The 56,093-nt window shown below is 66.6% G+C and carries 56 protein-coding genes (1 of these 56 running past the window's edge); 31 read left to right on the top strand and 25 right to left on the bottom strand.

What is annotated here, in order from left to right; genetic code table 11:
• Positions 1-592, top strand: partial view of a helix-turn-helix domain-containing protein gene (locus AB0I14_RS23430; RefSeq protein WP_358026572.1) — the 3' portion only. Its footprint begins 365 nt before the window's first position; 592 of the gene's 957 nt are visible here — the last part of the coding sequence; the start codon falls outside the window, past its left edge; it ends in the stop codon at positions 590-592.
• A 31-nt stretch (positions 593-623) separates the two neighbouring features.
• Entirely contained in the window at positions 624-1,145 is a 522-nt protein-coding gene (locus AB0I14_RS23425) for a gamma carbonic anhydrase family protein (RefSeq protein WP_358026570.1), read from the top strand.
• On the opposite strand, the gene AB0I14_RS23420 is transcribed toward AB0I14_RS23425, so the two are convergent.
• Positions 1,117-2,154, bottom strand: coding sequence for an aldo/keto reductase (locus AB0I14_RS23420; protein WP_358026567.1), 1,038 nt, complete (start codon positions 2,152-2,154; stop codon positions 1,117-1,119). The genes AB0I14_RS23425 and AB0I14_RS23420 overlap by 29 nt on opposite strands.
• Positions 2,155-2,231: 77 nt before the next feature.
• On the opposite strand from AB0I14_RS23420, the gene AB0I14_RS23415 reads away from it, so the two are divergent.
• The gene (locus AB0I14_RS23415; protein WP_358026564.1) at positions 2,232-2,819 is read left to right on the top strand and encodes a TetR/AcrR family transcriptional regulator; all 588 of its coding nucleotides are present in this window, start codon (positions 2,232-2,234) and stop codon (positions 2,817-2,819) included.
• Here the strand turns inward: AB0I14_RS23415 and tet(V) are convergent.
• Positions 2,816-4,096 (bottom strand): tetracycline efflux MFS transporter Tet(V), encoded by a 1,281-nt coding sequence (gene tet(V), locus AB0I14_RS23410; protein ID WP_358027282.1) that lies wholly within the window; start codon positions 4,094-4,096, stop codon positions 2,816-2,818. The two genes, AB0I14_RS23415 and tet(V), sit on opposite strands and share 4 nt — an antisense overlap.
• Positions 4,097-4,171: 75 nt before the next feature.
• A complete protein-coding gene (locus AB0I14_RS23405) occupies positions 4,172-4,975 on the bottom strand; it encodes an enoyl-CoA hydratase (protein WP_358026562.1) in 804 nt (267 codons plus the stop codon).
• Between the two features lie 134 nt (positions 4,976-5,109).
• Here AB0I14_RS23405 and AB0I14_RS23400 point away from each other — a divergent pair, with 134 nt between their 5' ends.
• From AB0I14_RS23400 to AB0I14_RS23390, 3 genes are all read left to right on the top strand, one after another.
• Positions 5,110-6,201: a CaiB/BaiF CoA-transferase family protein gene (locus tag AB0I14_RS23400; RefSeq protein ID WP_358026559.1), complete on the top strand. Its 1,092-nt coding sequence runs from the start codon at positions 5,110-5,112 to the stop codon at positions 6,199-6,201.
• Positions 6,202-6,265: 64 nt separating this feature from the next.
• A complete protein-coding gene (locus AB0I14_RS23395; RefSeq protein ID WP_358026556.1) occupies positions 6,266-7,021 on the top strand; it encodes a 3-hydroxyacyl-CoA dehydrogenase in 756 nt (251 codons plus the stop codon).
• A 12-nt stretch (positions 7,022-7,033) separates the two neighbouring features.
• Positions 7,034-8,047, top strand: coding sequence for a nitronate monooxygenase family protein (locus AB0I14_RS23390; RefSeq protein ID WP_358026553.1), 1,014 nt, complete (start codon positions 7,034-7,036; stop codon positions 8,045-8,047).
• Between the two features lie 79 nt (positions 8,048-8,126).
• Here AB0I14_RS23390 and AB0I14_RS23385 read toward each other — a convergent pair whose 3' ends face one another.
• Positions 8,127-8,258, bottom strand: a complete 132-nt coding sequence (locus tag AB0I14_RS23385) for a hypothetical protein (protein WP_155915856.1) — start codon at positions 8,256-8,258, stop codon at positions 8,127-8,129.
• A gap of 83 nt (positions 8,259-8,341) precedes the next feature.
• The gene (locus tag AB0I14_RS23380) at positions 8,342-8,878 is read right to left on the bottom strand and encodes a DoxX family protein (RefSeq protein WP_358026551.1); all 537 of its coding nucleotides are present in this window, start codon (positions 8,876-8,878) and stop codon (positions 8,342-8,344) included.
• Between the two features lie 156 nt (positions 8,879-9,034).
• On the opposite strand from AB0I14_RS23380, the gene AB0I14_RS23375 reads away from it, so the two are divergent.
• Genes AB0I14_RS23375 through AB0I14_RS23365 form a run of 3 tightly spaced genes read left to right on the top strand, consistent with a single transcriptional unit; the run spans position 9,035 to position 12,719 of the window.
• Entirely contained in the window at positions 9,035-11,368 is a 2,334-nt protein-coding gene (locus AB0I14_RS23375; RefSeq protein WP_358026549.1) for an MMPL family transporter, read from the top strand.
• Between the two features lies 1 nt (position 11,369).
• The gene (locus AB0I14_RS23370) at positions 11,370-12,059 is read left to right on the top strand and encodes a TetR/AcrR family transcriptional regulator (RefSeq protein ID WP_358026546.1); all 690 of its coding nucleotides are present in this window, start codon (positions 11,370-11,372) and stop codon (positions 12,057-12,059) included.
• Positions 12,060-12,083: 24 nt separating this feature from the next.
• Positions 12,084-12,719, top strand: coding sequence for a class I SAM-dependent methyltransferase (locus tag AB0I14_RS23365; protein ID WP_358026543.1), 636 nt, complete (start codon positions 12,084-12,086; stop codon positions 12,717-12,719).
• Here AB0I14_RS23365 and AB0I14_RS23360 read toward each other — a convergent pair.
• Positions 12,716-13,444 (bottom strand): NAD-dependent deacylase, encoded by a 729-nt coding sequence (locus AB0I14_RS23360; protein WP_358026540.1) that lies wholly within the window; start codon positions 13,442-13,444, stop codon positions 12,716-12,718. The genes AB0I14_RS23365 and AB0I14_RS23360 overlap by 4 nt on opposite strands.
• A 36-nt stretch (positions 13,445-13,480) precedes the next feature.
• Here AB0I14_RS23360 and AB0I14_RS23355 point away from each other — a divergent pair, with 36 nt between their 5' ends.
• Positions 13,481-13,846: a GntR family transcriptional regulator gene (locus AB0I14_RS23355; protein WP_358026537.1), complete on the top strand. Its 366-nt coding sequence runs from the start codon at positions 13,481-13,483 to the stop codon at positions 13,844-13,846.
• A gap of 5 nt (positions 13,847-13,851) precedes the next feature.
• Here the strand turns inward: AB0I14_RS23355 and AB0I14_RS23350 are convergent, their stop codons facing one another.
• Positions 13,852-15,081 carry a PucR family transcriptional regulator gene (locus AB0I14_RS23350; RefSeq protein WP_358026533.1) on the bottom strand — a complete coding sequence of 410 codons (1,230 nt, stop codon included), beginning with the start codon at positions 15,079-15,081 and terminating at the stop codon, positions 13,852-13,854.
• Between the two features lie 100 nt (positions 15,082-15,181).
• On the opposite strand from AB0I14_RS23350, the gene AB0I14_RS23345 reads away from it, so the two are divergent.
• Positions 15,182-16,690: an NAD(P)/FAD-dependent oxidoreductase gene (locus tag AB0I14_RS23345; RefSeq protein WP_358026531.1), complete on the top strand. Its 1,509-nt coding sequence runs from the start codon at positions 15,182-15,184 to the stop codon at positions 16,688-16,690.
• 47 nt (positions 16,691-16,737) lie between these two features.
• On the top strand, positions 16,738-19,890 hold the full coding sequence (locus AB0I14_RS23340; protein ID WP_358026528.1) for a cytochrome P450: 3,153 nt from the start codon (positions 16,738-16,740) through the stop codon (positions 19,888-19,890).
• 15 nt (positions 19,891-19,905) lie between these two features.
• On the opposite strand, the gene AB0I14_RS23335 is transcribed toward AB0I14_RS23340, so the two are convergent.
• The gene (locus AB0I14_RS23335; protein ID WP_358026525.1) at positions 19,906-20,739 is read right to left on the bottom strand and encodes a class I SAM-dependent methyltransferase; all 834 of its coding nucleotides are present in this window, start codon (positions 20,737-20,739) and stop codon (positions 19,906-19,908) included.
• Between the two features lie 103 nt (positions 20,740-20,842).
• Between AB0I14_RS23335 and otnI the strand changes: the two genes are divergently transcribed.
• On the top strand, positions 20,843-21,628 hold the full coding sequence (gene otnI, locus AB0I14_RS23330) for a 2-oxo-tetronate isomerase (protein WP_358026522.1): 786 nt from the start codon (positions 20,843-20,845) through the stop codon (positions 21,626-21,628).
• 4 nt (positions 21,629-21,632) lie between these two features.
• Here the strand turns inward: otnI and AB0I14_RS23325 are convergent, their stop codons facing one another.
• From AB0I14_RS23325 to AB0I14_RS23315, 3 genes are read right to left on the bottom strand one after another with little or no spacing between them, the layout of a single operon-like run.
• Entirely contained in the window at positions 21,633-22,148 is a 516-nt protein-coding gene (locus AB0I14_RS23325) for a DUF1697 domain-containing protein (RefSeq protein WP_358026519.1), read from the bottom strand.
• A gap of 17 nt (positions 22,149-22,165) precedes the next feature.
• On the bottom strand, positions 22,166-23,152 hold the full coding sequence (locus tag AB0I14_RS23320) for an alpha/beta fold hydrolase (RefSeq protein WP_358026517.1): 987 nt from the start codon (positions 23,150-23,152) through the stop codon (positions 22,166-22,168).
• A 26-nt stretch (positions 23,153-23,178) separates the two neighbouring features.
• On the bottom strand, positions 23,179-24,009 hold the full coding sequence (locus AB0I14_RS23315; protein WP_358026515.1) for a class I SAM-dependent methyltransferase: 831 nt from the start codon (positions 24,007-24,009) through the stop codon (positions 23,179-23,181).
• A 31-nt stretch (positions 24,010-24,040) separates the two neighbouring features.
• On the opposite strand from AB0I14_RS23315, the gene AB0I14_RS23310 reads away from it, so the two are divergent.
• A complete protein-coding gene (locus AB0I14_RS23310; RefSeq protein WP_358026512.1) occupies positions 24,041-24,484 on the top strand; it encodes a PPOX class F420-dependent oxidoreductase in 444 nt (147 codons plus the stop codon).
• A 66-nt stretch (positions 24,485-24,550) separates the two neighbouring features.
• A complete protein-coding gene (locus tag AB0I14_RS23305) occupies positions 24,551-24,721 on the top strand; it encodes a DUF5302 domain-containing protein (RefSeq protein WP_358026510.1) in 171 nt (56 codons plus the stop codon).
• Positions 24,722-24,824: 103 nt separating this feature from the next.
• On the opposite strand, the gene AB0I14_RS23300 is transcribed toward AB0I14_RS23305, so the two are convergent.
• On the bottom strand, positions 24,825-25,622 hold the full coding sequence (locus AB0I14_RS23300; RefSeq protein WP_358026507.1) for a TetR family transcriptional regulator: 798 nt from the start codon (positions 25,620-25,622) through the stop codon (positions 24,825-24,827).
• A gap of 79 nt (positions 25,623-25,701) precedes the next feature.
• Between AB0I14_RS23300 and AB0I14_RS23295 the strand changes: the two genes are divergently transcribed.
• Together AB0I14_RS23295 and AB0I14_RS23290 are read left to right on the top strand one after the other, a co-directional pair.
• The gene (locus tag AB0I14_RS23295) at positions 25,702-27,120 is read left to right on the top strand and encodes an APC family permease (RefSeq protein ID WP_358026504.1); all 1,419 of its coding nucleotides are present in this window, start codon (positions 25,702-25,704) and stop codon (positions 27,118-27,120) included.
• Positions 27,120-28,574: a serine hydrolase domain-containing protein gene (locus tag AB0I14_RS23290; protein ID WP_358026502.1), complete on the top strand. Its 1,455-nt coding sequence runs from the start codon at positions 27,120-27,122 to the stop codon at positions 28,572-28,574. Before AB0I14_RS23295 ends, AB0I14_RS23290 begins: the two co-directional genes overlap by 1 nt.
• A gap of 63 nt (positions 28,575-28,637) precedes the next feature.
• Here AB0I14_RS23290 and AB0I14_RS23285 read toward each other — a convergent pair whose 3' ends face one another.
• The 8 genes from AB0I14_RS23285 to AB0I14_RS23250 all read right to left on the bottom strand — a co-directional run bounded on the left by AB0I14_RS23285 (position 28,638) and on the right by AB0I14_RS23250 (position 36,596).
• A complete protein-coding gene (locus AB0I14_RS23285; RefSeq protein ID WP_358026499.1) occupies positions 28,638-29,963 on the bottom strand; it encodes an acyltransferase in 1,326 nt (441 codons plus the stop codon).
• 79 nt (positions 29,964-30,042) lie between these two features.
• Positions 30,043-31,674 (bottom strand): cation acetate symporter, encoded by a 1,632-nt coding sequence (locus tag AB0I14_RS23280; protein ID WP_358026497.1) that lies wholly within the window; start codon positions 31,672-31,674, stop codon positions 30,043-30,045.
• Positions 31,674-32,018 (bottom strand): DUF485 domain-containing protein, encoded by a 345-nt coding sequence (locus AB0I14_RS23275; RefSeq protein WP_358026494.1) that lies wholly within the window; start codon positions 32,016-32,018, stop codon positions 31,674-31,676. The genes AB0I14_RS23280 and AB0I14_RS23275 overlap by 1 nt, the downstream gene beginning before the upstream one ends.
• Positions 32,019-32,162: 144 nt before the next feature.
• Positions 32,163-33,893: a cation acetate symporter gene (locus AB0I14_RS23270; RefSeq protein WP_358026492.1), complete on the bottom strand. Its 1,731-nt coding sequence runs from the start codon at positions 33,891-33,893 to the stop codon at positions 32,163-32,165.
• A complete protein-coding gene (locus tag AB0I14_RS23265) occupies positions 33,890-34,258 on the bottom strand; it encodes a hypothetical protein (protein WP_358026490.1) in 369 nt (122 codons plus the stop codon). The genes AB0I14_RS23270 and AB0I14_RS23265 overlap by 4 nt, the downstream gene beginning before the upstream one ends.
• Positions 34,251-35,048 (bottom strand): LytTR family DNA-binding domain-containing protein, encoded by a 798-nt coding sequence (locus AB0I14_RS23260; RefSeq protein WP_358026488.1) that lies wholly within the window; start codon positions 35,046-35,048, stop codon positions 34,251-34,253. The genes AB0I14_RS23265 and AB0I14_RS23260 overlap by 8 nt, the downstream gene beginning before the upstream one ends.
• Positions 35,045-36,244, bottom strand: a complete 1,200-nt coding sequence (locus AB0I14_RS23255; protein WP_358026486.1) for a histidine kinase — start codon at positions 36,242-36,244, stop codon at positions 35,045-35,047. Before AB0I14_RS23255 ends, AB0I14_RS23260 begins: the two co-directional genes overlap by 4 nt.
• A 49-nt stretch (positions 36,245-36,293) precedes the next feature.
• Positions 36,294-36,596: a DUF732 domain-containing protein gene (locus tag AB0I14_RS23250; protein WP_358026484.1), complete on the bottom strand. Its 303-nt coding sequence runs from the start codon at positions 36,594-36,596 to the stop codon at positions 36,294-36,296.
• Positions 36,597-36,720: 124 nt separating this feature from the next.
• Between AB0I14_RS23250 and AB0I14_RS23245 the strand changes: the two genes are divergently transcribed.
• The 3 genes from AB0I14_RS23245 to AB0I14_RS23235 all read left to right on the top strand — a co-directional run bounded on the left by AB0I14_RS23245 (position 36,721) and on the right by AB0I14_RS23235 (position 37,973).
• Entirely contained in the window at positions 36,721-37,077 is a 357-nt protein-coding gene (locus AB0I14_RS23245; protein ID WP_358026481.1) for a limonene-1,2-epoxide hydrolase family protein, read from the top strand.
• Positions 37,078-37,135: 58 nt separating this feature from the next.
• Positions 37,136-37,723, top strand: coding sequence for an HhH-GPD-type base excision DNA repair protein (locus tag AB0I14_RS23240; RefSeq protein ID WP_358026479.1), 588 nt, complete (start codon positions 37,136-37,138; stop codon positions 37,721-37,723).
• Positions 37,724-37,823: 100 nt separating this feature from the next.
• Positions 37,824-37,973, top strand: a complete 150-nt coding sequence (locus AB0I14_RS23235) for a DUF1059 domain-containing protein (RefSeq protein WP_003882209.1) — start codon at positions 37,824-37,826, stop codon at positions 37,971-37,973.
• Positions 37,974-38,063: 90 nt separating this feature from the next.
• Here AB0I14_RS23235 and AB0I14_RS23230 read toward each other — a convergent pair whose 3' ends face one another.
• The gene (locus tag AB0I14_RS23230) at positions 38,064-39,059 is read right to left on the bottom strand and encodes a hypothetical protein (protein WP_358026474.1); all 996 of its coding nucleotides are present in this window, start codon (positions 39,057-39,059) and stop codon (positions 38,064-38,066) included.
• Between the two features lie 41 nt (positions 39,060-39,100).
• Entirely contained in the window at positions 39,101-39,751 is a 651-nt protein-coding gene (locus tag AB0I14_RS23225; RefSeq protein WP_358026472.1) for a hypothetical protein, read from the bottom strand.
• A 186-nt stretch (positions 39,752-39,937) separates the two neighbouring features.
• Between AB0I14_RS23225 and AB0I14_RS23220 the strand changes: the two genes are divergently transcribed.
• Positions 39,938-41,164, top strand: coding sequence for a mannosyltransferase (locus AB0I14_RS23220; protein WP_358026469.1), 1,227 nt, complete (start codon positions 39,938-39,940; stop codon positions 41,162-41,164).
• Here the strand turns inward: AB0I14_RS23220 and AB0I14_RS23215 are convergent.
• Positions 41,133-41,426 (bottom strand): 4a-hydroxytetrahydrobiopterin dehydratase, encoded by a 294-nt coding sequence (locus AB0I14_RS23215; protein WP_358026466.1) that lies wholly within the window; start codon positions 41,424-41,426, stop codon positions 41,133-41,135. The genes AB0I14_RS23220 and AB0I14_RS23215 overlap by 32 nt on opposite strands.
• A 27-nt stretch (positions 41,427-41,453) precedes the next feature.
• Between AB0I14_RS23215 and AB0I14_RS23210 the strand changes: the two genes are divergently transcribed.
• The 6 genes from AB0I14_RS23210 to narI all read left to right on the top strand — a co-directional run bounded on the left by AB0I14_RS23210 (position 41,454) and on the right by narI (position 49,939).
• Positions 41,454-41,852: a (deoxy)nucleoside triphosphate pyrophosphohydrolase gene (locus AB0I14_RS23210; RefSeq protein WP_358026463.1), complete on the top strand. Its 399-nt coding sequence runs from the start codon at positions 41,454-41,456 to the stop codon at positions 41,850-41,852.
• Positions 41,853-41,967: 115 nt separating this feature from the next.
• Entirely contained in the window at positions 41,968-43,146 is a 1,179-nt protein-coding gene (locus AB0I14_RS23205) for a nitrate/nitrite transporter (RefSeq protein ID WP_358027280.1), read from the top strand.
• A complete protein-coding gene (locus AB0I14_RS23200; protein WP_358026460.1) occupies positions 43,146-46,832 on the top strand; it encodes a nitrate reductase subunit alpha in 3,687 nt (1,228 codons plus the stop codon). Before AB0I14_RS23205 ends, AB0I14_RS23200 begins: the two co-directional genes overlap by 1 nt.
• Entirely contained in the window at positions 46,829-48,472 is a 1,644-nt protein-coding gene (gene narH, locus AB0I14_RS23195; RefSeq protein ID WP_358026458.1) for a nitrate reductase subunit beta, read from the top strand. Before AB0I14_RS23200 ends, narH begins: the two co-directional genes overlap by 4 nt.
• 158 nt (positions 48,473-48,630) lie before the next feature.
• The gene (gene narJ, locus AB0I14_RS23190) at positions 48,631-49,200 is read left to right on the top strand and encodes a nitrate reductase molybdenum cofactor assembly chaperone (RefSeq protein WP_358027278.1); all 570 of its coding nucleotides are present in this window, start codon (positions 48,631-48,633) and stop codon (positions 49,198-49,200) included.
• Positions 49,201-49,213: 13 nt separating this feature from the next.
• A complete protein-coding gene (narI, locus tag AB0I14_RS23185) occupies positions 49,214-49,939 on the top strand; it encodes a respiratory nitrate reductase subunit gamma (RefSeq protein ID WP_358026455.1) in 726 nt (241 codons plus the stop codon).
• Between the two features lie 8 nt (positions 49,940-49,947).
• Here the strand turns inward: narI and AB0I14_RS23180 are convergent, their stop codons facing one another.
• Together AB0I14_RS23180 and AB0I14_RS23175 are read right to left on the bottom strand one after the other, a co-directional pair.
• Positions 49,948-50,418 (bottom strand): MarR family winged helix-turn-helix transcriptional regulator, encoded by a 471-nt coding sequence (locus AB0I14_RS23180; RefSeq protein WP_358026452.1) that lies wholly within the window; start codon positions 50,416-50,418, stop codon positions 49,948-49,950.
• A gap of 35 nt (positions 50,419-50,453) precedes the next feature.
• A complete protein-coding gene (locus tag AB0I14_RS23175; RefSeq protein WP_358026450.1) occupies positions 50,454-51,497 on the bottom strand; it encodes a TIGR03617 family F420-dependent LLM class oxidoreductase in 1,044 nt (347 codons plus the stop codon).
• Positions 51,498-51,610: 113 nt separating this feature from the next.
• Between AB0I14_RS23175 and AB0I14_RS23170 the strand changes: the two genes are divergently transcribed.
• The 4 genes from AB0I14_RS23170 to AB0I14_RS23155 all read left to right on the top strand — a co-directional run bounded on the left by AB0I14_RS23170 (position 51,611) and on the right by AB0I14_RS23155 (position 55,960).
• Positions 51,611-52,765 (top strand): sulfotransferase, encoded by a 1,155-nt coding sequence (locus AB0I14_RS23170; protein ID WP_358026448.1) that lies wholly within the window; start codon positions 51,611-51,613, stop codon positions 52,763-52,765.
• The gene (locus tag AB0I14_RS23165) at positions 52,755-54,062 is read left to right on the top strand and encodes a hypothetical protein (RefSeq protein ID WP_358026446.1); all 1,308 of its coding nucleotides are present in this window, start codon (positions 52,755-52,757) and stop codon (positions 54,060-54,062) included. The genes AB0I14_RS23170 and AB0I14_RS23165 overlap by 11 nt, the downstream gene beginning before the upstream one ends.
• 69 nt (positions 54,063-54,131) lie before the next feature.
• Positions 54,132-55,517, top strand: coding sequence for a wax ester/triacylglycerol synthase family O-acyltransferase (locus AB0I14_RS23160; RefSeq protein WP_358026443.1), 1,386 nt, complete (start codon positions 54,132-54,134; stop codon positions 55,515-55,517).
• 5 nt (positions 55,518-55,522) lie between these two features.
• The gene (locus AB0I14_RS23155) at positions 55,523-55,960 is read left to right on the top strand and encodes a pyridoxamine 5'-phosphate oxidase family protein (protein ID WP_358026440.1); all 438 of its coding nucleotides are present in this window, start codon (positions 55,523-55,525) and stop codon (positions 55,958-55,960) included.
• The last annotated feature ends 133 nt before the right edge of the window (positions 55,961-56,093 follow it).

Below are 56,093 nucleotides of genomic sequence, written 5' to 3'. Positions count from 1 at the left end.
CAGGCCGGCCACCACCCACTGGCGCTACGCCGAGGACATGCGGCGGCTGCATCCCGGGGTGCGGCTCGATCAGGACGTGCTGTTCGTCGACGACGATGACGTGCTCACCTCAGCCGGCCTGGCCGCCGGAATCGACCTGTGTCTGCACATCATTCGCAGCGACCACGGCGCTCACGTGGCCAACGGAGTGGCGCGCTACTGCGTGGTGCCACCGTGGCGGGAGGGCGGGCAGGCGCAGTTCATCGACCATCGGTTCACCATCACCGACCACGCTTCGACCGCTGCCACCCGCGACTGGGCGCTGCGGCACCTCGATGAGGAACTCACCGTGATGCGGCTGGCCGCACACGCCCACATGAGCGCCCGCACGTTCAACCGTCGCTTCACCGAGGAGACCGGACAGGCTCCGGGCGCCTGGATCCGCAGCCGCAGGCTGGACCTGGCGCGCGAACTTCTGGAATCCGGAGACCTGTCGGTCGACGAGGTGGCCAGGCGTTCGGGTCTGGGCACCGCGGGCAATCTGCGCCACCACCTACGCCGCGGGCTCGGGATGTCCCCGTCGAGCTACCGCAAGGTGTACCAGGGCGCATGAGCCGGCCGGTCGGCTGTCTACCATGACCGGCATGCCTGAGCCGCTGATCGTCTCCGTCGCTGGTCATACCCCGCAGATCGACCCGGACGCCTGGGTCGCCCCCAATGCCAGTGTGATCGGCCAGGTTTCGCTGGCCGCCGGCGCCAGCGTCTGGTACGGCGCCACGCTGCGCGCGGAGGTCGAGCCCATCGAGATCGGAGAAGGTAGCAACATCCAGGACGGCGTGACCGTCCACGTCGACCCCGGGTTCCCGTGCCGGGTGGCCACCGGCGTGACGGTGGGCCACAACGTGGTGCTGCACGGCTGCACGGTCGAGCAGGACAGCCTGGTCGGGATGGGTGCCGTGGTGCTCAACGGGGCGGTGATCGGCGCCGGCTCATTGGTCGCTGCCGGTGCGGTGGTTCCCCAGGGCATGGTGGTGCCGCCGCGCTCGCTGGTGGCCGGTGTGCCCGCCAAGGTGCGCCGTGAGCTCAGCGATGACGAGGTCGGCCACAACCAGCTCAACGCCGCGGCCTACACGCACCTCACCGGGTTGCACCGAGAGGCGGATTGAGTTTCGCGAACCCGTCCTGACGGCGATACGGGAAGTAGGGATACGGCGCCTGGCCGGTGCTTGCGGCGTCCAGGCGCGCGATCTGATCGGCATTCAATTGCCATCCAACCGCGCCGAGGTTGTCGCGTAACTGCCGCTCGTCGCGGGCCCCGATGATGACCGACGACACCGTCGGTCTGCGCAGCAGCCAGTTGAGTGCTACCTGTGGGACGGTTCTGCCGGTTTCCGCGGCGATCGCGTCGAGTTCGTCGACCACGCGATAGAGAAGCTCGTCGTCGACCGGCGGACCGGCGTCCGCGGTGGCGTGCAGTCGGCTACGTTCCGGCAGTGGCCGGCCGCGGCGGAGTTTCCCGGTGAGTCGTCCCCAGCCCAGCGGGCTCCACACGAGTGCACCGACCCCTTCGGCCGTGGCCAACGGCATGAGCTCCCACTCGTAGTCCCGCCCGATCAGCGAGTAATACACCTGGTGCGCGACATACCTTGGACGATCGTGCTTTTCGGCGAGGCTCAGGGACTTCATGAGCTGCCATCCGGAGAAGTTCGACACCCCGGTGTAGCGCACCTTGCCCTGGTCGACGAGCGTGTCGAGAGCTTGCAACACCTCCTCGATCGGGGTGAACGCGTCGTAGGCGTGTAGCTGGAACAGGTCGATGCGGTCGGTCTGCAGCCGTGTCAGCGCGGTATCGACGGCCCGCAACAGTCGTGCCCGTGACGTACCCCAGTCGTCGGGCGCGGTCGGCAGCCCGGCCTTGGTGGAGATCAACACGCGGTCGCGGCGCCCGCGCAGTGCCGCACCGAGTACTTCTTCCGAGGCGCCGTCGGAGTACACGTCCGCGGTGTCGAACAGGTTGATCCCGGCCTCCAGGCTCATGTCGACCATCGCCCGCGCCTGCTTGACGCCGGTGTCGCCCCAAGCGCCGAAGAACTCTCCTGATCCGCCGAAAGTAGCTGCACCGAAGCTCAACTCGGAGACCATGAGGTCTGAGTCGCCAACCCTGCGATATTCCATTCCAACTCCTTAACGAGACTGTCTTCCCGATAAGGAACACATGGTTAACGGGAAAATATTCCTATTAATATGGGGGAATGGCAGTCGAACGACCGGGCGGGCGTACCGCGGCCGTGCGCGACGCGGTGTTGCGCGCGACCGCCGACCTTCTCATCGAGGCCGGGCTGGAGGGCCTGGAACTGACGGCGGTGGCCGAGAGGGCGGGCGTCGGCAAGTCGACGGTGTACCGGCGGTGGGGTTCGGTGCCGGCGTTGGTGGCCGACCTCCTCGTCGACATGGCCGAACAGTCGTTGCCGCGCGCCGATACCGGGTCGTTGCGCGGTGATCTGCGGGCCAACGCCAAGCTCGTGCGTCGCACCCTGAACGATCCTCGCCAGGGCCGGTTGTTCAAGTCCGTCATCGCCGCCGCCACATGCGACCCACACCCTGCAGCGGCGCTGGAGGCGTTTTACGGCCGGCGAATCGCGGAGTGGGCCGGATGCGTGGCCGATGCGGTGGAGCGCGGCGAGGCGCCGGCCGGGACCGACGCCGCGGCGGTCATCCGGCAGGTCTCAGCCCCGCTCTACTACCAATTCCTCACCAGCACGAGGACTCTCACGGTCGCCGACGCGGATCGAGCGGTAGAAGCCGCGATCGCGGCGACCACGGCCGGGGTGTTCTCCTAGCGCAGCGGGTGCGCCAGCTCGTCGCGCGGCATCCGGGCTGCGGCCACGGCCACCGCGGCCAGCACGGCAGGCAGCAGCCCGGCCACGAGGAAGATCGACTCCATCGAGACGACCTTCGACAGCGGGCCGACGATCGCGAACGACAGCGGCATGAAGGCCAACGACACGAAGAAGTCCAGGCTTGAGACCCGGCCCAGCATCTCCGTCGGGACCCGGCGCTGCAGCAGCGTTCCCCAGATCACCATCCCGGCACCGTCGGTGACGCCGATACAGAACGTGGCGGCCGCCATCAACGGGAACGAAGAGGTGACGCCGACGATGACCAGCGGGATCGAACCCAGCCCCCACATCAACATCATCGTGGTCAGGTAGCGTCGCGGCATCCGGCGCGAGGACACCGTCAACGCTCCCAGTGCGCTGCCGAATCCGAAGAATGCCAGGATGAATCCGTAGGCCCGGGCGCCGTCGGTGAACCGGTCCTGGGCGATGAACGGCAGCAGTACCTCGATCGGTCCGAGGACGACGAGCACGAACATGCTGGCGAACAACAGTGTCCACAGCAGCCACGGTGTGCGCGCCATGAACGTGAAACCGTCACGCAGGTCACGTAATACGTGCGGTCGCTCGCTGTCATCCTGTGCCGCAACCAGATCCGAGCTCCCGCGGGTGGCGACCAGGAGGGCCAGACCGAGCCCGAACAGCACCGCCACCACGACCGCGCCCAGTGAGGGGAAGGTCGCGGCGATCACCATGCCTGCGACGGCGGGCCCGACCGAACGCTGGAATACCGGGCGCACCACGCCTTCCACGCCGTTGGCCGCCAACAGTTGTTCGGGCGGCAGGATGCGCGGCAGCAGCGCGCTGTAGGCCGGGAAGAAGAAGGCCGCGGCGATGCCGAGAATGCCTGATGCGACGGCCAGATGCCAGATTTTGAGCGCGTCGAGCAGGCCCAGCACCGCGACCGTCGTGACCGTCACCAGATTGACGGTCTCGACCGCGATGATGATCGTGCGCTGGTTGATCCGGTCAGCGGCGATGCCGCCGATGAGGACGAACGCCACCAGCCCGAGACCGAGGCAGGTCGCCACCAGCGACAGCGAGGCCGGATCGTTGTCGATCGCGATGACCTGCAACGCCATCACGACCGACCACATGCCCTCGGCGAAGATCGACAACGTGACCGCGGCGATCAGCAACCGGTATTCGCGGATGCGGAACGGGGCGAGCACACGCCAACCGCCGGTCTGACCGACCGGCGTCTGGATGTCGTGCTGCATGCTCACAACATTCGATGGTGCCTACCCGGAGCGGGTTGAGTCCAACGATTTTCGGGTGGCGAGCCCGGCGAGCGGTTACTGGTCCGAGAACTCCGGGCGCCGGTTCTGCTGAAAGGCCTTGGTGCCCTCGCGGAAGTCGTTGGACACCAGCAGCTGCAGCTGGCCTTTGCGCTCGCGGGCGAAGGCACCCTCGAGCTCGGTGAGCGTGGCCGCGTTGACGGCCTGCTTGGTCTCACGCAGGGCGACGGCCGGACCGGAGCGGAGCTTGCCGATGATCTTGTCCACCGCCGCGTCGAACTCGTCGGCCGGGTACACGGCGCTGATCAGACCCCAGTCGTAGGCGTCGGCGGCGGTGAGTCGGTCGGCCAGCAGTGCCAGCCGCATGGCCCGGATCCGGCCGATGTTCGCGGCGACCAGAGCCGACGCGCCGCCGTCGGGCATCAACCCGATCTTGGTGAAGGCCAACAGGAAGAAGGCCGACTCCGAGGCGAGCACGACGTCGCACGCCAGTGCCAGGGACACCCCGACGCCCGCGGCGGGCCCCTGCACTGCGGCCACGACCGGCTTGGGCAGTCCGACGATGGAGGCGACGGCGCGGTTGGCGGCGTCGAGCACGCCTTCGGCGTCGTGGGTCTCGGCGTTCTGGTCTTCCTCGCTGATGCCTGCGCCCGAGCTGAAGCCGCGGCCCGCGCCGCCCAGTCGGACCGCCCGGACCTCGGGATCCGTGGCGGCCAGTTCCATCGTGTCGGCGATCGTGACGAGCATGCCCTGGGTCAGGGAATTGAGGCTGTCGGGCCGGTTCAGCGTCACCGACAGCACACCGTCCTCGAGGGACACGGATAGATCTTTGACGTCGGGGTACGCGCGGGTCACGGTCATCTATGCACCTTAGGTCTGGCGGGCCAGTGGCCCGCTCCGGGCGGGGCCGGCTATGGCCATGCCGGTCGAGAAGGTTATACAAGTAAGCTATGTCACCGGTCAACCAAGGCCTAACACGCGAAGGGCGGAAGAGCATGGCAGGACCACTGCAAGGTTTGCGCGTTGTGGAGCTGGCCGGTATCGGGCCCGGCCCGCATGCGGCGATGATCCTCGGCGACCTGGGCGCCGACGTCGTGCGGATCGAGCGGCCGGGCCGCAGCGGGGGAGTGCCCGCCGGCGACCGGGATTCGATGCTGCGCAACCGCCGGTCGGTGGCGGCCGACCTCAAGAGCGACGAGGGCCGTGAGCTCGTGCTCAACCTGATCTCCAAGGCCGACGTGCTGATCGAGGGCTACCGGCCGGGTGTCACCGAACGTCTGGGTCTGGGCCCGCAGGACTGCGCCAAGATCAATGACCGGCTGATCTACGCCCGCATGACGGGGTGGGGTCAGGAGGGTCCGCGGGCCCTGCAGGCCGGCCACGACATCAACTACATCTCACTCAACGGCCTGCTGCACGCGGTCGGGCGCAAGGGTGAGCGCCCGGTGCCGCCGCTGAACCTGGCCGGTGATTTCGGTGGCGGGTCGATGTTCCTGCTCGTCGGCATCCTCTCGGCCCTGTTCGAGCGTCAGACCTCGGGCAAGGGGCAGGTGATCGACGCGGCCATGGTCGACGGTTCGTCCGTGCTGATGCAGATGATGTGGGGCTTCCGCGCCAACGGCCTGTGGTCCGACGAGCGCGGCACCAACATGCTCGACACCGGCGCACCGTACTACGACACCTATGAGACCGCCGACGGCAAGTACATGGCCATCGGCGCGATCGAGCCGCAGTTCTACGCCGAGCTACTCAAGGGCCTCGGCCTGGACGGCGCCGATCTGCCGGGCCAGAACGACGTGGCGCGCTGGCCCGAGTTGCGTGAGGCCTTCACCAAGGCCTTCGCCGCGCACGACCGGGATCACTGGGCCAAGGTGTTCGCCGGTACCGATGCCTGTGCGACGCCGGTGCTGTCTTTCGCCGAGGTGCTCACCGAACCGCACATCGCCGAGCGCGACACGTTCTTCGACGACGAGGGCAACCTGCAGCCGATGCCGGCACCGCGGTTCTCACGCAGCACCACGACGGTGCCGACGCCGCCGAGCCCGCGCGGAGCCGACACCGAAGCTGTTCTGCGGGACTGGGTTTAGTTCACCGTTCAGTTCAACCACATCAGTGGGTCGGCACAACGCCGGCCGGAAAGGAATGCGGTAAGTGGAGATCAAAGACGCGGTAGCCGTCGTCACCGGCGGTGCCTCCGGCCTGGGCCTGGCCACCACCAAGCGCCTGCTGGACGCGGGTGCTCAGGTGGTGGTGATCGACCTCAAGGGTGAGGAGGTTGTGGCCGAACTCGGTGATCGGGCCAAGTTCGTCGCCACCGATGTCACCGACGAAGCGGGTGTGACCGAGGCGCTCGACGTCGCGGAATCGCTTGGCCCGGTGCGCATCAACGTCAACTGCGCCGGCATCGGCAATGCCATCAAGACCCTGAGCAAGAACGGCGCGTTCCCGCTCGACGGGTTCCGCAAGGTGGTCGAGGTCAACCTGATCGGCACGTTCAACGTGATCCGGCTGAGCGCCGAGCGCATCGCCAAGACCGAGCCGCTGGCAGGCGAGGAGCGCGGCGTCATCATCAACACCGCCTCGGTGGCGGCGTTCGACGGCCAGATCGGCCAGGCTGCCTACTCGGCGTCCAAAGGCGGCGTGGTCGGCATGACGCTGCCGATCGCGCGCGACCTCTCCCGTGAGCTGATCCGCGTGTGCACCATCGCGCCGGGTCTGTTCAAGACCCCGCTGCTGGGCTCGCTGCCCGAAGAGGCACAGAAATCGCTGGGGCAGCAGGTGCCGCACCCGGCCCGGCTGGGCGATCCCGACGAGTACGGCGCTCTGGCCGTGCACATCATCGAGAATCCGATGCTCAACGGCGAGGTCATCCGCCTCGACGGCGCGATCCGTATGGCCCCCAGGTAAGTAAGGACTGATATGGCATTGAAGACGAAGTTCACCGAGACGTTCGGGATCGAGCACCCAATCGTGCAGGGTGGCATGCAGTGGGTCGGCCGCGCCGAACTGGTTGCGGGCGTGGCCAATGCGGGTGCCCTGGGCTTTCTCACTGCGCTGACCCAGCCGACTCCGGCTGATCTGGCCAACGAGATCGCCAAGACCCGCGAGCTCACCGACAAGCCGTTCGGGGTGAACCTGACGATCCTGCCGACGATCAACCCGCCGCCGTACGACGAGTACCGCCAGGTGATCGTCGACTCCGGCATCAAGATCGTCGAGACCGCCGGGTCCAACCCGGCGCCGCACCTGCCGATGTTCCACGACAACGGCATCAAGGTGCTGCACAAGTGCACCTCGGTGCGCCATGCGGTCAAGGCCCAGAGCCTGGGTGTGGACGGCATCAGCATCGACGGGTTCGAGTGCGCCGGACACCCGGGCGAGGACGACATCCCGGGCCTGGTGCTGATCCCGGCGGCGTCGGAGAAGATCGACATCCCGATGATCGCCTCGGGTGGTTTCGCCGATGCCCGTGGTCTGGTGGCCGCGCTGGCGCTGGGCGCCGACGGTGTCAACATGGGCTCGCGCTTCATGTGCACCGCAGAGTCGGCGATCCATCAGAACGTCAAGGAAGCGATCGTGGCGGGCACCGAGCTCGACACCGAGCTGATCTTCCGCAGCCTGGGCAATACCGCGCGGGTCGCGAGCAACACCGTCTCGCGTGAGGTGGTGCAGATCCTCAAGGACGGCGGCCAGTTCGAGGACGTCAAGGATCTGGTGGCCGGCAAACGCGGCGTGAAGGTCTATGAGATCGGAGATCTCGACGCAGGCATCTGGTCGGTCGGTACTTCGATGGGCCTGATCAACGACATCCCCACCTGCGGCGAACTCGTCTCGCGGATGGTGTCGGAGGCTCAGCTGCTGATCAGCGGGCGCCTGGCCAACATGATCGGCGCGGATGAGGCCGAGCCGGAGAAAGAAGCAGTCCTCGCCTGAAGCGAGGACTGCGGCCCGTGACGGGCAAAGTTACGGCAAACTCAAGATGGGAAACGCGCGCCGCGAGGCGCGCGTTTTCTCATACGGCGGTGGGCAGTTCTTGGTAGTCGTCAAACTGCTCGGAGGTCTCACCCTCGACCAGGACATCGCCGTGGTAGAGAGCCTCGAAGTCAACCTTGATGACATCGGCACTGGTGTCGTCGATCCACATGACACTGAGCGTATGGGTCACTATTAAGGAATCTTTGAGTCACGGTTCGGAAAATGGTGGCAATCCTACTTTTGGGTAGGTTTCTAGCCAGTAGGTCTTGTGATGTGGATGGGGTTGCTGGGGTTCAGCGCGATCCACGTCACCACCGCGGCTGCGACGCCGATCACCAACAGGCCCACCGCGGCCTTGGCCGACACCCGGGAGCGGCCGAACACCCGGTGATCGACCGAGATCGCGCCGGCGCCGGTGAACAACAGCGCCGCAGCGGCGAATGCGGCCAGGAACGGAACGTTGAACGGCTGCGACCAGAAGGCGTCGGCCGACACGTTCACGGCCCAGGCGTCGACCATCGCGCCGATCACCGCGCAGGCCGCCAACGGGGTGAGGATTCCGAGCAGCAGGCCGATGCCGCCGAGGGTTTCGGCCGCGGTCACCATGAACGCCCCGAATGCGGGGAGCCGCCACCCGCTGGACTCCATGAATTCCACGGCGGTGCCGAAGTCGAATGCCTTGATCAGACCGGCTTGCAGCATGGTTGCGCCGGTGGCGATGCGCAGGACGAGCAGCCCGGTATCGGTCATGCCGGTGGTCGCAGGTTCGGCGTCGGTGGTGAGTGTCATGCCCTATTAGACGCACAGACGCCCCCGAATTCATCGCGACATGTCGGAGGTGAACCCTTCGGTGCCGGTCGCCGTGTGTAGAGCGAGACCCACGTTGACGTCGGAAACTTACCGTTGTTAACTTAACGGCGATACCCATTGGAAGAAGGACACGAAGTGCTGCACCGAATCGCCCATCTGGCCATCGCCGCACCGCGACGTGTCCTCGTGGTGGCCGCGCTGGCGATGGTGGCCGCCGGCATCTTCGGAATTCCCGTGGCCAACAGCCTGTCGGCCGGCGGATTCCAGGACCCGACGTCGGAATCGGCCCAGGCCACACGGCTGCTCTCGGACAAATTCGCCCGCGGCGATATGCAGTTGGTCATCAGCGTCACCGACGACGACGCGGCTGCCGGGGCCAACAGTCCCGCGGCCAGGGCCGTCGGCGCCGACATCGCCGCCCAGCTCAAAGCTTCGCCGTACGTGACCGAGGTCAGCTCGACCTGGACCGTGCCCGCACCCGCGGCAGCCACGCTGATCAGTAAGGACGGCAAGACGGGACTCATCCTGGCCGGTATCACCGGCGGGGAGAGCGGCGCGCAGAAACATGCCAAGGAGCTCACCGATCGACTCGTGCACGACCGTGACGGTGTGACTGTGCGCGCCGGCGGCGAGGCGATGATCTACGTCCAGATCAACGGGCAGAGCGAAAAAGACCTCTTCATGATGGAATCCATCGCGATCCCGCTGAGCTTCGTCGTGCTGGTGTGGGTGTTCGGCGGATTGCTCGCCGCAGCGTTGCCGCTCGCGGTCGGCGGCTTCGCGATCCTCGGATCCCTGGCAGTGCTGCGTGGGTTCACCATGGTCACCGACGTCTCGATCTTCGCGCTCAACCTCACCGTCGCCATGGGTCTGGCGCTGGCCATCGACTACACCCTGCTGATCGTCAGCCGCTACCGCGACGAACTCGCCGACGGTGTCGATCCGGACCGCGCGCTGGTGCGCACCATGGTGACGGCCGGGCGCACGGTGCTGTTCTCGGCGATGACGGTGGCGCTGTCGATGGTCGCGATGGTGCTGTTCCCGATGTACTTCCTCAAGTCTTTCGCCTACGCGGGCATCGCGGTGGTGGCGCTGGCGGCATTCGCGGCCATCGTGGTGGCCCCGGCCGCCATCGCGCTGCTGGGTGACCGCCTGGACGCCTACGACGTGCGCCGGTTCATCCGCAGGCTGCTGGGTCGGCCCGAGCCCGTGCGCAAACCCGTCGAGCAGACCTTCTGGTACCGCATGACCAAGCGCGTCATGCGTCGCTCGGTTCCGATCGGACTCGCGGTCATCGCATTGCTGCTCATGCTGGGCGCCCCCTTCCTCGGCATCAAGTGGGGCTTCCCCGACGACCGGGTGCTGCCGTCGTCGGCGTCGTCCCGTCAGCTCGGCGACGAACTGCGCAACGACTTCGCCGTCGACTCCTCGACCGCGGTCACCGTGGTGATGCCCGACGTGACCCGCCTGGCGCCCGCCGAACTCGACCGCTATGCGGGCGACCTGTCACGCGCCGCCGACGGGGTCTCGGTGTCGGCGCCCGGGGGCACGTTCGTCGACGGCCGACGGGTCGGCCCGCCGACCTCGGGAACCGGAATGGCCGACGGCAGTGCGTATCTCACCGTCGGTAGCCATGTGCCGCTGTTCAGCGACGCCTCGGAGGCCCAGCTCGACGCGCTGCACGCCGTGCCCGCGCCGGCCGAGGTGCAGTTCACCGGCATCGCGCAGGTCAACCGGGACAGCTCACAGGCGATCACCTCCCGATTGCCGCTGGTGCTCGGCATCATCGCCGCGATCACTTTCGTGCTGCTGTTCCTGCTCACCGGCAGCGTGGTGCTTCCGCTGAAAGCGTTGGTGCTCAACGTGTTGTCCCTGTCGGCGGCGTTCGGTGCGCTGGTGTGGATTTTCCAGGACGGCCACCTGGGTGCACTCGGCACCACATCGACGGGCACCTTGGTGGCCAACCTGCCGGTGTTGTTGTTCTGCATCGCATTCGGGTTGTCGATGGACTACGAGGTGTTCCTGGTGTCGCGGATCCGCGAGTACTGGCTGACATCCGGACTGACCCACCCCGACGGCACCGAAATGTCCCCGCGGGAACGGAACGACGAGAGCGTCGCGCTCGGACTGGCCCGCACCGGCCGGGTGGTGACGGCCGCGGCGCTGCTGATGTCGATCTCGTTCGCGGCGCTGATCGCCGCGCAGGTGGCCTTCATGCGGATGTTCGGCCTGGGCCTGACCATTGCGGTTCTCGTCGACGCCACCTTGGTGCGCATGCTGTTGGTGCCGGCATTCATGCACCTGATGAGGCAGTGGAACTGGTGGGCGCCCGCCCCGTTGGCCCGGTTACACAAGCGAATCGGGATCAGTGAGTCGGGTCCGGAGGTGGACCCTAATGAGCCCGGTGAGGTTCCCGGGGACGGGGAAAAGCGCGAACCGGCCGGGGCCGGTGTGACGGACGCCGGCTAGCGTGGCGATCCAACCCTGTAAACGGCGCCGCGCCCCGCGCGGTTCCGGTGAGCTTCTGCGTGATCAGATCCTTGACGCCACAACCGAATTACTGCTGGAAACCGGCCATGCCAAGGCCGTGTCGATCCGGTCGGTGGCCCAGCGCGTCGGGGTCACCCCGCCGTCGATCTACCTGCACTTCGCCGACAAGGACACGCTGCTGGACGCGGTGTGCTCGCGGTACTTCGAGAAACTCGACGAGGAGATGCAGCGGGCCGCCACCGATCACACCTCGACCATCGAAGTGCTGCGCGCGCAGGGACACGCCTATGTGAATTTCGCCAGGCGCACCCCCGAGTTGTACCGATTGGCCACGATGGGTGAGGGTCGGCCCGGCAGCGACGTCGACACCGCGCTGAACAGCTCGGCGTTCCAGCACATGCGGGCGGCCATGGACACGCTGATCACCGAGGGGATCTACCCGCCCGGGGACGCCACGACGCTGGCGCTCGAACTGTGGACCGCGGCCCACGGGGTGGCTGCCCTGCTGATCTCCAAACCGTATCTGCCATGGGGAGATGCCGAGGAGTTCACCGATCGGGTGCTGCGTGCGGTGTGCACCGGTCAGATCGTCTCGGGGATCATCGGTACCGACCTCGAACCCATGGAGACCATCGCGCGGTTGAAGGGGTTGACCAGTGAACACTGCTGATGACATCGAAGAAGGGCACTTGCCGTGACTGACAAGACCGTGGACAATCCGTTCTTCGCGCGGGTGTGGAAGACGCTGTCGAGTTCGGAGCCGAAGGCTCTGCGTCGACTGCGTGGCGACAACCTCGCCGGACTCAGCGGGCGGGTCCTGGAGATCGGCGCGGGCACCGGGACCAACTTCCCCTTCTATCCGTCGACGGTCACCGAGGTGGTCGCCATCGAGCCAGAACGTCACCTTGCCGAAGTGGCCCGCGGCGCGGCAGTCCAGGCCCCGGTGCCGGTGACCGTCACCAGCGACACCGCCGAGAAGTTCAGCAGCACAGAGCCATTCGACGCGGTGGTCTGTTCATTGGTGTTGTGCTCGATCGACCGGCCGGATGAGGTTCTACGCCAGCTGTTTTCGATTGTCCGGCCGGGCGGGGAGCTGCGGTACCTGGAGCATGTCGCCGGTAGCGGCTGGCGGGCCGGGATGCAGCGCGTGGCCGATGCCACCGTCTGGCCGCGGTTGTTCGGCAACTGCCACACCCATCGGCACACTGAGCAGGCCATCGCGGGCAGCGGATTCCAGGTTGAGGTGGCACATCGTGAGCTGGCGATGCCGGCCTGGGTGCCGCTGCCGGTGACCGAGTTCGCGATCGGGCGCGCGGTCAGGCCTGCCTAGCCGGCGTCGCGACTACCGAGGAGGGTAGGCAACCGCTGCAGCAGCTTCGGCAGAGTGCCGGCCGCGGTCTCACGCAGGGAAACCGTCGCACTGTCGGACAGCGGTGTGCGTTCCGGATTGACCTCGATCACCACGGTGCCCGAGGCCACGGCGGCCTCGGCCAGGCCTGCCGCGGGATAGACGACCGAGCTGGTGCCCACCACGATCACCACATCGGCGTTGCCGACCGCCAGTACCGACCGTTGCCAGGCGTCGTCGGGCAGCGGCTCGCCGAACCACACCACGCTCGGCCGGATCAGGCCGCCGCACGGACAGACCGGGGGGTCGATCGTCTCGACCGGCTCCGGCATCTCGGGCAAGTCGCCCTCGAACCTCGAACCACATGCATCGCAACGGAACTCGAACAAATTGCCGTGCAGGTGGTAGACGTTGGTGCTTCCGGCGCGCTCGTGCAGGTTGTCGACGTTCTGGGTGATGACGTGTACGTCGGCGAAGTCCTGCCAGGCTGCCACGGCCCGATGCCCGTCGTTGGGCTGCACGTGGGCCATCATGTAGTGGCGCCACAGATACCAGGCCCAGACTTTCTCGGGATGCCGCTGCCAGCCTTCGACGCTGGAGATCTCGTAGGGGTCGACCTTCGCCCACAGGCCCGTCTCGACGTCACGGAATGTCGGTACACCGCTCTCCGCCGAGATCCCGGCACCACTGAGGACAGTCACTCGCACCTCACCAACGTAGTCGGTTTGGGTGATACTGAGCACGTGGTCGAGTTGGGGGATTGGGTTCTGATTGATTCGAGCGGGGAAAAACCGTTGTTCGATCAACTCAGGATCCAGATTATCGAGAGCATTCGCCAGGGGCGCCTGACGCCGGGTACCCGGTTGCCTACCGTGCGTGAACTGGCGGGGAAGGTCGGGCTCGCGGTGAACACCGTGGCCAGGGCCTATCGCGAGCTGGAGTCGGCGGGGGTGTTGGAGACCCGGGGGCGGTACGGCACGTTCGTCGCACGGGCCGATCCGGCTGATGCCGCGATGGCCGCCGCCGCGCATTCGTTCGCCGAGGCCGCCCGTGCGCTGGGGATCGGCAAGACCGACGCCCTGCGCTATCTGGACAACGCATTCGATTGATCGACTCAGCCGGTCCGGTTGCCGTGCCAGCGGAGCGCATCCAGGGCGACGGACACCGCGACGCTGTTTTCGGCAAGCGGGCGGGGCAGGAGTTCGTCGGCGCGGGCCAGCCGGCGCAGCAGCGTATTGCGATGCAGGTACAGCCGCGCCGCCGCGCGCGAGGCGTTGCACTGTTCGTTGACGAATACCCTTACCGATTCCTGTAATTCAGGGTCAGCGGTCTCGAGGCTGCCAAGGTTGCGGGTGACGAACCCGGCAGCGCGATCGGGGTCGGCGGTGATCAGTGCCGCCAGTTCGACATCGGCGAACCGGGCGATCTGCTGTGTGGAGTGCAGCCGCGCCATCATCTGCTGGGTGGTGATCGCATCGAAGTGACTGCGCCGGAACCCATCCAGACCGTCGGCTGTCGGGCCGATGGCAATCCGGACACCGTCCAGGTCTCCGGCGGTGCGGATCAGCGCCTGCAAACCGTGCTGGATGTCGGCGCTACCCGCCGCCCACACCCAGCGGGTGGCGGTGCTGGCCAGCACGCTCAACGGCCGCGGATCACCGCAGTCCTGGCCGAATGCCTCGGCGGCCCGGTCCAACCCGGACAGGTCGCCCGCGGAGTCTTCGCTCCAGATCACCGCCGCGGTGTGGGTTCCGGTCAATGCGTGGCCCAGGCGCGCCTCTGCGCGCTGCGTGGGGATCGGGGCGCCCTCGAGCAGTAGTGCGACGGTCTCGCGCCGCTCGGCGTGGGTGCCGCGGGTCAGGTCGTCGCGTTCCAGGTCGATCTGGGCGGCGATCCCGGCCAGTGTGGCGTCGACGAACGCGCTGATGGACTGTGAGCACACGTCCAACATCTCGTGCAGTTCGGCAGGGTCGGACGTGAGCTCGAAGGCGATCTCCATGAGGCGACGCCACGCCACGCCCTCGCCGACCCGGTACGCATCGAGAGGGAACTCGCTCACGCCGCGGCGCACCAGTTCTCGCGCGATGCTCAGCGGCTCCGGTCCGGTGTTCGGCGGTACCGGAGCGCCCGGATCCCGCACATTCGCAGTGCCCCAGAAGAACAGGTTGGCGTGGTTGCTGCGCACGACCGCGGCGGCGAGTTCGGGGTCGGACGCGACCGTCGGACTGGCGGCCAGCACTGCGGCGTCGAATTCGTCGAGCCATTCCGGCCGGGGGTTGAGGACAGTCTGCGCGCATTGCCGGATCAGGTCCTGCACCCGCTGTGAAGGTGGCTGCCACACCATCACCCCAGGGTAGAGCGCTGGTGCAAAGTGCACCATCAGATGGGCGATGTTTGGCACTTCCGACCTTGGGGGATGGTTGTCTGACCGCGACCATTGAGACATGACCCACACCGATCACGTCGACGTACTCATCATCGGCGCCGGCATCTCCGGCATCGGTGCCGCCTACTACCTGCAGCGCGAGCACCCGGACCGCAGCTACGCGATCCTGGAGGCCCGCGGTGCCGCAGGTGGCACCTGGGACCTGTTCCGCTATCCCGGAATCCGGTCGGACTCAGACCTGCATACCTTCGGCTACGAGTTCAAGCCGTGGCGCGACGAGCATGCCATCGCCACGGCCGACAAGATCCTGGCCTACCTGCACGAGACCGTCTCGGAAAACGGCATCGACAGCCACATCCGGTTCCACCACAAGGTGCTGGGCGCGGCCTGGGATTCGGCTCAGGCGCGCTGGACCGTGGACGTCGAGCGGGCGGACGCTGACGGAGGGACCGCCGAGCTCGTCCAGATCTCGGCGAACTGGTTGTTCTGCGGTGGTGGCTATTACCGCTACGACCAGGGCTACACCCCGCACTTCGAAGGTCAGGACCGGTTCACCGGGCGCATCGTGCACCCCCAGCACTGGCCCGAGGATCTCGACTACACCGGCAAGAACGTCGTCGTGATCGGTAGCGGTGCCACCGCCGTGACGCTGGTGCCGTCGATGGCACCGACCGCCGGGCACGTGACCATGCTGCAACGCTCACCCACCTATGTGCTTCCCGTCCCGGCCAAGGACAAGTTTGCCAACACCGCCAGGCGGTTGCTGGGCGATCGCCTGGGCTATGCAGCGGCCCGGCGCAAGAACATCATCAAGCAGCGCTCCGTCTACACGCTGTGCCAGAAGTTCCCGACCGCCGCCCGCTGGCTGATCCAGAAGATCAACGCCAGCAAGTTGCCCGAGGGATACCCCGTCGACGAGCACTTCGCGCCCCGCTACAACCCGTGGGATCAGCGGCTGTGCGCGGTGCCCGACGGTGACCTGTTCAAGGCCATCAGCAACGGCAGCGCCTCGGTGGTCACCGATCGCATCGCGACGTTCACCGAGAACGGAATCCTGCTGGAGTCCGGACGCGAGCTCGACGCCGACATCATCATCACCGCAACGGGTCTCAACATTCAGCTGTTCGGCGGGATGTCGCTGACCATAGATGGTCAGGCGGCGAATCTTTCGGAAACCGTCGCCTACAAGGGCATCATGCTCTCGGGCGTGCCGAACTTCGCCTTCGCCTTCGGCTACACCAACTCGTCGTGGACGCTCAAGGTCGGGCTGCTCTGCGAGCACTTCTGCCGACTGTTGAAGCACATGGACGACAACGGTTTTGACGCCGTGCAGCCTGAGTTCGCCGGTGGTCAGACCCGTCCGCTTCTGGACTTCGGGGCAGGGTACGTGCAGCGTTCGATCGACGAGATCCCCCGCCAGGGTGTCGACGGACCGTGGCAGATGACGATGAACTACACGGTGGACGCCGAGACCCTGCGTAACGGGCCCGTCGAGGATTCCGCTCTGTGGTTCGGATCCCGGCGCACAGCCGACGATCCCGACCGGGCGCGTCAGCTCGTAATCTGAGGCTGATTCCCAGGGGCAGCTCATGTTGCGTGGCTAAGCTCGCGCTCATGGAGACGTTCTCGCCGGCGGTACCTCCGGACATCGACGGGGTGCCGTCGGCGGTGGGCTTGAAACTGCCGCCAGGGCCGGTTACCGGCCGCCCGTACGCGCTCCCCGCGGACGTGCTCGCCGAGCAGTACGGGCCGCTGTTCTACGCCGACTTCGGCGGCAGTCGGCGGCTTTACGCGTGCTCGTTGGCGTTGGTCGACGAACTGTGCGACGAGACTCGGTTCGCCAAAGGCCTCACCGACCGTCTGGACCGCTTTCGTGTGCTGGCCGGGAACGGCTTGTTCACCGCTTATCCAAGCGAAGACGGGTGGCAGCAGGCTCATGACGTTCTGATCCCCGGATTCAGCTTCAGTGGCCTGCGTAGCTACCACCCCGCGATGCTCGACATCAACCGCCAGCTCATAGCGCTCTGGGATGAAGCGGCCGGACAGCGGCCGGTCGACGTTGCCGGGGACCTGGCGAAGCTCGCCATGGACACCGTGGGTCTGGCCGGCTTCGGGGCGCGGTTCGACTCCTATCACCAGGACGGGCTCGCCGACGTCCCCGCCAGTTTCGCCGCCGCGCTGGGGCAGATCCTCATCCCGGGCGGTGGCGACGCCGCGGTGTTCACGGCCGAGCGGGACAAGCTGTATGCGTTCATCGAGGACCTGATCGGGGAGCACCGCGCCGGCACGGTCGAGATCGACGATCTGCTCGCATTGATGCTGCGGCCGGGAGCCGACGGAACCCCGCCCCTCGACCACGACCTCGTCCGCAACCAGATCCTGACATTCATGGTCGCCGGGCAGGACACCACGTCGACGCTGATGCCGACCGCGCTGTACAGCATCGTCAAGAACCCGGCGGTGCTGCACCGGGCCCGGATCGAGGTGGACACGGTATTCGGGTCCGCCGACGACCACGTGCCCGCATTCGACGAGATCGGCAAGCTCACCTACATCCGGCAGATCGTCGACGAAACGCTGCGGCTGTCCCCGCCGGTCCGGGAGTTCGACCGGATGGCGTTGGCGGACACCGTTATCGGAGGCAGATATCCGGTGCGCAAGGGTGAGGTCGTCACCGTGACGACGTCGGCGCTGCACCGGCAGCCCGAATGGGGTGACAACGCCGAGATCTTCGACCCCGACCGGTTCGGGGCCGAGCAGGCCGCGGCCCGGCCGGTCAACCTGTTCAAACCGTTCGGTACCGGAGCCCGGTCCTGCATCGGCCGTCAGTTCGCCCTGCATGAGGCGACGATGGCGCTGGCCACACTGGTACACCGATACCGCTTCCTGGACGTGGAGCACTATGAGCTCCGCACCCACAGCGACCTGCTGCGTAAACCGGTCGGATTCCACCTCGACCTGGTGCGTCGGACACCGCCGGACCGTCAGCACACCCCGGAGGCGACCCCGGCGGTCGCGGCGCCGGCCCGGCCGCGCGCAATGGCGGCGCCGGGGTCGAAAGTGACTGTGCTGCACGGCTCGAACCTGGGCAACTGCCGGGCACTGGCGCAGCAACTGGCCGACGAGGCCACCGATCTCGGCTATCAGACCACTGTTGCCGCTCTCGATGAGGCAGCCGGAGCCCTGCCCGACGCGGGGGCGCTGGTGGTGATCGCCGCGTCCTACAACGGGCAACCCACCGACGACGCGCGGCGTTTCGTCGAGTGGTTGGACGACCCCGGCACGCAAGCGCAACCGGCCATTCCGTACGCCATACTCGGGGTCGGCGACCGGAACTGGGCCGAGACGTACCAGACCATTCCGAAACACATTGATCAGCGTCTGGCGGAACTGGTTGGGCCACCGGTGATTCCGCGCGGTGAAGCCGACACATCGGGAGACTTCGCCGGGACCGTCGAAGACTTCTCCGCAGCCCTTTGGGACGCTCTCGCCCCCACGGATGGGGTACAGGTGCCCGCCGGCAGCACCGATGGCGAGTCCCTGTACGAATTGCGCGCCATCGACGGGCCGGTGACATCGGCGATCGATGCGCGTTTCGAGGTGCAACCGGCCACTGTGCTGGACAATGTGGCACTGGTCGATCCCGGCGAGCAGATGGGAAATGCCAAGCGGCTCATCCGGATCGCGCTACCGGACGATCTCGATTACCACACGGGTGATCACCTCACGGTGCTGCCCGACAACAGCCCCGAGGTCATCGACGAGGTCGCCGAACTGCTGGACCTGCGGCTCGACCGCCGGATCTCGGTCAATCCGCGGCGCAGCACGCGCCGCGCCATCGCCATCGACCGTGAGGTCAGCGTGCGGGAACTACTCACCCATTTCATCGAACTCCGCAAGCCCGCCACCCGCAGCCAGCTGCTGAAGTTGGCGGCGGCCAACCCATGTCCGCCTGAACGGGCGACGCTGACCGAACTCGCCGAACACCCCGAGGCTCGCGCGCTGAGCGTCACCGAATGCCTGGCCGAGTTCGCGGCAACCGAACTGTCGCGGGCCGAACTACTGGAGTTGTTCGAGCCGATGTCGCCCCGGCACTACTCGATCGCCTCCTCGGCCCGCCGGGTGCCGCGTGAAGTCGAACTGGTGGTCAGCGTGCTTGAGGGGCCGGCCCGCTCCGGCTACGGTGTGTTCCGCGGGGTGTCGTCGAGCTATCTCGCAGATGCTGTACCGGGACAACAGATCCGGATGCGGGTCGACACCGCGCGCCGGGCATTTCGGGCCGGCGCCGAGCCGGCGAAGAACGTCATTCTGGTCGGCGCCGGAACCGGGGTCGCCCCGTTCCGGGGATTCATCGGGGACCGGCTCGCGGCGCAGGCCGCCGGCGAACCCAGTACATCGGCGCTGTGCTTCTTCGGCGTGCGGCACCCGGACGTCGATTACCTGTTCCGCGACGAGTTCCAGGCGGCTGAACACGCGGGCGTGGTGCGGATGCGCCCGGCGTTCTCGCGGCGGCCCGAAGACGAGATCCGGTACGTGCAGGATCGCATCACCGCCGACGCCGACGAGGTCTGGGCGATGCTGGGCGACCCGGACATGGATGCCCACGTGTATGTGTGTGGCGACGGAGCGCGGATGGCTCCCGCGGTTCGCGGGGCCTTCCGCGACATCTACCGCCGCAACACCGGCGCGGACGAAGATACCGCCGCTCGATGGCTCGCTGATCTGGTGAGTTCGGATCGCTACGTCGAGGACGTCTGGGCCCAGTAGCCCCCAGCCGGCGGTCTAGCCGAACTCCAACAGCCCCATCACCGGGCGGACGGGGTCGAAGATCGGCAGGTGTTGTGTCTGCAGTATGGCGTTGAGAATCACGCCTCGGCCGGACGGCATCGGCAGATCGCGCACCCTCCGCACCCCTGGGACGGTGTTGGCCAGGTCGGCGAGCTCGGTAGGCGTCAGGCTGAACGGCATCGGGGGCACCCGGTAGCGCATCGAGGTCGGCAACCCCTTGCGGGTGAGGAAGGCGAAGAACGCCGGCGGCAGGTCGAACATCATCTGTCCACCTGGAAAGCGTTCCGCGCAGGCACGGATCAGTGACATGGACTCCTCGGGCTGCAGGTACATCAGCAGGCCCTCGGCGGTGATGAACACGCCGTGGCTGGTGTCGACGTGGTCCATCCAGCTGAAGTCCAGTGCCGACTGGGCGCACTGGGTGACCCGGTCCGGCTTCGGCAGCAGCTGGTTGCGGAGCTCGATCATGGGCTCCAGATCGACGGACAACCAGCGGAACTCATGCCCCAGTCCGGCGGCATCCAGGCGGTAGAAGCTGGTCTGCAGTCCCTCGGCCAGCGCCACCACGGTGGCCTTCGGATGCTCGCGCAGATAGTCGCCTGTGGTCCGGTCGAACAACAGGGAGCGCAGGGCCATGTCCTGGCGGCGGGTGTATCCGAACTTGGCGAAATCGAAATCGATCGAGTCGACCAGTTGCACCGCCATCGGATCGTCGATCAGTCCGTCCGGGCGGCGCGCCTCGTGCGCGCGCACCTGCAGGGTCAACAGTGCCGTCTCGGAGACACCGGTGAGCGCGCTGCCGCTGACCTTGTCTGAGCCACCCGTCATGGCGCGAATGTACCTGCGGTCCGCCGGCCGGTGCCAACCCCGTCGACCGCACGCGCGAAGATGGCCTCAACCGGTGATTCGGCTCAGCTGGAAGGAGTCTGCCGTGCCACGCTTTGCGGCCAATCTCTCCATGATGTACACCGAACACGCCTTTCTCGACCGGTTCGCCGCCGCGGCAGCCGATGGGTTCACCGCGGTGGAATTCCTCTTCCCGTATGAGTACCCGGCCGAGCAACTGCGCGGTCGGCTCGATGCCGGCGGTCTGGGTCAGGCGTTGTTCAACGCGCCTCCCGGCGATTTCGAGGCCGGGGAACGCGGCATCGCCTCCTTGCCCGGCCGCGAGGCCGAGTTCCGGGACGGGTTCGCCCGTGCACTGGGCTACGCCGAGGTGCTGAGTTGCCCACGGGTGCACGTGATGGCCGGCCTCGTCCCGGCCGGTGCCGACCGCGAGGAGCGGCTGGCGGTGTACCGCGACAACCTCACCTGGGCCGCCGATCAGGCCGCGGGCCACGGCGTCGACGTGCTGATCGAACCGATCAACCAGCGCGACATGCCCGGATACCTGCTGAGCCGGCAGGACGAGGCGCACCACATCGTGGGCGGGATCGGGGCACCGAACCTCAAAGTGCAACTCGACCTGTACCACTGCCAGATCACCGAGGGCGACGTGACGGTCCGGCTGCGCTCGGACATTCCGACCGGTCGCATCGGGCACCTGCAGATTGCCGGAGTCCCCGATCGGCACGAACCGGACAGTGGCGAGCTGGCGATCGACTACCTGCTCGCCGTCATCGATGAGACCGGGTACGAGGGCTGGGTGGGCTGTGAGTACCGCCCCGCCGCCGGCACCAGTGCAGGTTTGGGGTGGATGCGAAGAGCGCGAGGGTGACGCTTCAGCGCAGCACTTTGTCCAAGGTGCGCAGATTTCTGGTGGTCGTGCAGGATTTGTAGCGCTTCTTGCCCATGGTCTTGCCGATCGCACTGCTGAGTGTCGCGGCTCGGGGCACCTGCCAATAGAGCACCCCGTCACCGCGCTGCACCTTTTCGTCGTCTCCCGGGGTCAGCGCCGCGAGCTCGTCGAGCAAGTCGGCGTCACTCACGAACGTGACGTAGGAGTGGTGGTCCGGGACCTCCCGCTCGAACGGATAACCGGCGGAGATCTTCTGCAGCGTGGGAATGTCGTACACCAAAACCCATGCCTCGTAGCCGAATGCGTCGCGCAGTGCGCGCTCGGCCGTGGTGCGGACCTTCGCGGCATCGGAAGTGCTGTCGAGCAAGACATTTCCGCTTGCCAGAATGGTCCGAACCTCGGTGAATCCAGCTGCCTCGATGGCTTTCGCCACGTCGGCCATCTTGAGGTTGACGCCTCCGACGTTGACGCCGCGCAGGAACGCGATGTAGCGGGTCACGGCTCCAGCCTAATCAGTCACTTCACCGGCAGCTGGTCCAGTTCGGCCTTCGCGGTGGCGGTGATGAGGTGCAGCACCTGTCGGAAGCTGGGGGAGCGCGTCGACATGATCGACGTGTGGTTCTCACCCGGGAGCAACTCGACGCTGGCCCGGCCGCCGCGCTTCTTGAGCGCTGCGACATAGCGCTGCGAATTGGCCGGTGCCACAACAGTGTCGAGGGTTCCGTGCACCGCGATCACCGGCACGCTCGGGTCGAGGTTCTGGATCGGATCGACCGAGGCGTAACGCTGCGGCACCTCTTTCGGGCGGCCGCCGAGCACCGCGACGATGCGTTTGTCGCCGTGGTTGGCGGCGTAGACCATGTCGAGCGGACCGGCCAGCGAGATGACCCTGGTGGGCCTGAAGCGAGGCCGGGATCCGACCTCGTCACCGCGCAGGTCCTGCCGCGTGCTGGCCCATACTGCCAGCTGAGCTCCCGCACTGTGGCCGACGACGAGCGCATCGTCGATGGCCAGCTGCGGATACTGCAGGGCCACCTCGGCGACGTAGTCCATGGCTCGTGCCACATCGTCGAACGTGGTCGGCCACCCACCGCCCGATCCCAACCTGCGGTACTCGATGTTGTAGACGGCCATGCCGCGGCTGGTGAGCTCGCGGGCCAATCCTGCGAACACCCCCGCGCCCATCGTGCTCTGCCACCCGCCGCCGTGGATGAGCACCACCAACGGGACCGAATTGAAAGCATGCGCGCCGGCGGGCAGGTACAGGTCGGCCCAGTTCTGGTCGGGATACCGGCCGGTGGGGTGTGCGTCGGACAGGTAGTGGAAGCGGGTGACAGTCACGTCGTGCAGAGTGAGTGCCTCGGGGACCACCGCGACTTGAGCGGACCGCTTTTCGGTCTTGGCCTCCGTCGCGCAGGACGGCGTGACACCGACGACGAGCAAAGCGGCGAGCGCGATCAGCGCGCGCCGATACCGCCGGCGATGCAGTCCTGGAATCAGCACAGTCGTCTCTTTCTCGATCCTGCGGGTCAGAAGTCCAGCGCCGTGATGGCCGGCCTGATGCGGTGGATCGCGCCGATGCGGTCCAGCCACGGCTCGGCGGCCAGCTTGAACAGGCCGCGGCCGGCCTGCATGGGCACGTCACGGGCAGACCTCACCCCGGCGATGGCTCCCGGTCCCGTCCCGGCCATGGCCAGGCCCTCGTCGGCGGTCAGCGCGAACGGCATCGGCGGCGCGATGTAGCGGTCGGACAGGCGCAGACCCTTGATGGTGCGCCGGCTTACCCAGTGCGGAATCGAGTCGAACACCATCCGCCCGCCGGGAAACCGCGCCGCGCAGTCGGCGATCAGGCTGCGCACGTCGTCGGGTTCCAGGTACATCAGCAGGCCCTCGGCGGTGATGAGCACACCGTCGGCGGCGTCGACGTGGTCCATCCAACTGCGGTCGAGGGCCGACTGGGCCAGGGCGACGATGCGGTCGTCATGGGGCAATAGTCTGTCGCGGATTGCGACGACGGGCGGTAGATCGACTGAATACCAGGTCAATTCGTCGGCTACCCCGGCCTGATCGAGTCGCCAGAAACTGGTCTGCAGGCCCTCGGCCAGTGCCACCACCGCGGCCTTCGGGTGCGTCGAGAGATAGTCGTGGGTCTCGATGTCGAATGCGCGGGCCCGCAGGGCATGGGCCTGATTGGGTCTGCCGAACTTGCGGTAGTCGTAGTCGATCGAGTCGCGCAGGGCCACTGCCCACGGGTCTCGGATCACGCCGTCGGAACGTCTGGCCTCGAGGCCGCGGTTGCTCAGGGTCCACAATGACGTCGCCGAGACGCCGTCGAGGGTGTTGCCGTCAATCACACTCATCGAACCGATGGTAAAGACGTACGCTCGTCACATGGGGCGCCAGGTTTTCGACGACAAGCTTTTGGCCTTGATCGGCGGCAACTCGATGGGAGTTCTCGCGACGATCAAACAGGACGGTCGTCCACAGCTGTCCAATGTCTCCTACTACTTCGACCCGCGGGCAGTGCAGATCCAGGTGTCCATCACCGAGCCCAGGGCCAAGACGCGCAACCTGCGACGTGATCCCCGGGCATCCATTCACGTCAGCTCCGACGACGGCTGGTCATATGCGGTCGCCGAGGGCGATTCGATTCTCACCCCACCTGCCGCTGCACCCGACGACGATACGGTCGAGGGCCTAATTGCCTTGTACCGCAATATCGCCGGGGAGCATCCGGACTGGGACGATTACCGGCGCGCCATGGTCGACGATCGCCGGGTGTTGTTGACCCTGCCGATCACGCACGTATACGGGATGCCGCCGGGTCGTAGGTGATGCGCCGCCGGAGGCGGCAATCAAACCTGGTGACGATGACGTTGTTGGCAGGCTACGCTGCGGCGTATGGCTGACGACACACCGGAAGACGACAACAAGCGCAAATTCCGGGAGGCCCTGGAGCGCAAGAAGGCGCAGGCGTCCGGGGGCGCTGCCCACAAGGACGGCGGCCGGGACAAACCGCGGGCCCACGGCCCGGTGGAGAACCGGCGGGAATTCCGCCGCAAGAGCGGATAGCCAGCGGCTGGTCACTGACACGAGACTGCGCACAGATCGCGATTCTGCGGAAATTCGCGATCTGTGCGCAGTCTCGATGCGTTCGGCGGTGTGTCGACGGGCTTCAATCGCTTTGCCGAGCAACCAGCTGACCCCGTTTTTCGATGGCGTCGAGCAGCACTTCCACACTGAACTCGAAGACCTCGGCGGTGTCCGGGTAGATGGTCGGGGCGACACTGGCCGACGATGGAAAGCGACGAGGGTCGAGCGCGGCGTAGTGCCGGCGTTGCTCGTCGCGTAACTCGATGTCGGTCAGCCAGGGCGACAGGGCGGCGACCAAGCCGTTTCCGACCGTGTGGTTGTAGATGGTCTGGTGATACAGGCCGAGTTCACCCTCGCTGACGCCGGCCCGAATGAGCTCACGGACAGTCCATTCGGTGAGGTGGAACAGTTGTGGCTCGTCGTCGGGCTGACCGGCCATGGCCGCGGCCAGGCCTTCGTGCCGACGGTAGATCTGCCACCACTGGATCATCAGTTTGCGGAGATTGTCACGCCACTGTCCCTGTGGGTCCGGCTCGTCGACTTCCAGCCGGAACAGGTCATCGATCAGGGCTGAGATCAGCTCGGCCTTGTCCCGGAAATGCCGGTACATCGCCGTGGCGTCGACTCCGAGTTCGTTGCCGAGCCGCCGCAAGGTGAGTGCGCTCAAACCGTCGCGGTCGCAGATCTCCTGGGCCGCTCGCAGGATCACGGCGCGGTCCAGCCGAACTGCACTGCTGCGGGTGGGCGATCCCTGGGCTCGTCGGCTGCGGTCCACGGTCCACAGCATCGCACGCGCGGCAGCCGGATCCGTGCAACTGGTGTCCACGATGAAGACAACGCAGTTGTCATCACTGTTGACATCGCTGGAAAGTATCGCCAAGATCACACCGTCCGGCACATCGGCCGGACCGCTGACTCCGTCGGTGAGCCCACCCAGGTGTCCATCAGAAAGGCGCCGAATGAGCGAAACGCAGCCCGGCAGTCCCAGGGCCTACAAGCAAGAACTGAAGCGCGACCTCAGCCTGTGGGAGAACACGTCACTCGTCGTCTCCGCAACCACTCCGGCCACCGGCGCGTTCATCATTGCTCCCGTGCTCTTCGGGCTGAACGGCACCGGCGCCGCGATGACGTTCTGCATCGCCGCCGTCCTCGGCCTCTCCCTGGCGTACTGCTGGGCGGAGTTGGGTGCGGCATATCCGATCGCCGGTGGTGATTACACGTTCATCGCCCGCATCCTGGGACGCGCTCCGGGTTTCGTCTCCATGTTCATCACCGGGCCCGTGCAGGCCGTGCTCATCCCGGCGGTGGTAGCACTCGGAATGGCGGAATACCTGAGGGTCATCGTCAACGTGGACGCGAATGTTCTCGGTGCCGTGATCATCATGGGCGGTGCCGTGGTCGCGCTGTTCGGCGTTCGGTTCAACGCGATCGCCGTGACCGTACTGCTCGTGGTGGAGATCCTGGCGGTGGTGCTGGTGGCGGTGGCCGGATTCCTCAAGGTGCAGCGACCGGTGACCACCCTGCTGCATCCCGAGGTCATCGACGCGCACGGGATCGCGAGCCCACTCACCCTCAGCGCGCTGGTCGCCGGCATCGCGGTGGGAAGTTTTGCCTACAACGGCTTTCAAGGCGCCCTGATCTTTTCGGAGGAGACGGTGAGCGCGCGCCGCAACGTCGCCCGTGCCGTGTTCATCGCGCTCGGTGTCGCCGTGGCCTGCGAAGTGTTCCCGGTGGCCGCCGCTACCCTCGCCGCCCCCTCGCTCGCCGAGCTGTCGAACTCGGCCAACCCCTGGCAGTACGTGCTGACCGCGATCGGTGGAGACACGTTCAACACCGTGATCAGCCTCGGGATCGCGGTCGCCGTACTCAACGCCGTCATCGCCCTGATGCCGTACTACGCGCGAATCCTGTACAGCACCGGCCGGGACATGGCGTGGCCGGGCCCGATCAGCCGGGCTCTCAGAGGGGTGCATCCGAAGTATGGAACACCCTGGCTGGCAACGATTCTGGTTGGAATCGGCGGGGCGGTGATGATCCTTTGTTCCGATGTCGCCACGCTGACCACGTGGACCGGTGCGCTACTGGCCGTGGAGTTCATCCTCGTCGCGGCATCCGCGCTCGTGAGCCGGCTTCGCACCCCCGGGCTCGACCGCCCGTATCGAATGCCGTTGTGGCCGCTATGGCCGATCGTCGCGATCGTCATGTCGATCGCGGTGCTGAGCCAACAGGTGCGCGCCGACCTCATCGTCGCCGGCGCATCGGTTCTGCTTGCCCTGGCTTACTACGTCTTCTACCTCCGTCCGCGTGGCGAGACCCATTTCTTGATGCTGGCGCCACCGGACGAGGATCACCGCGAAGTGACAGCAGGGATGGCCTGATGCAGCTGGATTTCTCTATCGTCGACGACATCGCCGAGCAGTTCCACGACCGGCGTCGTGCCCCGGGGCTGCAGATCGCAGTGCTTGCAGACGGCGAGGTGGCGCATTTCACCGGTCACGGCGTCACCGATTGCACCACCCATGCTGCTCCGGCAGCGGATCGCTTCTTCCGGATCGCATCGATGTCGAAGAGCTTCACGGCGGCCGCGATCCTGCAACTGCGTGATCGGAGATTGCTGTGTCTCGACAATCCCGTGACGGATTACCTGCCCTGGGCGGCGGGCCTGGCCGGCCCCACCACTGATTCGCCGAAAATCACTGTGCGCCAATGCCTGACGATGAGCAGCGGCCTGCCCAGCGACGATCCGTGGGCGGACCGGCAGGAGGAGATGACGCAGTCCCATTTCGACGGCCTGCTGCGCAATCCGATATCGGGGGCTTACGCACCCGGCACCGCGTTCGCCTACTCAAATCTGGGGTATGCCATCCTCGGCCGCATTGTGGAGGCGATCGCAGGCCGGCCATTTGTCGATCACGTGGCGAGAGAGTTACTGCTGCCACTGGGCCTGACGGATACCACCTATGACTATCGCTCGGTGCCGTCGGGGCGCCTGACTCAGGGCTACCGGCCGACCCCGAACGGACAGTGGGAACTGCAGAAGTTCACGGCGCCGGGAAGTTTCTCCGCCATCGGAGGACTGCTGAGCACCGTGGCCGACATCGGGAAATGGGTCGCCTGGCTCGCCGATGCATTTCCGCCGCGCGACGGGGACGACGATCGGGTCCTGTCCCGAGCCTCCCGGCGTGAGATGCAGCAGTCGCACCGCCTACTGCCGTTCGACATCATGGAGGAGCCAGGTGAGCGGAACCGGTTGCTGAGCACGGGCTTTCCCTGGGGGCTGTCCGGCTACGGCTACGGGCTGTTCGTCGAGGCGGACCCCGACTTCGGAGCGGTCAGCCAACATCCCGGCGGTTATCCGGGATTCGGCTCGTATATGGGCTGGCACCAGGGCAGCGGACTGGGCGTCGTGGCCTTCGCGAACGGCACCTATGCCCCCGTCGCGGCACCCGCGCGGGCTGTGCTGGATGCGCTTCTGCGCCAATGCCAAGCCGGTCCCGAGGTGCGCCCCGCTGAGCATCTACGGTCCGCTGTCGATCTGATCGAACGTGTCATCGCAGACCCGTCGATCCTGCAGAGCCCGGCGTTCGCCGACAATGTGCTGCTCGACATGCCACTGGACGAGCGGATTACCGCGATCACCGCCGCACGGCAGGCGATGGGTGAGCATAACGGGCAGACCGACGTCGAGCTGCGATCGCCCACCGAAGCGATCTGCCGGATGACGGGAGCTCGCGGCCGGCTCGACGTGACCCTCGCGCTGACGCCGACGGACCCGCCACGCATTCACACGTTCGCGGTGGACGCAGTGGAGCCGGCGGAGTCCAAGTCCTGACACGAGACTGCGCACAGATCGCGATTCTGCGGAATTTCGCGATCCGTGCGCAGTCTCGATGCGTCAGTCTCGGGCCAGTGCGCGGGCCGCGACGAGCGCGGTCAGCATGACTGCCACGCAGTACACACCCTGATCCTTCAGACCCCAGGCGACCGAGGTCAGCGTCGCCGCACCGGCCAGGCACAGCAGCCAGCCAACCGCGGCGCTGCGGATGCCGGTGCCGGCCACCGCGCCGCCGTCCCACAGCGGCAGCGGCGAGTTCTCCAGCGGCCGCAGCGCGACGAACGCCATCGCGACCAGCCCGGCCATCAACGCCAACTGCAGTGCCGACAGGGCCAGGAATCCGGGCGCGGACGGGTCGTAGCGGTCGGCGCCCAGGTAGTCGAACACCAGGTGCAGGCCCAGCAGCAGCGGCATGTGCCACAGGTACAGCGTCATCGCACCGGAGTTCCCGATCGCGGTCAGCCACCACACCCGCGGCCGCTGCGCCCACCGGTTGATCGCGGGGGCGGCGGCAATCGCAAACGCGCACATCATGATTGCGTGACCGGCCAGGAGCAGTGAGGGCGGCGTCATGTTCTTCAGGTGCTGGGTCTCGATGCCGACCAGGCTCAGCTCGTAGGGGCCGAAGTACAGGAGGGCCAGGTTCACCCCGAGCATGCCGATCCCGATCTTGAGCGCGGCGCCGCTGGACAGCAGGTGGCGACGGTAGGCGACACCGAACACACCGGGGATCAACCACACCACGGTGTTGAGGTAGCCCAGTGTGGCGTAACCGTCCATGTTGATCCGGATCGCATCGATGACGGCGATGAAAGCGTAGGTGCCGATCACCGCGCCGGCCACCTGCCCGGTCGTGGTGATGCGGGCCAGCAGCGGCACCGCCGCCAACACCAGGACGTAGGCGCCCAGGAACCACAGCAGCTGGATGGAGATCCCCGCGATGGGCTCGTAGACATGCTCCGGCAGGACGAACCGCAACACTGCCAGGGTGACGGTCCAGAAGGCCAGGTAGTAGAACACCGGGCGGTAGAGCCGGGTGCAGCGTCGCAGCAGCCACCCGCCCCAGGACGAGCCGGGCTTCCAGGACTGCACGGAGGCGGCCACGCCGGCGAAGAAGAACAGCGGCATGATCTGGAACACCCAGGTCAGCGCCTGAAAGACGACAGATGCGGTCAGCAGGTTGCTCCAGATGAACACGTCGTCGCGGATCGTGCTCGTCGCCATGACGGTGTGGCCGAACACCACACCGACGAGCGAGACGATCCGGATGACGTCGATGGCCCGGTCCCGGTCGGCGGGGGTCTGGGCCTCGACCTCGGCGGGGGACGGGAACAGCCCGGCTTTCGCGGGGGCTTTCTTGGAAGCTGTGTCAGCAGCAACGGTCATGGCAGAAACGCTATGGCCTCGCGGCTGCGTAGTCCCTAGGTAGAAGCACTCAACTTCGCCCGGCCCCCGCGTTGACCGGCTAGTGGCTGACCGCCTTCTCGGCGCCCACGCCCGTCAGCGACCGCACTTCCATCTCGGCGTTGAGTTCGGGGTTTCCGGTGTCGGCGGAGGTGAGAGTGCCGATGATGCCGAGTGCGAAGGCCAGTGGAATGGACACGATGCCCGGATTGGCCAGCGGGAAGAAGTCGAAGTCCGCCCCCGGGATCATCGCGGTCTTGGATCCCGACACCGCGGGGGAGAACACGATCAGCACGATGGTCGAGATCAGTCCGCCGTACATGCTCCACAGGGCGCCACGGGTGTTGAACCGCTTCCAGTACAGCGAGTACACGATAGTCGGTAGGTTGGCCGCGGCTGCCACTGCGAAGGCCAGCGCCACCAGGAATGCGACGTTCTGGCCGTTGGCCAGGATGCCCAGCCCGATTGCGAAGATGCCCAGCACCACGGCGGTGATGCGAGAGACGCGTACCTGTTCGTCCTCGGTCACCTTGTGGGACTTGAGCACTGAGGCGTAGACGTCGTGGGCGAACGAGGCCGACGCCGTGATGGTCAGGCCGGCCACCACCGCGAGGATCGTCGCGAACGCCACCGCCGAGATGACCCCGAGCAGGATCACCCCGCCGAGTTCGAACGCCAGCAGCGGGGCCGCGGAGTTCACGCCACCGGCCGCACCGAGGATCCGGTCCGGGCCGACCAGGGCGGCCGCGCCGTAGCCGAGCACCAAGGTGAACAGGTAGAAGGCGCCGATCAGCGCGATCGCCCAGACCACCGACCGCCGGGCCTCTTTGGCGGTGGGCACGGTGTAGAAGCGCATCAGCACATGCGGCAGGCCCGCGGTGCCGAGCACCAGTGCCAGCGCCAGTGAGATGAAGTTGATCTGCGAGGTGAGCGATCCGCCGTACTGGGCGCCCGGCGCCAGCACGTCGCGGCTCGAGACGCCCTTGGTGGTGGCCTCGGAGATGGCCGATTGCGCCGATCCGAGGATCTCGGAGAAGTTCAGCCCGAACTTGCTCAGCACCATCACCGTCATCAGGGCGGCACCGACGATCAGCAGGACGGCCTTGATGATCTGCACCCAGGTGGTGCCCTTCATCCCACCGACGAGGACGTAGACGATCATCAGGAGGCCGACGACGGCGATCACGATCGACTGCCCGGTCCGGCTGTTGACGTCGAGCAGCAGCGCGACCAGACCACCGGCCCCGGCCATCTGGGCCAGCAGGTAGAACAGTGACACCGTCAGCGTCGAGATGGCCGCGGCCAGGCGTACCGGCCGCTGCTTGAGCCGGAAGCTCAGCACGTCGGCCATGGTGAATTTGCCCGTGTTGCGGAGCAATTCGGCTACCAAGAGCAGAGCCACCAGCCAGGCCACCAGGAAGCCGATCGAGTAGAGGAAGCCGTCGTAGCCGTAGACCGCGATGGCGCCGGCGATACCGAGGAAGCTGGCCGCCGACAGGTAGTCGCCGGCGATCGCGATGCCGTTCTGCGGGCCGGAGAAGCCGCGGCCACCGGTGAAGAACTCGTCGGCGGTCGCGTTGCGCTTGCTGGCCTTGATCACCACGATCATCGTGACGACGACGAAAAGGCTGAAGATGCCGATGTTGGCGACGGGATTGCCGACGGTCTCGGCGGCGAGGACGGTGGTCGTCATCAGGCTGTGCCCTCCAGCTCTTCGCGGATGGCGGTGGCGCGCGGGTCGAGTTCCCGGTTCGCGAAGCGCACGTACAGCCCGGTGATCAGGAACGTGGTGAGGAACTGGCCCAGCCCGATCAGCAGGCCGACATTGATGTTGCCGAACACCCGGATGGCCATGAAGTCGTGGGCGAACGCACCAAGGGCGACGTAAAGGCCGTACCAGACCAGGAAGAACGCGGTCATCGGAAAGACGAAGCGGCGCAGGCGGGTACGCAGTTCCTGGAATTCAGGACTTGCCTGCATGGCGAGGAACTGCTCCCCGGTGGGGGCAACCCTCTCGGGAAGGTCGGTTTCGGTCACCCGAGGACTCCTGACAGTTGACTGTGAGATAGCGGAAAACCTAATTGAGAGCTGGGTCACATGCGATGCGAATCGGGGCCGAGACGCCGAATTCGGTGGACGCTGCGGTGAGCGGTCGGTCGAGGAGGCTGAGCGGCAGGCGGATCAGCCGGCCGGGACCCGCTCGACGCCCAGGCCCAGGCGTTCCGGCACGTGCATGCGCGCGAAGATCTGCGCGACGCCGGGGGTGGGCCGGGTGAACAGGCTGACGACGATCATCGTGAGGAAGGCGATCGGCACGCTGACCGCTGCCGGGTAACCCACCATCACCGCGGGCCATCCGCCGAGCACGGCGTCGTCGACACCGCCGCTGATCGCCACGAGCACCGCGCCGCCGCAGACACACCCGCCCACCACGAGCCCGCAGGCCGCGCCGATCGCCGTCAGGCCGCGCCACCAGATGCCGAGCACCAGCAGCGGGCAGAGGGTGGACGCGGCAACCGCGAACGCCAATCCGACACTGCGGGACAACTCCAGCCCGGACACCATCAGTGACAACGGGATCGGGATCAGCCCACCGGCCACCGCAGCGATGCGGAAGTCGCGCACCCGGCCGCGCAGCACATCGGTGGCCAGCGCGCCGGCGATGCTGATCAGCAGGCCCGAGGAGGTGGCCAGGAATGCCGCGATGGCACCCGCGGCCACCAGGGCGGCCAACAGTTGGCCGCCGATCCCGCCGACGGCCGCACCCGGGGCCAAAAGTACTGCAGCGTCGGCAGTTCCGGTGATGAGCAGCTGCGGGACGTACAACCGGGAGAACACCCCGAGCAGGATCGGGAAGAAGTAGAACACCGACAGCAATGCCACCACCGCCAGCGCGGTGCGCCGGGCGGCCCGCCCGTCGGGGTTGGTGTAGAAGCGGACGAGCACGTGCGGCAGGCCCATCGTGCCCAGGAACGTCGCGACGATGATGGACAACACCTGATAGAGCGGATGTCCGCCACCCAGGCCTCCGCCCGAGGCGATCCACTCACCGCCCGTGCCCGGGGTGCCGGCCACCACGGGCGTGGCGGCGCCGGCCTCCAGCGTCAGCGTGGTGCCCGCGCCGAGGGTGTGTTGCCCGGGTGCGGTGATTCTGGCGGACTCGACATGGCGGCCGTCCAGATCGCCGGACACGGTGATGCCGGCCGGTTCGATCACCTGGACCATTACGGCGGTTTCGATCTGCACCGTGGTCTGCTGTTGCACGGTGGGTGGCAGCGGGCCGCCCAATTCGCCGCGGTCACCGATGAACAACCCCAGAAGCGCCAGGGCCGGGACTGCGATGGCGGTGAGCTTGAGCCAGTATTGGAACGCCTGCACGAACGTGATCGACCGCATGCCGCCGGCCACCACATTGGTGATGACGATCGCGGCGACCAGCAGCGGGCCGATCCAGACCGGAACGCCCAGAAGCGTTTTCAGGGCGAGCCCGGCCCCCTGATACTGCGGGGCCAGATAGAACAGACAGATCACCACGACGACGAGCATGGCCACCTTGCGCAGGCGGGCCGAGCCGAGCCGGAACTCGGCGAAGTCGGGGACGGTGTAGGCCCCCGAACGCCGTAGCGGTGCGGCCACGAACAACAGCACGCCCAGATAGCCCGCGGTGAAACCCACCGGGTACCACAGCGCGTCGGCGCCGTACTTGGCGATCAACCCGGCCACCCCGAGAAATGAGGCAGCCGAGAGGTATTCACCGGAGATCGCGGCGGCATTCCACTGCGGGCCGACGCTGCGGGAGGCCACCAGGAAGTCGGAGGTGGTGCGCGACAACCGGACTCCGTAGGCGCCGATGGCGATCGTGGCTACCACGGCGGCCAGCAGGGCAGCGGCGGTCAGCGGTGCGCCGGTCATGGCTCGCTGTCGACGACCCGGACGAAATCCCGCTCGCCCTGTTCGGCCAGCCGCACATACAGCCGTCCCACGCCGTACAGCAGCGGGTAGAGCAGCCCGGCCAGGATCAGCCAGTTGAGCCGGATCCCGAACACGGTGAGCGCGGCCAGATCCGGCACGGCGGCATTGAGCAGCACGAGTGCGACCACGACCGTGATCACCACCGCGGCCAGTCGCAATGCGAGCCCCAACTGGGTGCGGACCAGGCCGCGCACCAGTGCGTCGCCCACCTGCGTCTGCTCGGCCACCTCGATGCGGGTGCGCACCATCCGGGTACCGCGGCGGTGGGCGAGCACGACGCGTTCACGCTGCGGCCGCTCACTCATCGGTGCCCACCGGCTTGAGGGAACGCATCGGATCGCGGACCAGCCGGTCGCGCAGTTCACGGGCCTGGCGCCGGCTCACCGGAAGTTCCACGGCGGGGGAGGTTCCGTTGGCGCGCAACCGGACCAGCACCGCGCCGTCGGCCGTGCGCAGCCCGGTGACCTGCCGCAGTGACACCAGGTACGACCGGTGGATGCGCTGGAACCCGTGGTCGCGCCAGCGGGTCTCCAAGGTGCTCAACGGGATTCGCACCAAATGGGCACCGGTGGCCGAGTGCAGCCGCGCGTAGTCACCCTCGGCTTCGACCCAGCCGATACTGTCGCGGGGCACCAAGTGGGTGATGCCGCCCAGTTCGGCGGGAACCACATTCCAGTCCTGGTCCTCGGGCTGGGGTGCGCCGGTCGGCTCGGCCGGGGCCTTCGGCGCTGCCGAGGCAACGCGGCGCACGGCCTCGTCCAGACGGTTCTGCCGGATCGGCTTGAGCAGATAGTCGACGGCGCCGACATCGAAGGCCGCCACCGCCTTGTCCTCGTGGGCGGTCACGAACACCACGGCGGGCCGGTTCGCGTAATTGGCCAGCACCCCGGCCAATTCGATGCCGGACAGGCCGGGCATGTTGATATCGAGGAACACCGCGTCGATGGCGTGCTGGTTGAGTTCGCGCAGTGCCGAGGTGGCGTCGGACGCGGTGTGCACCTCGCCGACGTCGGGATGCCGGCCCAGCAGGTAGGCCAGCTCGTCGAGTGCGGGTGCCTCGTCGTCGACGGCGAGCACGGTCAGGTTGGAGCTCACCCCAACGCACCTCCGCCGGCTCGGACCCCTGAGCGGAACTTCGGCACGCGCATCACCACTTTGGTGCCGGCACCGACCGCTGTCTCGACCACAAGACCGTAATCGTTGCCGAATGCCGCGCGCAGCCGATGGTCCACATTCGTCAGCCCGACCTGGGCGGATTCGCCGGTGCGGTCGGCCAGTGCGTCGCCGGGGCCGGCGCGCAGCGTGTCGGGATCCATGCCTGCGCCGTCGTCTTCGACGGTGATCACGCACTCGGTGCCCGCGTCACGGGCGACGATCTCCACCGATCCGCCGCCGTTGCCGGCCAGCCCGTGCCGGACAGCGTTTTCCACGAGGGGTTGCAGCGCCAGGAACGGCACCACGACATTGAGCACCTCGGGGGCCACCTGCAGCCGCACCCGCAGATTCGTGCCGAACCGGGCCCGCTCCAAGGTGAGATAGCGGTCGATGTTGCGCAGCTCGTCGGCCAGCGTCGTGTACTGCCCGGCCGCGCGGAACGAGTAGCGGGTGAAATCGGCGAATTCCAAGATCAGTTCGCGGGCCCGGTCCGGGTCGGTGCGGACGAACGAGGCAATCGTGTTGAGCGCGTTGTAGATGAAGTGCGGGCTGATCTGGGCGCGCAGCGCCAGCACCTCGGCCCGATCCAGACGGGCGCGCGATGCGTCGAGCTCGGCGAGCTCGATCTGACTGGCGGCGTAGCGGGCCACCTCGCCGACCGCGCCGAGCATGCCCGGGCCGGGGCTGGCCGGGGCCAGCACCACCAGGGCGCCGAGTACCTCGCCGCCCTCGGTCAGCAGCGGCTGTGCCACGACAGATGTCGACCGTGCGGTGTGCATGACCCGGCGACCCGCACTGATCGACTCGCGGGCGGTGTCGGCACAGACCTCGACGGTTCCGGGTTGCCAGATGGCCTCGTCCTCGTGGTCGCGGGCCAGCAGGGCCGCGTCGTCGTCGAACAGGGCCAACCCCGCGGTACCGGTCAGCTCGCGCAGATACGGCGCCGCGGTCTGGGCGGATTCGGTGTCCAGGCCCTGCCGTAACGCGCGGGCGGCCTGCGCCGCGGTGTGCAGTGCGGCATGTACGGCGCGTTCGGTGGGGGTGGCCACCACCCGTCGGGTGCGCACCACGACGACGGCGGCGACCGCCGCCAGGATCAGCGCCAGGGCCAGCGCGACTGCAACCTCGCCGGACATCGTGCGGCCAACCTTAGATGGCTCTGCGGCGAAACCGCAGCTAGCTCACCTATTGAACCGGGCAGGCGTACTTTCTGGCCACGTCGTACACCCGCTGCTCCGAACCGGGGCCGAAAACGCCTTGCGCAGCCAGTTCCCAGCTGATGTATCCCGGTATTCCGCCCGTGCAAGCCTGGTGGGCGACACGCCACGCGGTATCCGGATTCAAGTGGAATCCATTGCGCTCCAGGCCCTGCATGTATTCGTCGAACGCCGGCGTGCCCTGGTCGGGGATCGCGTTGGCCGTGGCGGCCAAGGCAATCGCGGTAACCACCGCTGCAAAAAGTGGTGCAACGACGCGTCTCATGTCCATCTCCTACGGGCAAATCCACCGGTTATCGGGTACACGTTCGCACATTCCACCGACGCAAACGTCAAAAATCGTCTTGACCCGTACTTTTGCCACATCTCGGCGAACGCAATGCTGTACTGGGCACGTGAATTCGGAACAGGTGGTGCGGGCCGAACTCGAATCATGGTCGACTCTGGACGTCGAGCGGATCGTGGCGCACTTCGCACCGGATGCCGTCTGGGTTGCGCAGACCACGCTGACTCTGCACGGCATTGATGAGATCCGTGCGGCAGTCACCGAATGGGTTGCCAGGATCACCTTCGCCGAACTTCGGCTGGTCAACATTGCCACCAACGGCGATGTGGTGCTGACCGAGCGCGTCGACGTCTTCACGTTCACTGACGGCAAGGAGATCGCCTTGCCCGTCATGGGTGCCTTTGACGTGGTGAACGGAAAGATCACGGCGTGGCGCGACTACTACGACCCGGGCTCACACGGCTGACAACCTTCGTGGTTGTCAGCAGTCCGCTGTCGGCGTCGCGGAGCCCTAAACTGGCGACGTGGGAAAGCTGCAGCTAGTCCAAGATCCGGAGGCCGACGCCCTGCTGGAGTCCAACCCGTTCGCGCTCTTGGTCGGGATGTTGTTGGATCAGCAGATTCCGATGGAGACGGCATTCGCCGGGCCCAAGAAGATCGCCGACCGTATCGGCGACGTCGACGCCCGGGAAATCGCCGACTACAACCCGGACAAATTCATTGCGCTGGTATCGCAAACCCCGGCCATTCACCGGTTTCCGGGGTCGATGGGCAAGCGGGTGCAGGACCTCGCGCGGGCCATCGTCGACGAGTACGACGGCGACGTGACTGCGCTGTGGACCGCTGGCGATCCCGACGGCAAAGAGGTGTTGCGCCGGCTCAAGCGGTTGCCCGGGTTCGGTGACCAGAAGGCCCGGATCTTCTTGGCGCTGTTGGGCAAGCAGTGCGACGTGAGGCCGACGGGCTGGCGGGAGGCCGCGGGGGATTACGGCACTGCCGGCAGCTTCATGTCGGTGGCCGACGTGGTCGACCCCGGGTCGTTGCAGAAGGTGCGCACGTACAAGAAACAGATGAAGGCTGCCGCGAAGGAAGCCAAGGCTGCCAAGGCCTGATTTGCATCGACTCTGCGTACAGATCGTGTTTCGGCGCGGAATCGCGATCTGTGCGCAGACTCGGGGTTGAAAGCTGGGCTACCTATGCAATGGTGAACATATGGCGAAGACACATCTGAACTGCCCGTGCGGCGAAGCAATCAGCGGGACGGACGAAGACGACCTCGTTGAGAAGGCTCAGGCGCATCTGGCCCAGCAGCATCCCGGGCGCGAGTACGACCGGGAAATGATCCTTTTCATGGCCTACTAGGCCCCAGACTTACAGCCCCAAACAAAATTCCCGGTCGCCGGCCATGAGGCAAGCGACCGGGAATTTCGTTTCCCCATTCATATGGTGTGGTCAGGGCACCACCGTGGATCCGATGGTGGGCATGAACTGGCACTGCTTCTCGGTCGTGGTGACCTGGCCGAAGACCGTCGTCATGATGCTGCCCGAGCCGGTGTCGGCGATCGCGGTCAGCGTGGTCGGTCCTTCGGGGTTGATGTCCGAGCGCGGCTGAAGCGTCACGCTGCCGGACTTGCCGGTCGTCAGGTTCACCCAAGTGGCGTTCAGCGGCAGCTTCTGCTCGGCGGCCGGGCCCGGGGTGCCGATCGCGGTGAACACGTACGCGGTCTGGCCGGGTTTCGGGCCGGGCAGCGGGATCGTGGCCGGGCCGGCCACTGAGATCGCCGTCGCCAGAACGTTTCCGCCGTCCTTGAGGCAACCGTTGCTGATCGACGGGTACATGAAGTCCTGCGTCGTCGGCGTGTCGGGCCCGAAGCCCGGAGGCGGCGTCGGCGCCGGGGCCGGCACGGCGTCAGGGGCCGGGATGGTGGCCGCGGCCGGGACAGCCCCGGGAGTGGGAGCGGGCGCCGCTTCGGGAGCCGGTGCCGGAGCGGGTGCCGGAGCGGGTGCGGCTTCGGGAGCCGGAGCCGGGGGAGCCGGCAGTGCCTCTGGGGCCGGCCCGGCCGCGTGGGCCGGGTCGACACCCATCGGCAGGTGAGCGTCGCCGCCGGCGCCCAGAGCAGGAACATGCTCGGGTGCGGCGACGGGCTGTGCCGCGAAATGGTTGACCGCCGTTGCGACGTTGCGGGATTCCGCCGATTCAGATTTGTTGGCAGCGAACGCCTGCGCGGCCGCCATCAACAGCTGTACGGCGCCCCCGGGGTCGGCTGCGGCCTGCTGGATGATCGGGCTCAGACCCTCCATCGCAGGCAGACCGGGTGCCTGCACCGCGTCGATCGGCAGCGGTGCCGGATCGGCGTTCGCTACGGCGCTGCTGAACAGCAACAGGGTGGTGGACCCGATTGCAGCGGCGGTGCCGAACATCGTTTTCAGGGACTTACGCGGTGACATGGCTCTCCCAATCGTTTCGGGCGGTCAGACCAGTTCGGGGATCAGGGCAGGCCGGCGGTCAGCAGGGGAGCCAGTGCCATGACCTCCGGGTTGAGGGCAGCGGGGGCCGCGGCTGCCGGAGCCACAACTGCCGGAGCCGCTGCCGCTGCCGGGGCCAACGGGGCTGCCGCGGTGGGCAAAGCCGTCTGAGCCGCGACCGGAGCCAGCGAGGCCAGATCACCCGGGATGTTCACCTTCTGGGGCAGCGGGAAGGGCATCCCGGGCACCTGCGGGATAGTCAGCTCGGCCGAGGGGATCAGGGATGCCGGGCCCGAGACCGGTGCGGTCGCGGCCGGAACCGCCGGTGCCGCAGCCGGGGCGGTCGCGCCGGGCAGCAGCGACCCGAGCGGTGACGTCGCAGCCGGTGCGGCAGCTGCCGGTGCCTGCGGCAGTGTCACCGAGGCGGTGGCCGACGGAACCGGAGCCGGTGCGGCGGCAGGGGTGCCGGTCAACGCGGAGCTCACACCCTGCAGCAGTTGCGGCGCGGCGGCCGGCACGCCGGCGAGTTGGTTGACGATCGGCAGGTTCGGCGCGGGGACCGGGGCCGGGGCCACCGGTTCGGCGTTCGCTGCGGCGCTGAGGGCCAACGCGACCGGGACTGCGCCGGCGGCCGCGATCATGCTGGTGGAAAGTGCTTTCCAGGTGAAGATCATGGTTCTCCCAATCGGTTGCTTGCACGTCTGAAGGCGAAACTATCGAGTTACTGGTGGGACTCAAGTGACACGTGTGGCGGTTATTCAACCGTTACTGCTCTGACCGAATTCGTTATCTCGCAGTGTCTTGCGCGTGACGCGTCGGGAGCCACGGTGGCGTGACGAACCGAGCGGGTCGCTAAAGTCGTGTCCGTTAACACCGAACCGGCCACCCACGTCTCAGCAACCGCGCGGCTCTACCGTCTGGCGCCTGTGTTGCTGGTCCTCAGCATTGCGGCGCGCCTGGCGTGGACGTATCTCGTTCCCAACGGCGCCAACTTCGTCGACCTGCACGTCTACGTCGGCGGCGCCGCCACCCTGGACGGTCCCGGCGCGCTCTATGACTACGTCTACGCGGACCAGACACCGGATTTCCCACTGCCTTTCACCTATCCGCCGTTCGCCGCGGTGGTGTTCTACCCACTGCATCTGCTGCCCTTCGGACTGGTCGCGTTCTGCTGGCAGATCGGCATCATCGCCGCGCTGTACGGCGTGGTGCGGGTCAGTCAGCTGTTGCTCGGCGGCCCGGCTCCCCGGCGTGTCGCGATGTTGTGGACGGCTGTCGGCATCTGGACCGAGCCGCTGCGCAGCACCTTCGACTACGGACAGGTCAATGTCGTTCTGGTGCTGGCGGTGCTCTATGCCGTCTACAGCAATCGCTGGTGGCTGTCGGGGTTGCTGGTGGGCCTGGCGGCTGGGGTGAAACTCACGCCCGCGGTGTCGGGGCTCTACTTCCTGGGCGCACGGCGCTGGGCCACCGTGGTGTTCTCGGCCGCGGTGTTCTTCGGCACGGTGGCGGTGTCGGCGTTGGTGATCGGGGATCAGGCGCGCCGGTACTTCACCGAACTACTGGGTGACGCGAGTCGGATCGGGCCCATCGGAACGTCGTTCAACCAATCCTGGCGCGGCGGGATCTCCCGGATCCTCGGCCATGACGCGGGATACGGTCCGGCGGTGCTGCTCGGCATCGCCGTCACCGCGGTCCTTGCGGTGCTGGCATGGCGGGCCATCGGCGGCAGCGCGGACCGGCTGGGCGGGATCGTGATCGTGAGCCTGTTCGGGTTGCTGCTTTCACCGATTTCGTGGACGCACCACTGGGTCTGGCTGATGCCGCTGATGATCTGGTTGCTGCACGGGCCGCTGGCCGATCGGGTGGGAGCGCAGATCCTGGGCTGGGGCTGGCTGGGGCTGACGCTGGTCGGTGTGCCGTGGCTGCTCAGCTTCGCGCAGCCGACGATCTGGGAGATCGGCCGGCCCTGGTATCTGGCCTGGGCCGGGCTGGTCTACATCGTCGCGACGCTGGCGACGCTGGCCTGGATCGCGACGAGTGCGACCAGCGCGCCTAGGCCGGCTGGTCGGCCAGAATCCGGTTGATCTCCTTGGCCATCTGAATGTCCTTCTCGGTGATCCCGCCGGCGGAATGTGTCACCAAGGCGAAAGTGACTGTGCGCCATCGGATATCGATGTCCGGATGATGGTCCTTCTCCTCGGCGAATTCGGCGACGCGGCGTACCGCGTCGATGCCGTCGAGGAACGTCGGGAATTTGGTGGATCTGCGCAGGGCGCCCGCCGCGCGTTCCCAGCCCGGCAGATCGGGCAGTGCGGCGTCGACCTGATCGTTCGATAACACGGCCATATGCCCGACGGTATACCGTCGGGCGCGATGGAAGAACAGATCGTCGTAGCCGGTGCCCTGTTCTCGGAAGCCAGGCTGTTGGTCGCCCAACGGCAACGGCCGCCGGAGCTTGCGGGGCTGTGGGAACTGCCCGGTGGCAAGGTGGCCCCCGGCGAGAGTGACGCCGACGCCCTGGCACGCGAATTGCGGGAGGAGCTGGGCGTCGAGGTGAGCGTCGGTGCCCGGCTGGGAGCGGACGTGGCGTTGCACTCCGGTATGACGCTGCGCGCCTACCGGGCAACTCTGACCGCGGGCAGCCCGCAGCCGCACGACCACCGGGCGCTGCGCTGGGTCACCGTCGACGAACTCGACGATCTGCCATGGGTACCCGCCGACCGGGCCTGGCTTGCGGATCTGGCGGCCGCGCTCGGTCCGAGACGCGCGTAAACAACGCCGATGTTGTAGATAACGTTTCACTGAAACCAGCGCGCGTGCCGTAGGCGGATGCTTCGCTAGACGGGTGACCACGGCAAGAACGCCGTACCTGGGCCAAGGGCAGAGCATGAATCTGTTGCTGGCCACCTGGGTCTCGGCCATCAATTTCTGGGCCTGGAACATGATCGGGCCGCTGTCCACCACCTACGCCGGTGACATGAGACTCAGCGCCACGCAAGCCTCGATGCTCGTCGCCACGCCGATACTCGTCGGATCGCTCGGCCGTATAGCGGTCGGGGCGCTGACCGATCGGTACGGCGGTCGCACCATGTTCCTCGCGGTGACGTTGGCCTCGATCGTGCCGGTACTGGCGGTCGGTGCGGCCGGCGAGGCCAGGTCCTACCCCATGTTGTTGGTGTGCGGATTCTTCCTGGGTGTTGCCGGAACCGTATTCGCCGTCGGAATTCCGTTCGCCAACAACTGGTACGAGCCCTCGCGGCGCGGCTATGCGACCGGTGTGTTCGGCATGGGAATGGTGGGTACGGCGCTGTCGGCGTTCTTCACGCCGAGATTTGTGCGGTGGTTCGGATTGTTTCCCACCCACCTCATCATCGCGGTGGCCCTGGCGTTGACGGCGGTGTTGTGCCTTGTGGCGATGCGCAATTCGCCGGCATTCCAGCCGAATACCGATCCGGTGCTGCCGAAACTCAAGTCGGCCCTGAAACTTCCCGTGACATGGGAGATGTCGTTCCTGTACGCCGTGGTCTTTGGCGGATTCGTGGCGTTCAGCAACTACCTGCCGACCTACCTCAAGAACGTGTACGAGTTCTCCTCCGTCGAAGCGGGCTCTCGCACAGCGGGATTTGCGTTGGCCGCGGTGCTGGCCCGGCCGGTCGGCGGTGCGCTCTCGGACCGGATACCTCCCAAGTTCGTGGTGCTCACTTCCTTCGCCGGGACCGCGGTACTCGCCTTCATTGCGATGTTCCAACCGCCGCCGGATGTGTGGTCGGCGGCAACTTTCATCGGTTTGGCGATCTTCCTGGGCATCGGCACCGGCGGCGTCTTCGCCTGGGTGGCTCGCCGGTCACCGGCCAAGGAGGTGGGCTCGGTCACCGGAATCGTCGCTGCGGCAGGTGGTTTGGGTGGCTACTTCCCACCGTTGGTGATGGGTGCGACGTACGACGCTGTGGATCACGACTACTCGGTCGGACTTGTGCTGTTGGTGGCGACGGCATTGGTGGCGTTCGGATACACCGCACTCCGATTGCATGCCCACGAGCCCGAGCCGGCCAAGGAGGCCCGTTGATGAGCAAGCCCCACGTCGGCGGATCGATTGAGGAACTGCTCGAGCGCAGTGGCCGCTTCTTCACCCCCGGTGAATTCTCCGGCGACCTGCGTACCGTCACCCGCAAGGGAGGGCGTGAGGGCGACGTGTTCTACCGCGACCGGTGGAGCCACGACAAGGTGGTGCGCTCCACACACGGGGTGAACTGCACCGGATCATGCTCCTGGAAGATCTATGTCAAGGACGGGATCATCACCTGGGAAACCCAGGAGACCGACTACCCGTCGGTCGGTCCCGACCGCCCTGAGTACGAGCCTCGCGGTTGCCCGCGCGGCGCGGCGTTCTCCTGGTACACCTATTCGCCGACGCGGGTGCGGTACCCGTATGCGCGTGGCGTGCTGGTCGACATGTACCGGGAAGCCAAGGACCGCCTGAAGGATCCCGTGTTGGCCTGGGCCGACATCCAGGGTGATCCCTTGCGCCGCAAGCGATATCACCAGGCCCGGGGCAAGGGTGGTCTGGTCCGGGTGACCTGGTCCGAGGCCACCGAGATGATCGCCGCCGCGCACGTGCACACGATCAAGACCTACGGGCCGGACCGGGTGGCCGGGTTCTCGCCGATCCCGGCGATGTCGATGGTGTCGTTCGCGGCGGGGTCCCGGTTCGTGGAGCTCATCGGTGGGGTGATGACGTCGTTCTACGACTGGTATGCCGATCTGCCGGTGGCCTCCCCGCAGGTGTTCGGCGATCAGACCGACGTGCCCGAGTCCGGGGACTGGTGGGACGCGTCGTATCTGATGATGTGGGGATCCAACGTCCCGGTGACACGCACACCCGACGCGCACTGGATGGCCGAGGTCCGTTATCGCGGCACGAAAGTGGTCACGGTCAGCCCGGATTACGCCGATAACACCAAGTTCGCCGATGAGTGGATGCCGTGCGCGGCGGGCACCGACGGTGCGCTGGCGATGGCGATGGGTCACGTCATCCTCGACGAGTGCTTTGTGCAGAACCGTGTTCCGTTCTTCGTCGACTACGTGCGCCAGTTCACGGATCTGCCGTTTCTGGTCAAGCTCGAAGAGCGCGACGGTGCGCTGGTTCCCGGGAAGAACCTCACCGCAGCAGATCTCGGCGGGGTGATAGCCGAGCAGGAGAATGCGGCGTTCAAGCCGGTGCTGCTCGACGGTGTCAGCAACAGCGTCGCGGTGCCGCAGGGCTCGCTCGGATTCCGCTTCGGCAAAGATGGCGTCGGCAAGTGGAACCTCGACCTCGAAAACCTGACTCCGGCCCTGACTGTGTTGGGGGACATCTTCGAGACTGCCGAGATCACGCTGCCGCGTTTCGACACGGTCGACGGATCCGGCGCCACCCTGCAGCGGGGCGTGCCGGTGCGGCGGGTCGGCGAGCACCTGGTGTGCACGGTGTTCGACCTGATGCTGGCCCAGTACGGCGTGCACCGTCCCGGCCTACCCGGAGACTGGCCCTCCGGCTACGACGACGCCACTCGGCCCTACACCCCGGCGTGGCAGGAGCAGATCACCGGAGTGTCTGCGGGTCAGGCCATCCGGGTGGCACGCGAATTCGCCCGCAATGCCGAGGAATCCGGCGGCCGGTCGATGATCATCATGGGTGCCGGTATCTGCCAGTGGTTCCACGGCGACGCCACCTACCGGGCGGTGCTGGCGCTGCTGTTGCTCACCGGTTCGATGGGCCGCAACGGCGGCGGCTGGGCGCATTACGTGGGGCAGGAGAAATGCCGCCCGGTGACCGGGTGGGCCGCGATGGCGATGGGCACCGACTGGTCGCGTCCGCCACGGCAGATGGCGGGCACGTCGTACTGGTATGCCCACACCGACCAGTGGCGTTACGACGGATACCGGGCCGACGCCCTGTCGAGTCCGGTCGGGCGGGGTCGGTTCCGCGACAAACACACAATGGACGTGCTGACTTCGGCAGTAGCCATGGGGTGGACGCCCTTCTTCCCGCAGTTCGACCGGTCAAGCCTGGACGTGGTGGACGAGGCCAAGGCGGCCGGCCGAGAGGTGCCGGAGTATGTCGCCGAGCAGTTGGCAAGTGGCGGGCTGAAACTCGCGGTCACCGATCCGGACAATCCGGTCAACTGGCCGCGGGTGCTCAATGTCTGGCGGGCCAACCTGCTGGGCTCTTCCAGCAAGGGCAACGAGTACTTCCTGCGGCACCTGCTGGGCACGACCTCGAATGTTCAGGCCGAGCCGGCCGCGGAGGACTTGCGGCCCAATGACGTGGCGTGGACCGAGGACATCCCGGAGGGCAAGCTCGACCTGCTGATGTCCATCGACTTCCGCATGACGTCGACGACTCTGCTCTCTGATGTGGTGCTTCCCGCAGCGACCTGGTACGAGAAGGCCGACCTGTCCAGCACGGACATGCATCCGTACGTGCACGCGTTCAGCCCGGCTGTGGACCCGCCTTGGGAAACCCGCTCGGACTTCGAGGCTTTCGGGGCGATCGCGCGGGCATTCAGTGCTCTGGCGGCCCGGCACCTTGGCACCCGCACCGATGTGGTGATGGGCACGCTGCAGCACGACACCCCTGGTGCAATGGCCTATCCCGGTGGCACCGAGCATGATTGGCGGACCACCGGTGAGACACCGGTGCCAGGCAAGACGATGGGACCGCTGGTGGTCGTGGAGCGTGACTACACGACGATCGCCGAGAAATGGTCGGCACTCGGTCCGCTGGTCGAGAGCCTGGGCCTGACCACCAAGGGCATCACCACCTACCCAGAGCAGGAGGTCCTCGAGCTCGCCGCGAAGTTCGGGGTGATGGATTCCGGTGCGGCACAGGGCCGGCCCGCGATCACCACGGCCGAGCGGATGTGCGATGTCGTCCTCGCACTGTCGGGCACGTCCAACGGTCGGCTCGCCGTCGAGGGCTTCAAGGAGTTGGAGAAGCGCACCGGGCGCAGACTGGTGCACCTGGCCGAAGGTAGTGAGGAACGCCGGATCACCTACGCCGACACCCAGGCCAGGCCGGTTCCGGTGATCACCAGCCCGGAGTGGTCGGGCAGTGAGACGGGCGGCCGCCGCTACGCGCCGTTCACGGTGAACATCGAAGAACTCAAGCCGTTCCACACGCTCACCGGGCGAATGCACTTCTACGTCGATCACGACTGGCTGGAGGAACTCGGCGAGCAGCTGCCGATTTACCGGCCCCCGTTGGACATGGCGAGATTGTTCGGCGAATCCAAGCTCGGGCGCGACGGCATCGGCCTGACGGTGCGGTATCTGACCCCGCACTCGAAGTGGTCGATCCACTCGGAGTATCAGGACAACCTGTTCATGCTCTCGCTGTCACGCGGTGGCCCCACCATGTGGATGAGCCCGTTGGATGCGGCGAAGATCGAGGTGAAAGACAACGATTGGATCGAGGCGGTGAACCGCAACGGGGTGCTGGTGTGCCGCGCCGTCGTCAGCCACCGCATGCCCGAAGGTGTGGTCTACGTCTACCACGCCCAGGAGCGGACCATCGACGTACCGCTGACCGAAACCACCGGAACCCGCGGCGGCATTCACAATTCGCTGACCCGGCTGTTGGTCAAGCCCAGTCATCTGGCCGGCGGGTACGCGCAGCACTCGTTTGCCTGGAACTATCTCGGCCCCACCGGAAATCAGCGTGATGAAGTGACGGTGGTTCGCCGCCGCTCGCAGGAGGTGAAGTACCAGTGAAGGTCATGGCCCAGATGGCGATGGTGATGAACCTCGACAAGTGCATCGGGTGTCAGACCTGTTCGGTGACCTGCAAACAGGCCTGGACCAACCGGGCCGGCACCGAGTACGTCTGGTTCAACAACGTCGAAACCCGACCAGGACAGGGCTATCCACGCACCTATCAGGATCAGGAGAAGTGGCGCGGGGGGTGGAAGCTGGACCGGCGTGGCCGACTGCGACTGCGCGACGGCGGCCGCCTGGCCAAGCTGGCCAGGATCTTCGCGAACCCGAAGTTGCCGTCGATCGACGACTACTACGAGCCGTGGACCTACGACTACGAGAACCTGACCTCGGCACCCCTGGGTGAGCACATCCCGACCGCGCCGCCGCGCAGCCTGATCACCGGAAAACCGATGAAGGTGTCTTGGTCGGCGAACTGGGACGACGATCTGGCCGGCTCGCCGGAGATCGTGCCGGGGGACCCGGTCCTCAAGCAGGTCAGCGAGCAGATCAAGCTCGAATTCGAGCAGACCTTCATGTTCTATCTGCCCCGGATCTGCGAGCACTGCCTGAATCCGGCGTGTGTGGCGTCCTGCCCGTCGGGTGCGATGTACAAGCGGTCCGAGGACGGCATCGTGCTGGTCGATCAGGACCGCTGCCGCGGCTGGCGCATGTGCGTGTCCGGATGCCCTTACAAGAAGGTCTATTTCAACCACAAGACCGGCAAGGCCGAGAAATGCACGATGTGTTATCCGCGCATCGAGGTGGGTTTGCCGACAGTGTGTTCGGAAACCTGCGTGGGCCGGTTGCGCTATCTCGGGCTGGTGCTCTACGACGTCGACCGGGTCCTGGACGCGGCGTCGGTGCCGGACGAGAAGGACCTGTATGAGGCGCAGCGGCAGATCCTGCTCGACCCGACCGACCCCGAGGTGATCGCCGGGGCCCGGGCCGAGGGCATCTCCGACGAGTGGATCGAGGCCGCGCAGCGTTCACCGGTGTACAAGCTCATCCACACCTATAGCGTTGCGCTGCCGTTGCATCCGGAGTTCCGGACGGTGCCGATGGTGTGGTACATCCCGCCGCTGTCGCCGGTGGTCGACGCGGTCAGCCGGGACGGCCACGACGGCGAGGACGTCGGCAATCTCTTCGGGGCGCTGGAAGCGTTGCGCATCCCGATCGAGTACCTGGCCGGGTTGTTCACCGCGGGGGACACCGCCGTCGTCGAAGGGGTGTTGCGTCGGCTGGCGGCGATGCGGTCCTACATGCGTGACATCAATCTCGGCCGGCAGACCCAGCCGCACATTCCGGCCGCCGTCGGCATGACCGAGGAACAGATGTACGAGATGTACCGCCTGCTGGCCATCGCCAAATATGAAGAGCGTTACGTCATTCCGACCGCATACAGCTCGGAGGCGATACCGGGCGCGGAGGAGCCCGGCTGCTCGCTGTCGTTCGAGGGCGGGCCCGGAATGTACGAGTCGGGTCCGTTCGGCGAGGCCAGTGGCGGGCCGATTCCGGTGGCGGTGGAGACCTTCCATGCGCTCCAGTCCCGGCAGACCAGCGGCGGCATGGCTGCCAACGCCCAGCGGCCGTCGCGGGTGAATCTGCTCAACTGGGACGGTAGGGGAACACCGTCGGGCATGTTCCCGCAGGATTAGGAGGACGAGTGAGGAAGCGTAGAAGCCGCTCCGACAGCGGCCTGACTCGTCGCTCCCGCGACAGCGGCCTAACTCGTCGCTCCCGCGACAGCGGCCTGACTCGTCGCTCCCGCGACAGCGGCCTGCAGGACCGCCTGGTGTGGCAGGCAGCGTCGCTGATGCTCGCCTACCCGGACGACGGCCATGCCGACCGGCTGCAGGCCGCGGCCCGTCTGCTGGATCACGTCACCGGTGAGCCCAGGGTGCTGCTGGGCGAAACCGTTGTCGGGCTGAGCCTTCGACCCACCATGGAGTTGGCGCAGGAATACGTCGAGACCTTCGACCTGCAGAAGCGCTGCACCATGCTCCTGACGTACTGGACGTCCGGGGACACCCGAAACCGCGGCGCGGACATGGTCGAATTCACCCAGGCCTATCGTGCCGCGGGGGTTGAGATACCGAAAGGTGAGGCACCGGACCATCTTCCGGTGGTGCTGGAGTTCGCCGCCACGGTCGACCCCGATGCGGGCCGACGGCTGCTCGCCAAGTACCGGGTACCGATCGGCGTGGTTGCGCGCGCGTTGGCCGACGGGGGTTCGCCGTACTCACCGGTTGTCGCTGCAGTGGCCGGAACACTGCCGTCCCTGGCCTCGGTCGACGACGTGGCACAACTCATGATGGCCGGTCCGCCAGCTGAATCCGTTGGACTGCAACCTTTTCAACTGACCGTGCCGCCACGTAGGGCGTAAGGAGACCGCTGCGATGAACTGGGAGATCTTCTGGGACGTGGTGCCGTACGTGACCCTGGCGACGGTTGCCGTCGGCACCTGGTGGCGTTACCGGTACGACAAGTTCGGCTGGACCACACGTTCATCGCAGCTCTATGAGTCGCGGTTGCTGCGGGTCGCCAGCCCGATGTTCCACTTCGGCATGCTGGTGGTGTTCATCGGGCACGTCATCGGCCTGTTCATCCCAGAGTCGTGGATGAACCTGGTGATGAGTGATCACGTCTATCACCTCCAGGCGGTGATCCTGGGCGGCATCGCCGGCATTGCCGCCCTGGTCGGCATCGCGCTGCTGATCTACCGCCGCCGCGTCACCGGTCCGGTCTTCATGGCCACCACGGTCAACGACAAGACGATGTACGTGGTGCTGGTGGCGGCGATGGTGGCGGGCTTCGCGTGCACCGCGATCGGGGCGACGCCGGAGGGCGCCGAGCACGACTACCGCGAAACCGTGTCGCCGTGGTTCCGGTCGATCTGGATCTTCCAGCCCCGCGGCGACCTGATGGCGCAGGCGCCGGTGTACTTCCACATCCACGTGATGATCGCGTTGGTGCTGTTCTGCCTGTGGCCGTTCACCCGGCTGGTGCACGTGTTCAGCGCCCCGATCGGGTACCTGTTCCGGCCCTACGTCGTGTATCGCAGCCGTGATGTCGCCGAGCGAAGTGAGTTGGTCGGATCACGGCCGCAGCGCCGGGGCTGGTGAAAGCCGCCTCAGTATTCGACGATCGGTGTTTGCTTGGTGTCGTCGAGAAATCTTGTCAACAGGCGATCGAGTTCCTGAAGATCTGCCGCGCTCCAGCCCGACAGTGCGCGCGCCAGGTGTTCCCGCCGCAGGTCCTGTAGCGCGGCGGCGGCCTTCTCTCCGGCGGGCGTGACCGTGACAATGGAGATGCGCCCATCGGCGAGATCGGCGTGCCGGGTGATGAGTCCTGCCTTGACCAGCGCCTGTACGCGGCGGGTGGTCATGCCGACGTCCATATGTGCCATCTTCGCGAGTTGGCCCGTGGGTAGCGGACCCTCGTCGATCAGGACGCGCAACAGGGCGTAGGACGGCTGCGACAGTTCGGCATCTGCCGTGATCGCTTGCCGTTTGAACGCCGACCGGCTGAGGTTCAGCCGCACAATCCGCGCGAGCGTGGCACTGATGGAGTCCACCGAGTCCATCTTGCGGTTCGCCGGCACGTCAGCTCCGATCGGGTACTTCTAGGGTTGCCTCGTCAATTTGTACCAAGGCTACTTCGGTCGTGACCGGTCTGGATGTCCCTGACGCAGTTCGAGAGCCCCTCATCGTCATCCACGTCCACGGGTGGGAGGACCACGCCGTCGGCGAGGCCCGCATACTTCGTCCGCAGCAGCGCGGGCAGTTGGTCGTATCGTCCGATGGTGACGAGTTCGTCGAGCACGTCGTCGTTAAGAATCGACGAAAGATCTTTCCACCGTTCCTGTTTCGTGAGATGTCGGAGGTCGACGGCAAGGTCGGTCCAGCCTCGTCGTTTGAGTGCGGTCGCGTAGGACGGAGTCGAGAGCAGGAAAGCCAGCATGCGGCGTTGGCGTTCGCGCTCTCGGATGACGCTCTGATCTGTCGGGCCGGTGGCGATGGCGGTCGAGGCGATGACACGCGGTTCTTCGTGGCGGTCCGACATCTGCGCGCCCCGTGCCACTGCGGGTCGTACGACGTCGCGCAGAAACTGCGGGTCTGAGTTCGTCGAGTGGGTGACGACGCCGTGGGCGACGCTACCGGCCAGTTCACACATGCCGGCATTGACCGCGCCCAGCCAGATTCTGGGCGGGTCAAGCTCTTTCGGACCCGGATTGAAGTAGGGCTGCAGCCGGTTGATCCGGTAGGCCTGCCCTTCGTGGTTGACGGGCTCCCCGGTGCGGAAGGCCGTGAAGATGGCGTTCAGGGCAGCGATGTAGTCGGCCATCCGTGCGCGGGGCTCGCTCCACGGCATTCCGAATCGGCCTTCGATGTTCTGCCGGACCTGTGTACCCAACCCGAGCTCGAAGCGGCCTTCGGACAAGATCGCCAGATCCCACGCGGTGTAGGCCATGAGCATCGGGCTGCGCACGAACGCCAAGGTCACAGCGGTTCGAATGACAAGTCGCTCGGTGTGTTCGACGGCCAGAAGTGCCGCCGCGAGCGAGTCGTGGATTGTTTCGGCGATGTGCAAGCCGTCGAAACCCAGACTCTCGATTCGCTTGGCGTAGCCGGCGACCTGTGCCAGCGGCATGTCCGGCGCCATTGCGGCGAAGACCTTCATGGCGAGGCACGGTAGCTCGCATTGGTTGACTATGTCAATCGATTGACATAGTCAACCAATGCGGCTTACGTTGCAGTCGGCCCGTTCCCAAATCAATAGTTCAAGGAGAGCCGATGGCCGGGGTGCGTTTCTACTTCGACTGGTCCAACTACTTCACGATGGCACGGTTGTTGCGCGGCGACACGATGCAGCGCAATCACCGAGTGCGGTTTCTGCGGTTCGTGCTGGGTGTCCCGCTGGTCGCGGGCTTTCACGCGCTGTGTTTCGCGCTCGACCCCTTGCTGTTCCCGTCGCTACGACGCACCGAAGTGCTAAAACCCACGTTCTGTATCGGGCACGCCCGAAGCGGCACCACCTACCTGCACCGCTTGATGGCCGAAGATCCGCAGTTCAGCTATGCCCTCATGTATGAGCTGTTCTTCCCCTCGCTGCTGCAGAAGAAGTTGCTACGTCTGATGTTCCGCATCGATGCGGCGACGGGCGGACGCGTGCGCCGCCGGCTCGATCAGGTCGAAGAACGTGCCTTTGCTCCCACCGACGACATCCACAAGACGGGATTCTTCGTTCCGGAGGAGGACGATGCACTGCTCACGTGGTCGTTGAGCTCAGGCTTCTGGATCGTGGCCTTCCCGTACATGGGCGAGCTGGACTTCTATCACGTCGACCGCTGGCCGGCGCGGAAGCGGCGGCGGATGATGACGTTCTACAAGGAATGCGTGCGGCGTCAGCTCGCGCTCAACGGCGGCGGCACCCACCTGAGCAAGAATCCCACGTTCTGTGGCCGGGTGGAAACGCTGATCGAGACCTTTCCCGACGCGAAAATCGTTGTGCCGATGCGCAACCCCTACGAAACCATACCGAGCCTCCTCAAGCTGATGAAGACCGAGTGGACGCTGAGGGGCCGCAACGAGCAACTGGTCCTGAACTCACTACGCGTCCTCGCCGACCAGTCGGTGGATACCTATACGCATCCGCTCGAGGTGCTGGCCCGGCATCCCGAGATTCGTTCCAGCGTGGTCGATTACCGCGATCTGGTCGGTACTCCGGCGAGCACGATGAGACGAATCTACGACGATCTCGGGCTCGACGTGGGGCCGGCGGCGGAGCGCGCATTCATCGCGGCCGAGGCTCGGGGCGGTCATGAGTCGGCCCATCGCTACAGCCTGGCCGAGTTCGGTCTCGATCCGCACGAGATCCAGAACCGGCTGGCCGATCTGTTCGATCAATACCAGTGGGATATCGAGGAAAGGGAAGCGCATGTCAACTGAATCAGGGCAACTCGTGCTGGAAGCGGCATGGACGGACATGATCGCAGCCCTCAGCCGGGCACGCGAAGCGGTCGTTTCCCCGGACCTGCACGCCCCTGAGGTGAACGCACTGGGCGTCGCCGAAGGCCATCGGTACCTGATGGGTTTCGCGTTCAGTGCGATCGAGCGGGCGTTCTGCGAGGATCCCGACTTCCCGTACTTCCGGCGCGCGATCCAGCCGATCGACAAGGCCACCATCGACAACGCCGACGCCCTGTACCTGTCGGCGGCCATCGACGGCGCCCGCAGCTACCGGATACGGGGCCGGTTGGCCGATCACGCGAAACCACCGCAGTACATGATCTTCGAGGCACACACGGTGTACGCCGGAGATTCCGGCAGTCTCGCTGAACTGGGACCGGGCGGCCGCGTGGTGACCGGGATCCTCGATACGTCGGATCTGCTCGTCGACGACGGCGGCGGGTTCGAGATCCTCCTGGCTCCACATCGGCCCGACGGTCACACCGGGAATTTCCTGTGCACCGCGGCAGCGGACGGGGCCGGCGCGCGTTACGTCATCGCCCGCATGCTCTTTCACGACTGGGAGAACGAAGCGTCGCCCGATCTTCACATCGCCCGGATCGGTGCGGAAGGATCCCATCCGGGGTCGATCGACCCCGAAACGGCCGCTGCAAATCTGCGCCGGGTCGGTGAGCTCGTCGAGAATCAGATGAGGTTCTGGAATGAGTTCTACGACATCGTCCTCGAGGCCAACGGCGACAAGAACGGCGACGGCGTCACCTTCATGCCCCGCAATGCACTCAATACACCGATGGGCGCCAACCTCGCGACCGGCGGAGGGCAGAGCACCAACGTGTACTCCGGCGGCGTCTACGACCTGGAGGCGGGGGAGGCGCTGCTGGTCGAGGTCACCATCCCAACCCCACCGGCCTATATGGGTTTCCACCTGTCCAACCTCTGGGGGGAATCTCTCGATTACGCCAACCGCATCAGCAGCCTCAACGGATTCCAGTCCGAACCCGATCCGGACGGGACGCTGCGCTATGTGATCGCCGACTCCGACCCAGGGGTGCCGAACTGGCTCGACACCTGCGGACACCAGACCGGCTTCCTTACGTTCCGCTGGACCTACTCGGAGCCGACGTCGGAACTGCCACTCATCAAGGTGACCGCGATGCCGCAGGCTGACGTGCGTGCGCACCTTCCCGGCACCACGCGGCGGATCGCCGGGGATGAACGCAGAGATCAAGTGCGCATTCGTCAGGAGCACGTGCAACGGCGCTACCGCCAATACTGACCGCGTCGGATCGGACAATAGGGACCTTTGGCCCTGCCCGGGCAGGGCCAAAGGGCGGACCATCGTTCTATGGAGCAGCTGACCGCACTTGACGCGGGGTTCCTGGAAGCGGAGGACTCCGACCGGCACGCGAGCCTGGCGATCGGGGCGATCGCCGTGCTGGACGGGCCGATGCCGCGCCCCGAGACCGTCGTGGCATCGCTGGCCGAACGTGCCCTGACCGCACCCCGCTTGCATCAACTGCTGCACACCCAGCCGCTCGACCTCGGCGCGCCCCGCTGGGTCGAAGACATCAACTTCGATGCGGCACACCACATTCGCTATGCCGCGCTACCTCATCCCGGTGACGATGCGGCGCTGTGCCGGTGGGCCGCCGACATCATGGAACGCCGTCTCGACCGGGACCGGCCGTTGTGGGAGTGCTGGATCGTCGACGGCCTGGAGGACAACAGGTGGGCGATCCTGCTGAAGGTCCACCACTGCATCGCCGACGGGATCGCGGCCACGCGCCTGCTGAGCCGACTGTGCGATGACGGTGCTGTGGTGGGCAACGGTGTGACACGTCAAGCATCCAGGGGAACAGCTGTTTTCAGCCCTGTCGACTGGCTCGGTAAGGCGTGGCGCATCTCGAGCGGGCTGCCCGTCGCCGCGATGCAGGCAGTACACGGGGCTCTCGACATCGTCACCGGTCTGCTGCGTCCGGCGGCCGCAACCTCGTTGACCGGACCGGTGACCAGCATGCGACGCTATGCCACCGGCGAGGTGTCGTTGGACGACGTCGACACGGTATGCCGGGAATTGGGCGTGACCGTCAATGATGTTGCCCTGGCGGCGATCACCGACACGTTCCGCAACACACTCATCCGTCGCGGTGAGACACCGACGCGCGACGCACTGCGCACCCTGGTGCCGGTTTCGGTGCGCTCCGCGGATGCGGATGATCGGACCGACAACCGCGTATCGGTGATGTTGCCGTACCTTCCGGTCGACAAGGCCGATCCGCTGCAGCAGTTGCGCGCCGTGCATTCCAGGCTGTCCAGGGCCAAGGCCAGCGGACAGCGCGAAGCGGGGAACATCCTGGTGTCAGCCGCGAATGCGATTCCGTTCCCGCTCACCGCATGGACGGTGCGGGCGCTGACCCGGTTGCCGCAGCGCGGCGTCGTCACCGTGGCCACGAATGTGCCGGGTCCGCGGAATCGATTGCGTGTCATGGGTTGTGACATCGTCCGGTTGCTTCCGATTCCGCCGCTCGCGATGCAGCTGCGAACCGGAATCGCCATCATGAGCTATGCCGACCGCCTGGTCTTCGGAGTGATCGGCGATTACGACGCGGCACCGGATGTGACCGAACTGGCCCGCGGCATCGAACATGCGGTTGCCCGTCTGGTCGATATCAGCATTGGCCACTGGCGCAGCACTCCGGTGGGTACCCTTCAACTGGTACAAGGAGGTTGATCGCCATGAAGGGATCTGAACTCGGCGTCCTCACCCGCCGACAGTGCCTGGATCTCCTGGAGGGGGTACGCGTCGGCAGGTTGGTGTTCACCGAGGACGCATTGCCGGCCGTGCAGCCCGTCAACTTCCGGGTGTGGCATGACGATGTGGTGATCCGGGTGGCCGGCGGGCCCAAGCTGATCGCCGCGACCGATCACCAGGTGGTGGCGTTCGAGGCCGACGAGCTCGATGCCGATCTACGCACCGGCTGGAGCGTGACGATCGTCGGGCATGCCGAGCACATCACCGACGTGGACGAACAGGTGGAGGTCGCCGGGACGTTCGTGCAGCCGTGGGCTGAGGGGCGGCGCGATCATTTCGTCCGGATACGGTCCGAGAAGGTCACCGGGCGTCAGCTCCGGAACCATGCGATGCCGCACTACGGTGCGGCAGGCGGCGGTTAGTACCGAAGCGGGGGGGGGGGGGGCCGCCGGGGGGGGGGGGGGGGGGGCGGCGGGGGGGGCGGGGGGGGCAGCGGGGGGTGGGGGCGGTGCGGGCGGGGGGGGGGGGGCGGGGTCGCGGACGCGCGGGGGGGTG

Source organism: Mycobacterium sp. NPDC050441 (assembly GCF_040655355.1).
Taxonomy (GTDB): domain Bacteria; phylum Actinomycetota; class Actinomycetes; order Mycobacteriales; family Mycobacteriaceae; genus Mycobacterium.
This window is presented reverse-complemented; position numbering and strand designations above follow the sequence as displayed.

What these genes read in the sequence shown, in the direction of transcription:
- AB0I14_RS23425 (WP_358026570.1), top strand. Translation starts at nt 624, where the DNA reads ATGCCTGAGCCGCTGATCGTCTCCGTCGCTGGTCATACCCCGCAGATC.
- AB0I14_RS23420 (WP_358026567.1), bottom strand. Translation starts at nt 2,154, where the DNA reads ATGGAATATCGCAGGGTTGGCGACTCAGACCTCATGGTCTCCGAGTTG.
- AB0I14_RS23415 (WP_358026564.1), top strand. Translation starts at nt 2,232, where the DNA reads ATGGCAGTCGAACGACCGGGCGGGCGTACCGCGGCCGTGCGCGACGCG.
- AB0I14_RS23405 (WP_358026562.1), bottom strand. Translation starts at nt 4,975, where the DNA reads ATGACCGTGACCCGCGCGTACCCCGACGTCAAAGATCTATCCGTGTCC.
- AB0I14_RS23400 (WP_358026559.1), top strand. Translation starts at nt 5,110, where the DNA reads ATGGCAGGACCACTGCAAGGTTTGCGCGTTGTGGAGCTGGCCGGTATC.
- AB0I14_RS23390 (WP_358026553.1), top strand. Translation starts at nt 7,034, where the DNA reads ATGGCATTGAAGACGAAGTTCACCGAGACGTTCGGGATCGAGCACCCA.
- AB0I14_RS23385 (WP_155915856.1), bottom strand. Translation starts at nt 8,258, where the DNA reads ATGTGGATCGACGACACCAGTGCCGATGTCATCAAGGTTGACTTCGAG.
- AB0I14_RS23380 (WP_358026551.1), bottom strand. Translation starts at nt 8,878, where the DNA reads ATGACACTCACCACCGACGCCGAACCTGCGACCACCGGCATGACCGAT.
- AB0I14_RS23350 (WP_358026533.1), bottom strand. Translation starts at nt 15,081, where the DNA reads ATGGTGTGGCAGCCACCTTCACAGCGGGTGCAGGACCTGATCCGGCAA.
- AB0I14_RS23345 (WP_358026531.1), top strand. Translation starts at nt 15,182, where the DNA reads ATGACCCACACCGATCACGTCGACGTACTCATCATCGGCGCCGGCATC.
- AB0I14_RS23340 (WP_358026528.1), top strand. Translation starts at nt 16,738, where the DNA reads ATGGAGACGTTCTCGCCGGCGGTACCTCCGGACATCGACGGGGTGCCG.
- AB0I14_RS23335 (WP_358026525.1), bottom strand. Translation starts at nt 20,739, where the DNA reads ATGACGGGTGGCTCAGACAAGGTCAGCGGCAGCGCGCTCACCGGTGTC.
- AB0I14_RS23315 (WP_358026515.1), bottom strand. Translation starts at nt 24,009, where the DNA reads ATGAGTGTGATTGACGGCAACACCCTCGACGGCGTCTCGGCGACGTCA.
- AB0I14_RS23310 (WP_358026512.1), top strand. Translation starts at nt 24,041, where the DNA reads ATGGGGCGCCAGGTTTTCGACGACAAGCTTTTGGCCTTGATCGGCGGC.
- AB0I14_RS23305 (WP_358026510.1), top strand. Translation starts at nt 24,551, where the DNA reads ATGGCTGACGACACACCGGAAGACGACAACAAGCGCAAATTCCGGGAG.
- AB0I14_RS23295 (WP_358026504.1), top strand. Translation starts at nt 25,702, where the DNA reads ATGAGCGAAACGCAGCCCGGCAGTCCCAGGGCCTACAAGCAAGAACTG.
- AB0I14_RS23290 (WP_358026502.1), top strand. Translation starts at nt 27,120, where the DNA reads ATGCAGCTGGATTTCTCTATCGTCGACGACATCGCCGAGCAGTTCCAC.
- AB0I14_RS23285 (WP_358026499.1), bottom strand. Translation starts at nt 29,963, where the DNA reads ATGACCGTTGCTGCTGACACAGCTTCCAAGAAAGCCCCCGCGAAAGCC.
- AB0I14_RS23280 (WP_358026497.1), bottom strand. Translation starts at nt 31,674, where the DNA reads ATGACGACCACCGTCCTCGCCGCCGAGACCGTCGGCAATCCCGTCGCC.
- AB0I14_RS23270 (WP_358026492.1), bottom strand. Translation starts at nt 33,893, where the DNA reads ATGACCGGCGCACCGCTGACCGCCGCTGCCCTGCTGGCCGCCGTGGTA.
- AB0I14_RS23265 (WP_358026490.1), bottom strand. Translation starts at nt 34,258, where the DNA reads ATGAGTGAGCGGCCGCAGCGTGAACGCGTCGTGCTCGCCCACCGCCGC.
- AB0I14_RS23255 (WP_358026486.1), bottom strand. Translation starts at nt 36,244, where the DNA reads ATGTCCGGCGAGGTTGCAGTCGCGCTGGCCCTGGCGCTGATCCTGGCG.
- AB0I14_RS23250 (WP_358026484.1), bottom strand. Translation starts at nt 36,596, where the DNA reads ATGGACATGAGACGCGTCGTTGCACCACTTTTTGCAGCGGTGGTTACC.
- AB0I14_RS23235 (WP_003882209.1), top strand. Translation starts at nt 37,824, where the DNA reads ATGGCGAAGACACATCTGAACTGCCCGTGCGGCGAAGCAATCAGCGGG.
- AB0I14_RS23230 (WP_358026474.1), bottom strand. Translation starts at nt 39,059, where the DNA reads ATGTCACCGCGTAAGTCCCTGAAAACGATGTTCGGCACCGCCGCTGCA.
- AB0I14_RS23225 (WP_358026472.1), bottom strand. Translation starts at nt 39,751, where the DNA reads ATGATCTTCACCTGGAAAGCACTTTCCACCAGCATGATCGCGGCCGCC.
- AB0I14_RS23215 (WP_358026466.1), bottom strand. Translation starts at nt 41,426, where the DNA reads ATGGCCGTGTTATCGAACGATCAGGTCGACGCCGCACTGCCCGATCTG.
- AB0I14_RS23210 (WP_358026463.1), top strand. Translation starts at nt 41,454, where the DNA reads ATGGAAGAACAGATCGTCGTAGCCGGTGCCCTGTTCTCGGAAGCCAGG.
- AB0I14_RS23205 (WP_358027280.1), top strand. Translation starts at nt 41,968, where the DNA reads ATGAATCTGTTGCTGGCCACCTGGGTCTCGGCCATCAATTTCTGGGCC.
- AB0I14_RS23200 (WP_358026460.1), top strand. Translation starts at nt 43,146, where the DNA reads ATGAGCAAGCCCCACGTCGGCGGATCGATTGAGGAACTGCTCGAGCGC.
- narJ (WP_358027278.1), top strand. Translation starts at nt 48,631, where the DNA reads ATGCTCGCCTACCCGGACGACGGCCATGCCGACCGGCTGCAGGCCGCG.
- narI (WP_358026455.1), top strand. Translation starts at nt 49,214, where the DNA reads ATGAACTGGGAGATCTTCTGGGACGTGGTGCCGTACGTGACCCTGGCG.
- AB0I14_RS23175 (WP_358026450.1), bottom strand. Translation starts at nt 51,497, where the DNA reads ATGAAGGTCTTCGCCGCAATGGCGCCGGACATGCCGCTGGCACAGGTC.
- AB0I14_RS23170 (WP_358026448.1), top strand. Translation starts at nt 51,611, where the DNA reads ATGGCCGGGGTGCGTTTCTACTTCGACTGGTCCAACTACTTCACGATG.
- AB0I14_RS23165 (WP_358026446.1), top strand. Translation starts at nt 52,755, where the DNA reads ATGTCAACTGAATCAGGGCAACTCGTGCTGGAAGCGGCATGGACGGAC.
- AB0I14_RS23160 (WP_358026443.1), top strand. Translation starts at nt 54,132, where the DNA reads ATGGAGCAGCTGACCGCACTTGACGCGGGGTTCCTGGAAGCGGAGGAC.
- AB0I14_RS23155 (WP_358026440.1), top strand. Translation starts at nt 55,523, where the DNA reads ATGAAGGGATCTGAACTCGGCGTCCTCACCCGCCGACAGTGCCTGGAT.